The sequence below is a fragment of the Methylobacterium jeotgali genome (assembly GCF_022179345.1).
Lineage (GTDB): Bacteria > Pseudomonadota > Alphaproteobacteria > Rhizobiales > Beijerinckiaceae > Methylobacterium > Methylobacterium jeotgali.
Map to the genome: position 1 here is coordinate 1 of NZ_BPQR01000010.1, position 57,671 is coordinate 57,671.

General features: G+C 68.1%; 49 protein-coding genes, 1 pseudogene and 1 riboswitch (1 of these 51 running past the window's edge). Of the genes and pseudogenes, 39 read left to right on the forward strand and 11 right to left on the reverse strand.

Translation table 11 applies throughout. From position 1 onward, the window contains the following. Positions 1–258: 258 nt before the first annotated feature. Complete coding sequence (locus MFF04_RS02760; RefSeq protein WP_238273935.1) at positions 259–432, reverse strand: hypothetical protein; 174 nt, start codon at positions 430–432, stop codon at positions 259–261. Positions 433–596: 164 nt separating this feature from the next. Further along, a riboswitch (cobalamin riboswitch) is annotated at positions 597–808 on the forward strand. Between the two features lie 152 nt (positions 809–960). Here MFF04_RS02760 and MFF04_RS02765 point away from each other — a divergent pair. From MFF04_RS02765 to MFF04_RS02810, 10 genes are all read left to right on the forward strand, one after another. Next, a complete protein-coding gene (locus MFF04_RS02765) occupies positions 961–1,704 on the forward strand; it encodes a class I SAM-dependent methyltransferase (RefSeq protein WP_238273936.1) in 744 nt (247 codons plus the stop codon). Beyond that, positions 1,701–3,884 carry a TonB-dependent receptor gene (locus MFF04_RS02770; protein WP_238273937.1) on the forward strand — a complete coding sequence of 728 codons (2,184 nt, stop codon included), beginning with the start codon at positions 1,701–1,703 and terminating at the stop codon, positions 3,882–3,884. Before MFF04_RS02765 ends, MFF04_RS02770 begins: the two co-directional genes overlap by 4 nt. 1 nt (position 3,885) lies before the next feature. Next, positions 3,886–4,776, forward strand: a complete 891-nt coding sequence (locus MFF04_RS02775) for an ABC transporter substrate-binding protein (RefSeq protein ID WP_238273938.1) — start codon at positions 3,886–3,888, stop codon at positions 4,774–4,776. Further along, entirely contained in the window at positions 4,773–5,753 is a 981-nt protein-coding gene (locus tag MFF04_RS02780; protein ID WP_238273939.1) for a FecCD family ABC transporter permease, read from the forward strand. Before MFF04_RS02775 ends, MFF04_RS02780 begins: the two co-directional genes overlap by 4 nt. Further along, the gene (locus tag MFF04_RS02785) at positions 5,750–6,499 is read left to right on the forward strand and encodes an ABC transporter ATP-binding protein (RefSeq protein WP_238273940.1); all 750 of its coding nucleotides are present in this window, start codon (positions 5,750–5,752) and stop codon (positions 6,497–6,499) included. The genes MFF04_RS02780 and MFF04_RS02785 overlap by 4 nt, the downstream gene beginning before the upstream one ends. Positions 6,500–6,929: 430 nt before the next feature. Beyond that, the gene (locus MFF04_RS02790; RefSeq protein WP_238273941.1) at positions 6,930–7,439 is read left to right on the forward strand and encodes an RNA polymerase sigma factor; all 510 of its coding nucleotides are present in this window, start codon (positions 6,930–6,932) and stop codon (positions 7,437–7,439) included. A 94-nt stretch (positions 7,440–7,533) separates the two neighbouring features. Next, a complete protein-coding gene (locus tag MFF04_RS02795; protein ID WP_238273942.1) occupies positions 7,534–8,478 on the forward strand; it encodes a FecR family protein in 945 nt (314 codons plus the stop codon). Positions 8,479–8,608: 130 nt separating this feature from the next. Continuing rightward, positions 8,609–11,194, forward strand: a complete 2,586-nt coding sequence (locus MFF04_RS02800) for a TonB-dependent receptor (RefSeq protein ID WP_238273943.1) — start codon at positions 8,609–8,611, stop codon at positions 11,192–11,194. Between the two features lie 52 nt (positions 11,195–11,246). Next, on the forward strand, positions 11,247–12,413 hold the full coding sequence (locus MFF04_RS02805; RefSeq protein WP_238273944.1) for a PepSY-associated TM helix domain-containing protein: 1,167 nt from the start codon (positions 11,247–11,249) through the stop codon (positions 12,411–12,413). Then, positions 12,410–12,604 carry a hypothetical protein gene (locus tag MFF04_RS02810; RefSeq protein WP_238273945.1) on the forward strand — a complete coding sequence of 65 codons (195 nt, stop codon included), beginning with the start codon at positions 12,410–12,412 and terminating at the stop codon, positions 12,602–12,604. Before MFF04_RS02805 ends, MFF04_RS02810 begins: the two co-directional genes overlap by 4 nt. A 38-nt stretch (positions 12,605–12,642) precedes the next feature. On the opposite strand, the gene MFF04_RS02815 is transcribed toward MFF04_RS02810, so the two are convergent. The 3 genes from MFF04_RS02815 to MFF04_RS02825 form a co-directional block, all read right to left on the reverse strand. Next, on the reverse strand, positions 12,643–12,837 hold the full coding sequence (locus MFF04_RS02815) for a hypothetical protein (protein ID WP_238273946.1): 195 nt from the start codon (positions 12,835–12,837) through the stop codon (positions 12,643–12,645). Between the two features lie 145 nt (positions 12,838–12,982). Further along, a complete protein-coding gene (locus MFF04_RS02820; RefSeq protein WP_238273947.1) occupies positions 12,983–13,588 on the reverse strand; it encodes an SCO family protein in 606 nt (201 codons plus the stop codon). Then, positions 13,581–14,699, reverse strand: a complete 1,119-nt coding sequence (locus tag MFF04_RS02825) for an MBL fold metallo-hydrolase (RefSeq protein WP_238273948.1) — start codon at positions 14,697–14,699, stop codon at positions 13,581–13,583. The genes MFF04_RS02820 and MFF04_RS02825 overlap by 8 nt, the downstream gene beginning before the upstream one ends. A gap of 537 nt (positions 14,700–15,236) precedes the next feature. Here MFF04_RS02825 and MFF04_RS02830 point away from each other — a divergent pair. Next, entirely contained in the window at positions 15,237–16,667 is a 1,431-nt protein-coding gene (locus MFF04_RS02830; RefSeq protein WP_238273949.1) for a DUF6538 domain-containing protein, read from the forward strand. An 88-nt stretch (positions 16,668–16,755) separates the two neighbouring features. On the opposite strand, the gene MFF04_RS02835 is transcribed toward MFF04_RS02830, so the two are convergent. Next, positions 16,756–16,962 (reverse strand): DUF6582 domain-containing protein, encoded by a 207-nt coding sequence (locus tag MFF04_RS02835; RefSeq protein ID WP_238273950.1) that lies wholly within the window; start codon positions 16,960–16,962, stop codon positions 16,756–16,758. Between the two features lie 315 nt (positions 16,963–17,277). On the opposite strand from MFF04_RS02835, the gene MFF04_RS02840 reads away from it, so the two are divergent. Both MFF04_RS02840 and MFF04_RS02845 read left to right on the forward strand, forming a co-directional pair. After that, on the forward strand, positions 17,278–18,633 hold the full coding sequence (locus MFF04_RS02840; protein ID WP_238273951.1) for a restriction endonuclease PLD domain-containing protein: 1,356 nt from the start codon (positions 17,278–17,280) through the stop codon (positions 18,631–18,633). 135 nt (positions 18,634–18,768) lie between these two features. Next, positions 18,769–19,711, forward strand: a protein-coding gene (locus tag MFF04_RS02845; protein ID WP_238273952.1) for an IS630 family transposase whose coding sequence is annotated in 2 segments (ribosomal slippage) — positions 18,769–19,104 and positions 19,106–19,711 — 942 coding nt in all. Because the reading frame shifts where the segments join, the coding sequence is not laid out codon by codon here. Here the strand turns inward: MFF04_RS02845 and MFF04_RS02850 are convergent. Continuing rightward, positions 19,696–20,382 (reverse strand): hypothetical protein, encoded by a 687-nt coding sequence (locus tag MFF04_RS02850; RefSeq protein WP_238273953.1) that lies wholly within the window; start codon positions 20,380–20,382, stop codon positions 19,696–19,698. The genes MFF04_RS02845 and MFF04_RS02850 overlap by 16 nt on opposite strands. A 111-nt stretch (positions 20,383–20,493) precedes the next feature. Beyond that, complete coding sequence (locus MFF04_RS02855; protein ID WP_238273954.1) at positions 20,494–20,973, reverse strand: hypothetical protein; 480 nt, start codon at positions 20,971–20,973, stop codon at positions 20,494–20,496. 355 nt (positions 20,974–21,328) lie between these two features. On the opposite strand from MFF04_RS02855, the gene MFF04_RS02860 reads away from it, so the two are divergent. The 22 genes from MFF04_RS02860 to MFF04_RS02965 all read left to right on the forward strand — a co-directional run bounded on the left by MFF04_RS02860 (position 21,329) and on the right by MFF04_RS02965 (position 50,724). Beyond that, a complete protein-coding gene (locus MFF04_RS02860) occupies positions 21,329–22,135 on the forward strand; it encodes a metallophosphoesterase (RefSeq protein ID WP_238273955.1) in 807 nt (268 codons plus the stop codon). Positions 22,136–22,275: 140 nt separating this feature from the next. After that, positions 22,276–23,229, forward strand: coding sequence for a hypothetical protein (locus MFF04_RS02865; RefSeq protein WP_238273956.1), 954 nt, complete (start codon positions 22,276–22,278; stop codon positions 23,227–23,229). A gap of 242 nt (positions 23,230–23,471) precedes the next feature. Further along, positions 23,472–25,532 carry an anti-phage ZorAB system protein ZorA gene (gene zorA, locus MFF04_RS02870; protein ID WP_238273957.1) on the forward strand — a complete coding sequence of 687 codons (2,061 nt, stop codon included), beginning with the start codon at positions 23,472–23,474 and terminating at the stop codon, positions 25,530–25,532. A 9-nt stretch (positions 25,533–25,541) separates the two neighbouring features. Beyond that, the gene (locus tag MFF04_RS02875) at positions 25,542–26,417 is read left to right on the forward strand and encodes an OmpA/MotB family protein (RefSeq protein ID WP_238273958.1); all 876 of its coding nucleotides are present in this window, start codon (positions 25,542–25,544) and stop codon (positions 26,415–26,417) included. After that, positions 26,408–27,787 (forward strand): EH signature domain-containing protein, encoded by a 1,380-nt coding sequence (locus tag MFF04_RS02880; RefSeq protein ID WP_238273959.1) that lies wholly within the window; start codon positions 26,408–26,410, stop codon positions 27,785–27,787. Before MFF04_RS02875 ends, MFF04_RS02880 begins: the two co-directional genes overlap by 10 nt. A 2-nt stretch (positions 27,788–27,789) precedes the next feature. Next, the gene (locus MFF04_RS02885; protein WP_238273960.1) at positions 27,790–30,810 is read left to right on the forward strand and encodes a DEAD/DEAH box helicase; all 3,021 of its coding nucleotides are present in this window, start codon (positions 27,790–27,792) and stop codon (positions 30,808–30,810) included. Then, positions 30,794–31,660, forward strand: coding sequence for a hypothetical protein (locus MFF04_RS02890; protein WP_238273961.1), 867 nt, complete (start codon positions 30,794–30,796; stop codon positions 31,658–31,660). Before MFF04_RS02885 ends, MFF04_RS02890 begins: the two co-directional genes overlap by 17 nt. Before the next feature lie 171 nt (positions 31,661–31,831). Then, entirely contained in the window at positions 31,832–32,530 is a 699-nt protein-coding gene (locus MFF04_RS02895) for a hypothetical protein (RefSeq protein WP_238273962.1), read from the forward strand. Beyond that, positions 32,530–33,120, forward strand: coding sequence for a hypothetical protein (locus MFF04_RS02900; RefSeq protein ID WP_238273963.1), 591 nt, complete (start codon positions 32,530–32,532; stop codon positions 33,118–33,120). The genes MFF04_RS02895 and MFF04_RS02900 overlap by 1 nt, the downstream gene beginning before the upstream one ends. Before the next feature lie 6 nt (positions 33,121–33,126). Further along, the gene (locus tag MFF04_RS02905) at positions 33,127–36,540 is read left to right on the forward strand and encodes a UvrD-helicase domain-containing protein (protein ID WP_238273964.1); all 3,414 of its coding nucleotides are present in this window, start codon (positions 33,127–33,129) and stop codon (positions 36,538–36,540) included. A 100-nt stretch (positions 36,541–36,640) separates the two neighbouring features. Further along, the gene (locus MFF04_RS02910; RefSeq protein WP_238273965.1) at positions 36,641–37,129 is read left to right on the forward strand and encodes a hypothetical protein; all 489 of its coding nucleotides are present in this window, start codon (positions 36,641–36,643) and stop codon (positions 37,127–37,129) included. Then, positions 37,129–37,584 carry a DUF7665 family protein gene (locus MFF04_RS02915; RefSeq protein WP_238273966.1) on the forward strand — a complete coding sequence of 152 codons (456 nt, stop codon included), beginning with the start codon at positions 37,129–37,131 and terminating at the stop codon, positions 37,582–37,584. The genes MFF04_RS02910 and MFF04_RS02915 overlap by 1 nt, the downstream gene beginning before the upstream one ends. Next, positions 37,571–38,065, forward strand: coding sequence for a Mov34/MPN/PAD-1 family protein (locus tag MFF04_RS02920; RefSeq protein WP_238273967.1), 495 nt, complete (start codon positions 37,571–37,573; stop codon positions 38,063–38,065). The genes MFF04_RS02915 and MFF04_RS02920 overlap by 14 nt, the downstream gene beginning before the upstream one ends. After that, complete coding sequence (locus tag MFF04_RS02925) at positions 38,062–39,429, forward strand: BilD N-terminal domain-containing protein (protein WP_238273968.1); 1,368 nt, start codon at positions 38,062–38,064, stop codon at positions 39,427–39,429. Before MFF04_RS02920 ends, MFF04_RS02925 begins: the two co-directional genes overlap by 4 nt. 405 nt (positions 39,430–39,834) lie before the next feature. Then, positions 39,835–41,772 (forward strand): AAA family ATPase, encoded by a 1,938-nt coding sequence (locus MFF04_RS02930; protein WP_238273969.1) that lies wholly within the window; start codon positions 39,835–39,837, stop codon positions 41,770–41,772. Continuing rightward, a complete protein-coding gene (locus MFF04_RS02935) occupies positions 41,765–42,022 on the forward strand; it encodes a hypothetical protein (RefSeq protein WP_238273970.1) in 258 nt (85 codons plus the stop codon). Before MFF04_RS02930 ends, MFF04_RS02935 begins: the two co-directional genes overlap by 8 nt. A 647-nt stretch (positions 42,023–42,669) precedes the next feature. Next, positions 42,670–43,401, forward strand: a complete 732-nt coding sequence (locus MFF04_RS02940; RefSeq protein ID WP_238273971.1) for a hypothetical protein — start codon at positions 42,670–42,672, stop codon at positions 43,399–43,401. Between the two features lie 48 nt (positions 43,402–43,449). Next, complete coding sequence (locus MFF04_RS02945; protein WP_238273972.1) at positions 43,450–43,842, forward strand: helix-turn-helix domain-containing protein; 393 nt, start codon at positions 43,450–43,452, stop codon at positions 43,840–43,842. A 2-nt stretch (positions 43,843–43,844) separates the two neighbouring features. Next, positions 43,845–45,656 carry a tyrosine-type recombinase/integrase gene (locus MFF04_RS02950; protein ID WP_238273973.1) on the forward strand — a complete coding sequence of 604 codons (1,812 nt, stop codon included), beginning with the start codon at positions 43,845–43,847 and terminating at the stop codon, positions 45,654–45,656. An 817-nt stretch (positions 45,657–46,473) separates the two neighbouring features. Beyond that, a complete protein-coding gene (locus tag MFF04_RS02955; RefSeq protein ID WP_238273974.1) occupies positions 46,474–47,916 on the forward strand; it encodes a tyrosine-type recombinase/integrase in 1,443 nt (480 codons plus the stop codon). A 345-nt stretch (positions 47,917–48,261) separates the two neighbouring features. Beyond that, positions 48,262–49,164 carry a hypothetical protein gene (locus tag MFF04_RS02960; protein WP_238273975.1) on the forward strand — a complete coding sequence of 301 codons (903 nt, stop codon included), beginning with the start codon at positions 48,262–48,264 and terminating at the stop codon, positions 49,162–49,164. Between the two features lie 1,041 nt (positions 49,165–50,205). Then, positions 50,206–50,724: a hypothetical protein gene (locus MFF04_RS02965; protein ID WP_238273976.1), complete on the forward strand. Its 519-nt coding sequence runs from the start codon at positions 50,206–50,208 to the stop codon at positions 50,722–50,724. Between the two features lie 312 nt (positions 50,725–51,036). Here the strand turns inward: MFF04_RS02965 and MFF04_RS02970 are convergent. Together MFF04_RS02970 and MFF04_RS02975 are read right to left on the reverse strand one after the other, a co-directional pair. After that, positions 51,037–51,368: pseudogene (locus MFF04_RS02970) on the reverse strand (DUF6691 family protein); the annotation flags it as partial. 93 nt (positions 51,369–51,461) lie between these two features. Then, complete coding sequence (locus MFF04_RS02975; protein WP_238273977.1) at positions 51,462–51,935, reverse strand: YidB family protein; 474 nt, start codon at positions 51,933–51,935, stop codon at positions 51,462–51,464. A gap of 260 nt (positions 51,936–52,195) precedes the next feature. On the opposite strand from MFF04_RS02975, the gene MFF04_RS02980 reads away from it, so the two are divergent. Then, complete coding sequence (locus tag MFF04_RS02980) at positions 52,196–52,519, forward strand: ArsR/SmtB family transcription factor (protein ID WP_238273978.1); 324 nt, start codon at positions 52,196–52,198, stop codon at positions 52,517–52,519. Between the two features lie 6 nt (positions 52,520–52,525). On the opposite strand, the gene MFF04_RS02985 is transcribed toward MFF04_RS02980, so the two are convergent. Beyond that, positions 52,526–53,842 (reverse strand): ATP-binding protein, encoded by a 1,317-nt coding sequence (locus tag MFF04_RS02985; RefSeq protein ID WP_238273979.1) that lies wholly within the window; start codon positions 53,840–53,842, stop codon positions 52,526–52,528. After that, a complete protein-coding gene (locus MFF04_RS02990; protein ID WP_238273980.1) occupies positions 53,839–54,501 on the reverse strand; it encodes a response regulator in 663 nt (220 codons plus the stop codon). Before MFF04_RS02990 ends, MFF04_RS02985 begins: the two co-directional genes overlap by 4 nt. Positions 54,502–54,602: 101 nt before the next feature. On the opposite strand from MFF04_RS02990, the gene dsbD reads away from it, so the two are divergent. The 3 genes in view from dsbD to MFF04_RS03005 are tightly spaced (at most 40 nt apart) and all read left to right on the forward strand, a layout consistent with a single transcriptional unit that may run on beyond the window. Further along, on the forward strand, positions 54,603–56,348 hold the full coding sequence (dsbD, locus tag MFF04_RS02995) for a protein-disulfide reductase DsbD (protein ID WP_238273981.1): 1,746 nt from the start codon (positions 54,603–54,605) through the stop codon (positions 56,346–56,348). Positions 56,349–56,388: 40 nt separating this feature from the next. Continuing rightward, a complete protein-coding gene (locus tag MFF04_RS03000) occupies positions 56,389–57,024 on the forward strand; it encodes a DsbA family protein (protein ID WP_238273982.1) in 636 nt (211 codons plus the stop codon). Further along, positions 57,024–57,671: the 5' portion of a L,D-transpeptidase gene (locus MFF04_RS03005; protein WP_238273983.1), read on the forward strand. The gene runs 201 nt beyond the window's last position; only the first 648 of its 849 coding nucleotides appear in the window; it begins with the start codon at positions 57,024–57,026; its stop codon lies off the right edge, out of view. The genes MFF04_RS03000 and MFF04_RS03005 overlap by 1 nt, the downstream gene beginning before the upstream one ends.

A 57,671-nucleotide genomic window follows, 5' to 3' on the forward strand; every position in this document is an offset into this window, starting at 1 on the left:
CGAGGCCAAGGCCTATCTGCTGCCGGCCATCGAACTCGGATGGCACGTCGTCGCCTGAGCGCTGCGCCCGGCGCGACCGAGGGACGCGCCCCGCCCGCGACCAGATCGGAACGCGCCTGAGCCGATGATCGGGCGGACGCCGGGATGGAGCACATCGTAGCCCGGCCGCTGGGACCGTCCGGGCCGGCGATGCGGTCGCCGAGGGTCCGCTGCGGCGCGTGAGGCCTCCAGCACCCCCGCATAGGCGGCGGAGGCGACCTAGCCGATCGAAATGCCGCCGGTCTCGCCGCGCCCCGCCCGGCGAGCGGCGGCGGGCGCCGTCTCCGCCTGCGCCAGGGTCTTGCGCGCCTCCTGCAGGAAGATCTGCCCCGGCAGCGTCAGGTTCACGAGCCGGCGGCTCCGCCCGGCATCGCCGTCCGACCTCGCCGCCATCGGCTTCGACGTCCGCCCGCCTATCGACGAGCCCATGACGGCGACGGAAGGATAGCCCGCCCGGCACGATCGGCCGTGTCGCCAGGGATACACGCGACAGCGCGTCGGAGGCCGGCACACACCCATCTCAAGCTTTCGTGATTGACACGATGGCTCGCAGCCACGAGGCAGGGAGCGGTCAAGGTTCTCGCTGCCGCCGGGCGGCGAGCTAAGAGGGAATCCGGTGCGGTCCGATGGGCCAAGACCGGAGCTGCCCCCGCAACTGTCAGCGGCGAGTCCTCCGTCGATCAGCGTCACTGGTGAGCGATCACCGGGAAGACCAGACGGAGGGTGACGACCCGCGAGCCAGGAGACCTGCCCTGACCGGAACGTGTCTCGCGGGCGGGGTGTCCTGACGGGTCGCATGCGTGCGCGGCCCCGTCGTGGTCGCTCTGTCGCCTGCGTCCGGATCGGCCTCCCCGTCCATGGTTCGGGGAAGGACCGATGATACCGCAAACATCACCCGCCGCGTCGGCGGCGCCGCAAGGGATGGCCCGCTGCGGCGACGGCGCCGTCGACCCGCTGGAGCTCTACGCCGGCGGCATCGACACCTCCGACTACGTGGAGCAGCTGATGCCGCTGCTGCGGGCGGCGGTGCCTCGTGTCGGGACGCTGCTCGATGTCGGGGCCGGCGGCGGCCAGCTCGGGTCCGCGATGCGCGACCGGATCGCGGCCTGGACGGCGGTCGAGCCTTCACCGAGCATGCGGCGGCGTCTCGGCGCGCTGGTCCCGCCGCCGGCCCTGGTGAATGCCGGATGGCAGGACGCCGACCTCCCGGCGTCTTGCGCGGACACGGTGCTCGCCGCGAACATGCCGGCGCCCCTGACCGACACCGCAGCCTTCCTCGCCCGCTGCCGGCGCTGGGCGCGCCGGACCGTCGTCTGGGTGGTGCCGGCCCAGCGCGGCCCGCGCGGCCTCTGCCTCGCCGGCTGCCTGCCGCGAGAGTGGCACGGGGAGGACGAGACCCCGGGCGTCGACATCGTCCTCCGCCGTCTGCCGCCGGGCGACCGGCCCGCCATCCTCGTGCGCAGCGACTGGACCTTCCGCCTCGACGTTCCCGACCTGCCGCGCATGGCCGCCCATCTCGCCGACAGGCTCGGCTGGGCCGAGGGCGACCCGCGCCGCCCCGAGCTCGTCCTTCATCTCGCCGCGCAGGCGCTTCCGGTCCCCGGCGGCCACCGCCTCAGCGTCTCCCGTGCCTCGGCCATCCTCGTCTGGAGAAAAGACTCGTGATCCCCCGCCGCCTCTCCCTCGCGCTCACCCTCGCCTGCGGCAGCGCGCTCCCGGCCGTCGCTACGGCGCAGGACGGCCCGCAGGTCCGACCGGAGGTGACGCTCGACCAGCTCGTCGTCACCGCCACCGGCCGCCCGGAGCCCCGCTCCGAGATCGCAGGCACGGTCCAGATCATCGACCGGACCATGATCGAGACCTCGACCGCCAAGTCGGTCACCGACCTGCTCGCCGAGAACGCGGTGGGCTTCTTCTCCGAGTGGACGCCGGGGCAGACCTCGATCAACATCCGCGGCGGGGCCACCGACGGGCAGGGCAAGGACTTCAAGAGCCAGGTCCTCGTGCTCATGAACGGCCGCCGCGCCGGCACCGCCAACCTCTCGAAGCTATCGATCGCCGACGTCGAGCGCATCGAGATCGTGCGCGGGCCTTCTTCCGTGATCTACGGCAGCCAGAACATCGGCGGCGTCATCAACATCATCCTCAAGAACGGCCGCACCGCGCCAGGCACCCTCGTCGAGGGCATCGGCGGCGTCTGGGGCCTCGCGCAGGGCCGGGCGCAGACGGGGGGCGTGGTCGGCCCGTTCGACTACTATCTCGGCGTCTCGGGCGCCAAGCGCGACGATTACTTCGCCGGCTCCGGCGACCGCATGGCCAACACCCAGTGGAACCGGATGGGCATCACCGCCGGCCTGGGGCTCCAGATCGACCCGAACCAGCGGCTCGACTTCTCGATGCGCACCGACGGCATCTACGGCGTCGGCTTCCGCGGCTCCGGCGGCAATCTCTACAGCAAGGATGAGCGCACCAACGGCTCCTTCGACGCGAGCTACACCGGCCGCACGGAGGACGGGCGCCTGGGGCTGTTCGCGCAGTTCTACAGCGTCAACGACGAGGACCGCTTCAAGTGGGCCTCCCCCGTCCAGCGCGGGGGCACGGGCCTGCCGGTCGCGGGCACGCGGGCCGACTTCAACACGCGCGACCTCGACATCCTCGGCACGCGCTTCCAGCCGCGGGTCAGCCTCTTCGAGGGCAACGACCTGCTGCTCGGCTGGGACTGGGAGACGAGCCGCCTGCGCTCCGACCGCTTCCGCGCGGGCGTGCCCGGCAACACGCTGGCGCAGGTCTCGCCCCAGGACAACAACCAGACGGACCAGTTCCACGCCCTCTACATCGAGGACACGCAGCGCCTCTTCGACGACCGCGTGACGCTCCGCGCCGGCGTCCGCCAGACCTACGGCACCACGAGCTTCGACCCGACGCCCTACCTCACGGCGCAGGTGACGGGCTCGCGCCCCTACGAGGCGACGACCTACTCCGTCGGCGCGACCTACAAGGCGACCGACTGGCTCGCCTTCCGGGCCGGCGCCTCATCCGGCTTCCGGGCGCCGACGGCTTCCGAGATCGCGGCGGACTTCAACACGCTCGGCGGCGGGCGCATCTTCGGCAACCCCAACATCCGACCCGAGACCAGCGAGCAGGTCGAGATCGGCACGACGCTGACGAGCGGCGTCTCCCGCCTCGACCTCGCCCTGTTCCAGAACGTCATCTCGGACCGCATCATCACCCGCTCGCGGGGGCCGAACGCCAACACCTCGGACTACGTCAACAACCCCGGCGACGTCGTCATCCGGGGCATGGAGGTCCAGTACGAGACCGACATGCTGCACCTTCTTGGGTGGGAGGCCGGGGCCTGGCGCTGGCGGGCCACCGCCAACGGCAACTACAACTTCGACATGAAGGACGAGGGCGCGGTGAGCGTCGCCACCGCCAACACGCGGCGCGTCGAGAGGGTCTACCAGTACCAGCTCGCGCTCGGCACCCGCTTCGGGCAGGCCGATGGGCCCTATCCCTGGACGCTCCAGGTGCAGGGCGTGCTCAACGGGCCGGTCTGGTACAACACCGAGGAGAACCTCCTCGTGCCGGCGGCCGAGCCCTACCGCGAGTACATCTGGCGCAAGGACCCGTACTTTCTCGTCAACATCCGCGGCGAGGTCGAGGTGAGGCCCGGCGTGAGGCTCTTCGCCCAGGTGCGCAACCTCTTCGACGTGAACTATCACCCGCTCTTCATCGCCATCGCCGGCCAGCAGCCGACGCTGGCCGACCTGCGCTTCTACAACGGCGGCGGCGGCACCTCCGCGCCGGGACGCGACGTGCAGGTCGGCCTCCAGGCCCGGTTCTAGGGTGCGGCGCGCCGCGGCCGCGGGGCTCGCCGTCCTCACGGCCGCGGCGCCTGCCGCGGCCGAGCCGATCCGGCTGACGGACGCGCTCGGCCGCGCCGTGACGCTCGAGGCGCCGCCGAAGCGCATCGTGACAATCTTCTCCTCGAACACCGAGCTCGTGGCGGCCCTCGGGCTGAGCGAGCGCATCGTCGGGATCGACGCCTTCACCCGCTACCCGCCGGAGGCCGCGGGCAAGCCCGTCGTCGGCGGCCGCCTCGGCTTCTCCGTCGACGCCGTGGTCGCTCAGGCGCCCGACCTCGTGCTCGTGACCCCGGCCCGTCAGGCGGCCCATCAGCTCCTCGCGGCGATGGAGCGGCTCGGCGTGCCGGTCCTGGTGCTGACGAGCCGCAGCCTCGCCGAGGTCCTCGACAACATCCGCCTCGTCGGGAAGGCCTCGGGCGAGACGGAGCGCGGCCGGGCGCTCGCCGATGCCCTCGCCGCCCGGCTCGCGACGGTCGCCGCCCGCATCGAGGGCCGGCCCTGCCCGCGGGTGCTGCTGATCACCGGACGTCTCGGCAACGGGCTGCTCCTCGCCGCACGGCCTGCGACCTACACCATGGACGCCCTGCGGCGAGCGGGCGCCTGCCCGGCGCTGCCCGGCCGCGCCGGGCTCGCCCAGGTCTCGCCGGAGGCGGTGCTCGCCGCCGATCCCGACGTGCTGCTCCTCGCCGGCCGGGAGGACGAATTGCGGGACCTCGCCGCACGGCCGGGCTTCCGCGAGATGCGCGCGGTGCGCGAGGGCCGCGCCCACACCGTGCTCCGCGCCGAGTTCCTGATCCCGGGCCCTCGCACGGTCGACGGCATCGAGCGCCTCGCTAATCTGCTGCATCCGCCGACCGGGGCCGCGCCGTGAGGTTCGCCCTGCGCCTGGCTCCGCTGCTCGCTATCGCCCTCGTCTTCGGCATCGCCGCCGGCCACGACTGGGCCGGCCCGGCCGCCCTCGCCCGTGCCCTTGGCGGCGCCGACGACCTGCGCTCGAGGCTCCTCCTCGAGTGGCGCCTGCCCCGGGTGCTCGCCGCCGGCCTCGTCGGCGCGATGCTCGGGCTCGGCGGCGCGATCTTCCAGGGCGTGTTCCGCAACCCGCTGGCCGAGCCCTACCTCCTCGGGTCGGCGGGCGGGGCGGCGATCGGGGCGACGCTCGCGCTCCTCGTCCCTCTCGGGATGCCTTCGGCGCTGGCGCTCGGCGGCCTCTCCTTCGCCGGGGCCTGGGGCGCGACGCTCCTCGTGCTCGCCGTGGCGCGCGGCTCCGGCGCTGCCGACGCGGCGGGTCTGCTGCTCGCCGGCGTCGCGGTGGCGGCGATGCTCGGCGCCGTCCGCTCCCTCCTGATGCTCGCCCTGTCCGACGAGACCGTGAGCCTTCAGGTCGTGCTGAGCTGGACGCTGGGCGGCATCCAGACGCCGACCTGGACCGGCCTCGCGCTTCTCGCCGGGCTCGCGGCCGCGGCGCTGGCCGCGAGCCTGCCGCTCGCCCGCGGCCTCGACCTGCTCGGGCTCGGCGACGACCAGGCGCGGGCCTTCGGCCTCGACGCCGACCGCTTCGTCCGCCGGGCCATCCTCGTCGGCGCCGCCGTGGTGGCGCTCGCCGTGGCCTATGGCGGCCTCGTCGCCTTCGTCGGGCTGATCGCGCCGCACGTCGCCCGCTGGTCGTCGGGGCCGCGCCATCGCGCCGTCCTGCCGCTCTCAGCGGCCATCGGCGCGATCCTCGTGATCGTCTGCGACGGCCTCGCCCGCGCCATGCTGCCCCCGGCGGAGATCCCTCTCGGCCTGATCACGGCCGCGGCCGGCGGGCCCTTCTTCCTCGTCCTCCTGCGCCGGAGGCTGCGGTCATGAGTCACCTGGCCGCCGAAGGTCTCGTCGTGACGGCCGGGGAGCGGCGCCTCCTCGACGGCGTCTCGCTGAGGCTCGAGCCCGGCGCCCTCGTCGGGCTGATCGGCCCGAACGGCGCCGGGAAGACCACGCTCCTGCGCTGCCTCGCCGGCCTCGCGAGACCGGATGCCGGGACCGTCGCCCTCGACGGGACCGCGCTCGCCACGCTGCCGGTTTCCGAGCGCGGCCGCCGCATCGGCTACCTGCCGCAGAGCTTCCAGCTGGCCTGGGACTACACGGTCCGGGAGGTCGTCGCGCTGGGCGCGAGCCGGGCCTCCGGCGCCGGGGCGCGCATCCCCGCCGTCCTGCGCGCGCACGATCTGACGGCGCTGGCCGACCGGCCCTGGTCGGGCGTCTCCGGCGGCGAGCGGGCCCGCACCCTGCTTGCAGCGACCCTCGTCGCGGAGCCTGCCGTGCTGCTCGCCGACGAGCCCGGCGCCAGCCTCGACATCGGCCGCCGCCTCGACCTGATGCGCCGCCTGCGGGCCTACGCGCGGGAGCATGTCGCGGTCGTCGTCCTCCACGACATCGAGCAGGCCGTGCGCGATTGCGACCGCCTTGTTTTGATGGACGGCGGCCGCGTGATCCTCGACGGCCCGGCTCCGGCTCTGGCCGGCTCTCCCGAGATCGACCGGATCTTCGGCGTGCGCTTCGCGCGCACGCCCATCGACTCCGAGGCCGACGCCCTCCTCGCGGTATCTTCCCCTTGAGGAGCGGCCCGGATCTCCGATCCGCTCGCGGCGACTTTCCCGCTATCGCCTCGACGTTCCACGAGTGTGCCAAGTGCCAGGCAAGAACCTCGGATGGCGAGAGGTCGTCGGCACGATACCGAACGGCTGCCGTCGCTGTCGTGAAGACTCGCCGCAGGGCCTGTGCGCACGAATGTCCGATCCGCCGTGTGGTCGTGCCGCCACAGATCGATGGATTTGCCTCCGGTCCGACGCTTTGCCGGACACGGTGGCCAGCTCCAGGCCGGTCGCGTTTATGCCCCCGAAACAACGATTTATTGAGCGCCTCGCCGAATACCTTGGAGCATGTATAAACTACTGGAAGGCTTGCCTATTCTGCTGGAATCCGATTGCTCGGCGTTCGTGCGGGGCGGCCGGCGTGCCAAAATCCGTGGCGGCGAGGGCTGGTGTCATGGAGGTGAGTTTGATCGATGCCCTGCATCGAAGCGAGGGCTTGGCGCTCCAGCGCTTCCTGCAGCGTCTGCTCGGCAACCCGGCCGATGCGGCCGACGCCCGTCAGGAAACCTACCTGCGCCTGCTCAAGGCTATCGAGCGGACCGAGATCGAACATCCGCGCGTGTTCCTGTTCTTCGTCGCGCGCAACGTCGCCAACACCTTGGGCAAGCGCCGCCGGTTTGAGGCGGACCTCTTCCGGTCCGCGACGAGCCTCCCCCTCGGCGACATCGCCGACGATCAGTCGCGCATCGAGCAGCAGGTGATCGCCCGCCAGCAGCTCCGCCTGATCGCGGCCGCCATCGACGAGCTGCCGCCCCGCTGCCGGGAGGTCTTCCTGCTCAGCGCCTTCGACGGCCTCGCCAACGGCGAGATCGCCGCCCGGCTCGGCATCTGCCGGAACATGGTCGAGAAGCACCTGATGAAGGCGCTCCTGCGCACCCGCCTCTCCTGCCGCGACTTTTTCTAGAGGCCGGACGTCAGGACTCCGCCCCTCCGCCGGTCTCTAAGGATGAGCGGAGCCGAGAGCCTCGCGGCCCGGTTCCGACAACCGATCGAGCGGCATGAGCCAGAGCATCCCTCCCGAGGCCTCCGACGACGCCGAAGGCGACCCGGTCTACGAGCAGGCCGCGCTCTGGGTGGCGCGCCTCTCCTCCCCCGATGCGACCGCCGCCGACCGAAAGGCGTTCGAGGCCTGGCGCGCAGCCGATCCGGCGCATGCCGAAGCCTATGCCGAGATGGACCAGTGGCGCCGGACGATGGGTCGGGTGCCCGATCCGCGCCGGCGCCGGCGCGGCAAGCCGGCGGGGCTGGCCGTCGCGGCCGCGCTCGGGCTCGCCGGGGCGCTCGGCCACCACATCGGACTGTTCGATCGGCTCAGGGCCGATGCGTGGACGGATGTCGGCGGGTTCCGGGCCGAGACGCTGGCGGATGGCAGCCGGGTCGATCTGAACACGGATACGGCCCTGGCGCTGCATTACACGGCCGCGGAGCGCGGGATCGAGCTTCTCCGCGGCGAGGCGGCCTTCGAGGTCGTGCCGGACAGCCGGCGGCCTTTCGTCGTGCGCGGGAAGGGCCTCAGCGTCCGGGCCGTCGGCACGCGCTTCTTCGTGCGCGTCGACGGCGTCGCGACGCCGGTTGGCGTCGCCGAGGGACAGGTCGAGGTCACGACGCCCGGAGGCCGGGCCGGGCTCCGGGCCGGCGAAACCCTGGTGCGGGAGCAGGCCAGCCGCGTCACGACCGAGCGGAGCGACGTCGCCCGGATGATGGCCTGGCGCGAGGGCCGGCTCGTCTTCTCCGGCCAGCCCCTCTCGGTGGTTCTCGCCGAGCTCGAGCGCTATCGGCGCGGACGCATCGTGTCCCTCGACCCCACGGTCGGCACCAGGCGCTTCAGCGGCACGCTCGATCCGCGCGATACCGACGAGGCCCTCGCGGTCCTGGCGACGACGATGGACGTGCGCATCACCCGCGTCACGCCGCTGCTGGTGCTGGTCCGGCCGGGTTCTTGATCCTCTCGCCGGTCCTCGAAAGAATCTGCGTTCCGGAGGTCAGGAGTTTCCAGGCTCGCCGGTCTACCTTCGCAGGGACGGCAGAGCCGAAGCGCCATCGTCCCTTCGCAGGAAGCGACCGGGGCTGACGATGACGGTGCAGGATCCGACGAATCTGGTCAGGCGGTTCAAGCTCGCCGCTCTCGCGGGCGTCTCGATGGCTGCGATGAGCGGTGCCGGCTCGGCCCGCGAGGGCGGCCGCCTGCCGCCTCCCGTCGCCGAGAGGATCAGCATCGTGCCGATCTCGGCCGGCGCCGCCTCCCCCATCCTCGACGCCGGCGCGGCGCGGTCGCGTATCTCGATCCCGCCCGGGCCGCTCGAGCCGGCGCTGACGGCCCTCGCCCGGCAGATGCAGCTCAAGCTCGCCTACAACACCACGCTGACCGAGAACCTGGTTACGCCGGGGGCGGAGGGCGCGTATCTGCCGCTGGAGGCGCTCGCCAGGGTGCTCGAAGGCACCGGGCTGGTCTACCGGGCGGCCGGGGCGTCCACGATCACACTGGTCAATCCGCGCTACGTCCAGCTCGGCGCGTCCACGGCCGCTCCGAGCGGCGTTCTGCTCGACGAGCTGTCCGTCGAGGGCCGGCGCGAGGCCGCCGCCGGATTGCCGCCCCGGACCGGGACGGTCGGCCAGCCCCCGGTGCCCTACGCCGGCGGCCAGGTCGGCTCCGGCGCCCGGCTCGGCGTGCTCGGCAACCGAGACGTGTTCTCGACGCCGTTCAACGTCGCCGGCTACACCGAGAAGCTGATCCGCGACCAGCAGGCGCAGAGCCTGATCGACGTCGTCGAGAACGATCCGTCGGTGCGGCCTCTCGGCACGTTGAGCGACGCCTACGGCAGCGGATTCTTCATCCGCGGCTTTCCCGTCCTTTCGGCCGATGTCGGCTTCGACGGCCTGTTCGGGATCGTCGACTACCGGCGGCCCTTCGTATTCAACGCCGAGCGGGTGGAGGTGCTCAAGGGCCCGAGCACCGTGATCAACGGCGCCTCGCCGAACGGGAATGTCGGCGGCAGCATCAACATCATCCCCAAGCGCGCCTACGACGAGCCGCTGACGCGGATCACGCCGTTCTTCATCTCGCACGGACAGTTCGGCACCGCCGTCGATGTCGGCCGCCGCTTCGGCGAGCAGAAGGAGTGGGGCATCCGCGCCAACGGCGTCTTCCAGAAGGGCGAGACGGCCATCGACAAGGAGCGGCTTCAGCTCGGCTTCGGCTCCCTGGCCGTCGACTATCGCGGCAGCCGCTTCCGAATGTCGGCCGACCTCGCCTACCAGGATCTCGACTACAGCCGGAACCGGGGCTTCCTGCTCGTCTTCCCCGGCGTCGACATCCCGCGGGCGCCGAAGCTGTCGACCAACCTCGAGCAGCGCGGGCAGTTCACGCGGGACCATTCGCTGCTCGGCGCCACCCGCCTCGAGTACGACCTGACCGACAACACCACCGTCTACGCGGCCTTCGGAGCCAACGCCTACCACGGCGACGCCTATACGGACTTCAAGTATCTCGTCGCGCCGGACGGAACGTTCTCCAACACCTTCGTCCGGCAGCGGTTCGATACCTTGAGCTACACGGCCGAGACGGGCGTACGCTCGACCTTCGACACCGGACCGGTCCGGCATACCGTCTCGCTCGCGGCGACCGGGTACTGGACGACCCAGACCTTCCCGGTCGCAGTCCAGTTCCTCCCGAGCCCCGGCCTCTCGAACCTCTACAACCCCGCGGTCGTGCCGGCGCCGGGCTTCACGGACATCAACATCGGGGACGCCCGCTACTCCTCGCAGGTGAATCGCAGCATCGCCTTCGCCGATACGATCTCGTCCCTCGACGATCGCGTGCAGCTGACGGTCGGCGGCCGCGTCCAGCAATTCAATGGAAAGTACCTCGATTACACGCCGGGCAGCCCGAATTTCGGGTTGCCGACCTCGAGCTACGACAAGTCCCACGTGTCACCGGCCGTCGCGTTCCTGGTCAAGCCGACGGAGCGTCTGTCCCTCTACGGCAACTACGTCGAGGCGCTGATCGCGCCGCCGACCTCGCCGGTCCCCTTCAGCGCGGCGCTCTCGCCCATCGTCGGCGATCAGAAGGAGGTCGGCCTCAAGTACGATTTCGGGCCCGTGGGCACGAGCCTCTCCTTTTTCGAGATCAGCCGGCCCAACGGCGTGCTGAACCCGGTGACGCTAGCCTTCAGCAACGACGGCCTCCAGCGCAATCGCGGCATCGAGCTCAACGTGTTCGGCGAGCCCGCACCGGGCTTCCGCCTGCTCGGCGGCGTCACCTTCCTGGACGGGCGGCTCGTGAGGACGGTCGCGACGGCCGCCAACCCGAACGCGTACGACGGGAACGTCGCGCCGGGCGTGCCCGACGTGCAGCTGAACCTCTACGGCGAGTACGATCTGCCGCCGTGGCTGCTTCCGGGGCTGACGGCGACGGGGCGGGTCATCTATACCGCCAAGCAGTTCTACGATCAGGCCAACACGCAATCCATCCCGGACTGGACGCGCGTCGATGCCGGGCTGCGCTACACGTTCCTCGGCTCGTGGGGGAAGCCCGTGACGCTGCGCGCCAACGTCGTGAACCTCCTCAACGCGCGGTACTGGAACTCGACGGCCTATTCCGGGCTCCTGTCGCTCGGAACGCCGCGGACCTATCAACTCTCGGCGCAGCTCGATTTCTGAGCCGGGTGTCCCCGCCCCTCGACAGGGCCGCCGAAGCGACGGAGTGATGTCCATGACGGCCGAGGCCCCACGGCTGCGCGCCTTCCGGATCTGGTCCGCGGTGCATACCTGGACGAGCCTGATCAGCATGGTGTTCCTGCTGATGCTCTGCCTGACCGGCCTGCCGCTGATCTTCCACCACGAGATCGACCACCTGCTCGGCTACGAGCCGGCGGTGCCCGAGATGCCGGCCGGCACGCCGTTCCTGCCGCTCGACCGTCTGGTGGAGGCGGCCAAGGCTCGGAAGCCGGGGCAGGTCGTGCAGTTCGCCTTCTTCGAGAAGGACGAGCCCGACACCGTCCTGATCGGGCTGGCCTCCGACCTGCGAAAGGTGCCCGGCGACAGCTTCGTCGGTCTCGACCGCAGGACGGGCGCCGCGCTGATCGAGACGGCGCCGGGGGCCGGTCCCATGGGCTTCCTGCTGAAGCTTCACGCCGACATGTTCCTGGGCCTCGGCGGCAAGCTGTTCCTCGGCGTGATGGGGCTGCTCTTCGTCGTCGCGGTGATCTCCGGCGTCGTTCTCTACGGGCCGTTCATGAAGAAGCTCGACTTCGGCACCGTGCGACGGACGCGCAGCAGGCGGATCAGATGGCTGGACTGGCACAACCTGATCGGCGCCGCGACGATCGTCTGGGCCCTGATCGTCGGTGCCACGGGCACCATCAATACCTGGGCCGATCTCATGCTCAAGCTCTGGCAGTTCGGCCAGCTGGCCGAGATGACCGCCCCCTATCGCGACGTGCCCCGGCCCGAGACGCTGGTCTCCCTCGACATCGCGGTTGCGACAGCGCAGGCGGCGGCGCCGGACATGCGGGTGCAGCTCGTCGCCTTCCCCGGCACGGCGTTCTCGAGCGGCAACCATTACGCGGTGTTCATGGCCGGCAACACACCCCTGACCTCGCGGCTCCTCAAGCCTGCGCTCGTCGACGCCGGCACGGGCACGCTCACGGACATGCGCGCCATGCCCTGGTACGTGCAGGCCCTGTTCCTCTCTCAGCCGCTCCACTTCGGCGACTATGGCGGGATGCCGCTGAAGATCGTGTGGGCCCTTCTCGACGTGGCGACGATCGTCGTGCTCGGCAGCGGCCTCTATCTCTGGGTCGTCCGCAAGCGTTCGTCGGTGCCGCGCCTCGCCCTTGGTCCGAAGGGCTCGCGCGCGGCGGCGGAGCCGGCGGAATGAGCGGCCGCAACGGAGACGCACGCCGCATCTGGACGGCGCCGGTCACGATCAACGCGGCCGCTCTGGTCAGCCTGATCGGCGCGCTGGTTGCCGAAGGGGTCTGGGATGGTCTTGCCGCGCTCGTCCTCTTGGGAGCTCTGGCCTACGCGGTGACGCTGGGGCTGCGGTCGGCGCCACGCGGGAAGCCGTAGACGAGGTCGTGGTTGCCGCTGCCGGTGACGCTCCGTCGTCAAACCTGATCCGGTCGATCGCGGTGGCGAGTCAGGGAGAGCCGGATGCCGAAGGGCCCGAGGCCGATCGTCTGGATCGGCGTGGCGATGCCGCGGGCGAAGAGGTCGGCGTCGATGAGGAAGGCGATCTGGTCCCACGGCGAATTCAACGCCCCGGCGATGATGAGCGGCCCGGCAATGACGTTGGCGTCCATGACGAGCACGTGCTGGAGGCCGGGCACGAACTGGCGCGGGCCGGCAGGACCGCGTCGACCTCGTCCCGCGGCGGGGCCCCGTCGGGCGCATCGAAACCCTGCATCGCCGTCTCGCTCGTGGGTAGCGGAAGACGGGGGACGGCGCTCAGCGGATCGCGAGATGCGGCCTGATGATCGTGAGCATCCGCTCGGCCGAGGTGCCGGGCGGGAAGAAGCCGAGATACCCGCCCGCCCGGTCCATCAGGTAGATGAAGGCCGAGTGGTCGATGGTGTCGCCCTCCGGGCGCGCGATCCGCTCATGGAAGACCCGGTAGGCGTCCGCCGCCCGCTCCATCGCCGCGCGGTCGCCCGTCAGGCCGATCAGGCGCGGGTGGAAGTTCGGCAGGTACTCCCGGAGATGCTCCGGCGTGTCCCGCTCCGGATCGAGGGTGACGAAGAGCGGCTGGATCGCCTCGCCCTCCGAGCCCAGGATCGTCAGGGCGCGGGCGATCTCCATGAGGTCCGTGGGACACACGTCCGGACAGTGGGTGTAGCCGAAATAGACGATCAGGAGCCGGCCGCGGAAATCGGTCTCCGTCCGGAGGCGGCCGTCGTGGTCGGTGAGCGCGAAGGGGCCGCCCACCGGCTCGCGGTTCCACATCAGAACATCCATCAGCTCGGCGGCCGAGCGGCGGCTGCCCTCCGCCGAAGCGCCGGGCAGGGAGCCGAGGAGCAGCGCGAGAGCGACGGCGAATCGGATCCGGCTACGCACCGAAGGTGAGCCGGCTGCCCGTCGTCGGCACGATGACGTTGTCCGGCAGCTGCGCCTGCGCCTCCAGGGCGAAGTTGAGGCCGCTGCAATGCATCGGGATCACCACGTCGGGCTTCAGCTTGCCGATCTCGGCGACGATCTCCTTGAGGTAGTCCTTCGGTGCCGGCCCGAGATGGAAGCCGCCGACGATGGCGTGGACCCGCTCGATGCCCGACACCGCTTGCGCCTGCCGCACCGAGTTCACGATGCCGACATGCCCGCAGGAGCTGATGACCACGAGCCCCTTGTCCTTGATGTTGAAGCAGGTGGCATGCTCGTGGACGTGCTCGTCGGGCACGATCTTTCCCTGGAGCTCGGCCGCCGTGTAGTGGGTCGCGTCGCAGCCGAGACCGTCCTTGATGCCGCGCTCGACGAAGGTGTTGGGCAGGATGCGCTCGATCGAGGACCGCTTGATGTGCCCCGTGGTGAAGGCGTGGCCGGCGACCACCGTCGGCGTCTCGCAGAGCACCGTGGTGATGCGCCGCGCGGCGAGCTCCCGCCGGTCGAGCTGGCCGAAATCCGTGAACTGGCCCTGCACGCCGCTCGGGGAGAGGCGGTGGCAGAAATTATCCTCGCCCCCGGCATAGAGCTTCAGGTCCGGCGCGAGCGCGTCGCGGTAGCGGTCGAGGAAGCCGGTGAGGCCGCCGTAATGGTCGTGGTGGCCGTGGCTGACGACGAGCGCGTCGACCTTGCTCGGATCGACCTTCAGGATCTCGATGTTGTTGAGGAGCGCCTCGGGGCTGTAGCCGAAGTCGAGCAGGATGGTGCGCGCCTCCTCCGCCCGGCGTGTCTCGGCGAAGAGCGAGAGGCCCCACTGGTTGTGCAGCACCTTGCGGTAGTCGGCGCCCCGGCCGCTGCCCGGTGGCTGGTGGAGCACGCCCTGGACGGTGGCGGGCTTCAGGAACTGGTCGTGGGCCGAGTCGATCAGCACCCGGAGCGAGAGCCTGTCGACCGTCGGCACCTCGATCGGCGCGGCGCTGGCGATTTCTACACAGGAGAACCCGGCGAGCGCCCCCGCGGCGAGACCCGAGGACAGTTTCAGAAAGCCGCGCCTGTCGACGGTGCCGATCATGTCTACGCGTCTCCGTTCGAATACCGTATAATGAAGATATAGCCGAGTTTCCCGAGAACGATCTCGTTTCTTTGCCGCCCCCGCGACAAGGCCGTTCGCCCGTCCGCCACGCTGCGAGAAGGGTCTTGCTGTTTCAATTCCGAGGGCGCGGCGATTCAGAAGCCGACCACGCTGTACGCGACGTCCGCTCCGAGAAGGGGCGAAGGCCTCGCTGATCGCACATCGTGGGCTGTTCTGTGCGGTCTCACGGGACCAGAGACGCAAGCCGTCCGACGCCGCGGCTAAGCGACGGATATAGCTAACGCGATAAGGACGAGACGGCAGCGGCTTCGACTAAGCCCCGGCAAAGTCAACGCTTTCTGCGCCGAACCGAACGTCGAAGAAATCACCAGGAAAACCTGGTGGAGCTGAGGGGATTCCCTTTTTCATCCCGCCCAAACCCTTGTTGCCAAAGAACTTCGATCCCGTTCAAGGGGTTGCGGGGACCAGGGTGGGGTACCAGGTGGGGTGACAACGGGGGTGCCACCGAGGGTTAGAATGGCCCGCAAGCCGACCGCCGACAGAACCCACCTCGAATTCCACCACGGGACCTACCGCGTCTCCGTCACCGTGCCGCCGAGCCTGCGCGCGCGCCTGGGCAAGACCAAGCTCAAGCGTCCGCTCCGCACCGACAGCCTCATCGCGGCCCGGGCCATGAGGCACCGGGCGGTGGCCGAGCTGAAGCGGGTGATCGAGGACGCCCGCAACGGGGCGAACGGCGGCGCCTACCTGCGCGAGGCGGCCGAGCTCGCGCGGTACACGACCCAGGCGACCTCGGACGAGGAGCTCGACGAGCTGGGCCAGGCCATCCGCGAGCGCATGGACGACATCATCGGGCCGGAGGTGGCGGTCGGCCACTCGGAGGAGGGGCCGGAGCCGGTGTTCGACGGCGCGCGGATCGCCCAGGCCGAGGTCTACCGGGAGGTGGCCTGGGGGCGTGCCACGCCGCTCGGGCTGCACCACGCCGCCTACCTCGGCAAGCTGACGGTCAAGGACCGGACCAAGGCCGACGACGTGCGGGCCCTGGCCCTGCTCACCGAATGGTGCGCCCAGAAGGGCTACCCGGCGACGCTTGAGGCCATCACCGACAAGCGGGCCTACCACTTCGCCGACGACCTGGGCGAGCTCACCGGCGGCCTGAGCCACGTCACCCAGAACAAGTACCTCAGCCGGCTGAGCGGCTACTGGAAGTACCTGGTGAAGCGGACGCCCGTGGAGCGCAACGTCTTCTACGGCGTCAAGGTCGAGGGAGAGGCGACCCCGCACGAGGAACTGGAGCGCGCTTTCGAGGACGACGAGGTGCGCCGTCTCCTCGCCGGGCCGGCGACACAGCACATGAAGGACCTGATGGTGCTCGGCGCCCTCACGGGCGCGCGGCTGGACGCCATCGTCGACCTCAAGGTCAAGGACACCATCGACGGGGCGCTCACCTTCAAGGCCCAGAAGAAGGAGCCCGCCCCGCGGGACATCCCGATCCATCCAGGTCTCCGGGAGGTCCTGGCGCGGCGGACCGCCGGCAAGGCGCCGCAGGACGACGTGTTTCCCGAATGGCCGAAGCCGAGGAAGATCGGCTCTAAGCGCGAGCGCAGCTTCAAGGCCAGCAACCAGTTCACCGAGTACCGCAAGACCGTCGGCGTGAACCACGTGGTCGCCGGGCGGCGGCGCGCCCTCACCAATTTCCACTCCTTCCGGCGCTGGTTCATCACGAAGATGGAACGCGCCGGCGTGCCCGCCCCCCTGATCGCCGCCATCGTCGGTCACAAGCGCGAGGGCATCACCCTCGGTCGCTACAGCGATGGTCCCGACATGAGGGCCGCCCGCAAGGCCATCGCCAAGATCTCGCTGCCGCCACTGGATGCCGGGCCGATCCCCGAGGTGCGCACCCTCCGACCCGGTCGGCGTACCGCCAAGGCGGCATCGACGGAGTGAGGACGCGAGGCGGTCGCGTGCAGGGGCGCGACCGCAAGGTGAAAACTCGGGGCCGCGGCGGCAACGGAGCGGGGTTGCGGCCCAGCGGCTACCCCTTGCCGAGCACCTTGTCGGCTTTCGCATCGACCTTCTTCCTGTCGGCCGGCGAGAGGTTGCCGGCCTTCTCCTGCTGGGCGGCGCGGGCTTTCGCGTTCCGGGCGTGGGCCTTGTCCTCGATGGGATACTTCCGCTCCTCCGGCAGGGCGAATTTGCTCTTGGACAGGTCCTCGCGTTCCTCGGTCTTGAGCTTCGACATCGTGGCCTCCGGGTCTCCGGAAGGGGCAACGCCGCACCGGATGCAGTGGTGCCCGACTCGAAGGCAGCGAGTCCGCCTCGGACGGCTCCTTGCCCAAGATCACGGACGGGGCGCAGGTGGCGGGCTTCCTCACTCTGGGGTCGCTCTTGGCAATCATGGCGGTGGCCATCACCCGAGCATGTCATGCCACATTAGGCAGCCGCTCTTCCGCTTCCGGGAGCTGGTTGCGGCGGCCTAGTGGGCGCCACCGTAATTCAGCCTTAGATTGATTCGGCCGGTCTGGCGCGGTGGGCTGGCGTACCGGGGGCTAAGGCCATGAACGTCGACGAGGCCATCTACGTGCACCGTGAGGACCTGATCGGCCTAGCCGACCGGGAGATCAACTTCGTCGAGCTGGTCGAAGCTATCCATGAGGATGCCAGCGGGGCCACGGAGATATCCATACTCGGAGGCTACTATGCCGTCGAAGCGCTGGTGAACGTGTGCCGAAAGGTGCCTCGCTCGGCGCGGCGCGACTGCACCCTCAGGATCGCTGTTGGCCTGGAGGCCACGGCCCTCATTCCTCGGACCTGGGGAGACATGCGTGAGGTGGAGAACAGGCTTCGGGGCGTCGGCTTCAAGGACGTGACCGTCAAGGTCGTCATGAACTCGCCGGTCCACTTCCATACCAAGCTGTTTCGCATCCTTAGGCGGACGCATCCGGTTTGGTACGTCGGGTCCGCCAATCCGGGCAGCAAGCGCCATGAGATGATGGTGCGGCTCTCGGGGCGGCACGAAGCCCTGATGGCTTATATGGATGCCGTGTTCGATGAGGCGCGGTCCGTCGCGGATCCTCAGCCTGCCGTCGACATTCGGACGCTGCGGGACTTCTTCCTGGCCGGGGAGCTCTGCCACAAGCCGCCCACGCCCCGCCTTTTTACCTTCGATGCCTTCCGCTTCACGCCGGATAACAGGGAGCAGATCGGGGCGGTTCTCGCTGGCGAGGCCGGCGTCGAGCATGCCCGCCCGCGCACGGAGGGGTTCGGCTTCAGCCTTCGCAGCGCCCTCGGCCTGGACGACCTGCCAGTCCCGGAGGTCGAGGAGGCAGTGGCCCAGCGCACGCAATACCGTCGGTCAAGCATCGACACCGTGCTCGGGTTGTGGATGCCCAGGAAGTACGCCCGGGAACTTAGACTGCGCATCGCGGACGATGAGAGCGACCGGCTGAGGAAGCTCACGGAGATAGCCGAGGAACTGAACACCGGCCCCGGGCAGGAAAGGGTCCGCACGGCGTTCGACGCGCACGTGACCTCCTTGCAGAGTTTGCTCGACAGGCACGGGATCGAGGTCCAGCCGGTCCCGAACCGGACGGCCTTGTTCGAGCGCTTTCTGCGGTCGAGGACCACGACCCTGTCGGACGAGGATACGCGCAAGCGCCTTGCCCGCACGCTGACGTTGGTCGACATGCCCGATATCTGGGAGGACGAGCATGCCGTCCGTGAGTTCGAGACATCCTTCTTCGAGGACCTTACCTACCGCGCCACTGCCACGACGGGCGGGACCGGCCGGATCATAAGGTCGTTTGTCGAGAGGTTGGGCTTCCTCGGGGCCCATGCGCCGGCCGAGGTTCGTTCAGAGCTGGAGGAAAGCCTGGCCGAAGCGGGGTGGCGCGACCATCATTGGCTGCCGTAGGCGACCACGATTCACTCATCCGGATGGGTGAAATCAACGTATCACTTAGAGCAGGTTGTTTTTTGACGGAATCGAGGTTCACGGGCCGGCTGTGGTCTGGTTGTCTGTCAGCCCTGCAGCGGAGGGCGATGTGGGATGACGCAGCCCTATTCGAAGGATTTACGCGAGCGGGCCCTGGCCCGGGCTGAGGCCGGCGAGACGATCCGGAGGATCGCTCGGGCTTTGGCGATCAGCCCGTCCTGCGTCTCGAAGTGGCGCAAGCTCAAGCGGGAGACGGGCACGCTGAGCCCTGTGCAGATCGGCGGCCACAAGAAGCCGGTGCTGTCGGGTGAGCCGGGCACATGGCTGTCCGAGCGGGTGCGGGGTGGGCCGTTCACCCTGCGGGGCTTGGTGGCGGAGTTGGCCGAGCGCGGGGTGAAGACGGACCTGCGTGCGGTCTGGGTGTTCGTGCGCGCCCAGGAGCTAAGCTTCAAAAAAAACGCTGCGGGCGAGCGAGCAGGATCGGGCCGACGTCGCGCGTAAGCGCCAACGCTGGCAAAGGCATCAGGCGAAAGTCGATCCGCGCCGCTTGGTGTTCCTCGACGAGACCTGGGTCAAGACCAACCTGGCGCCGTTGCGCGGCTGGGGACCGCGCGGCCAGCGCTTGGACGCGCAGACCCCACACGGCCACTGGCGTACGCTCACCTTCATCGCCGCGCTCCGCCATGACCGGGTCAGCGCGCCCTGGGTCGTCGACGGGCCGATCAACGGCGCCATCTTCCGCCGCTACGTCGAGACCGTCCTCGTCCCTGAGCTGAAACCGGGCGACGTCGTCATCCTGGACAATCTCGGAAGCCACAAAGGCAGAGCCGCCCGGGCTGCCATCCGAGCCGCCGGCGCGCATCTGCTGTTCCTGCCGCCCTACAGCCCCGATCTCAACCCGATCGAGCAGCTCTTCTCAAAGCTCAAGCATTTCACCCGAGCCGGCGAACCCAGGACCGTCGAGGCCACGTGGCGCCGCGTCGGGCACGTTCTCGATCGCGTCGCGCCCAACGAATGCGCCAACTACCTCACCAACTCAGGCTACGCTTCCGTGTGAAAACTACACGCTCTAGTCATAAGGTGTTCGAACGCTTCCAGGCCAGAGGGCGGATCCGGATAAAGCTTTTTATAGATTTCCTCCCATTCGGTACGCGGCATAAGCTCGATCTCATCCTTTCCGAAGCCTTCCTCTGTCCAGATACCGCCTTCGAAGTGGCTGTCCTGGTAAAAATTCATGTTTGCCCGAGCAGACATGACATAGACGTTCAGATCGGAAAGCTTACGCGACGCGCTGATCGCACCTATGCTGACGGGCCTGCCGTCTGGGCCAGAATTGAATGACGGTTGCGATCTTACTTGAAAGTTCAAAAAAGCAAGCGTCGATCCTAGCTTGTGACACAAATGTAAGCGCCGAGGATATGTCCGGTTTACAGTCGTATTGCCTCCCTCCCGCGGCTCAATTCCGTCCTTAAGAATGCTCTCGTGTCTGGATGCATCGCTGACGTGATAAAGCCTCGTGCCGGGGGGAACGTGCGCCACACTTGTGTATGACGGCTCGATGGAGATGTTTTTCTGCCTCTCCATGGTGATAAGCCAGCCACGCTTCAGCGCGTAATCGCGCACCGCTTCAACATGCGCGGCTTCACCCAACCCCAGTCGGATACCATTGGGGCTTGCGTTGACACTCGTAATGCTCAGTCCCTGTTCACTCAGGAGGCGACGGAGCATCTGTATGTGATCAGGTTCGTGTTCTGGATATAGGATTTCCATCCCCATGATGTGGATATTGGGCGGGATGGCGCCAAGGGCCCGCTGATCGCGACTTCCTGCCTAGGGCGGTCATGCCCCGTCCAAGTACCAGCGCTTGGCATCGAAGTGGATGAGGCCAGCAGCCCGAAGTACGGTCTTTGCCCCGTCCACAGCTCCCGACCTGATACCGGCGGCGTAGACAGCGGTACTCAGGTCGCGGCCGTCCATGCCATCCGTTCCGGCCGCCTTGAGCTGCGCCAGGACTGCCTTCATCGCCACGGCAGCTTTGGTACCGCTAGGTTCCTGAGTGTCATGGCGCTGCGAGCCCGTGACGGCCGCCACGGCGGCATGAAGGTCCTCGATCCTCCTGCCCTGCCGGTCGATGGCCTCGGCGAGTTCGGCCGCCGTTGCCTGTTGTGCAGCCGGCCGCCTTCTCGCCTGGCCGATCCTCACGCCGCGGCTCCCGAGATAGGCCCGCACGGCTTCGCCGTAGACGTCGCTTGCCGACCGGTCCTCGTCCAGCGCGACCAGCTTCATCTCGCGATGGAGGTCCGGCGACACGTAGATCATGACCTTGCGGTTGCCGGACGGAAGGTCCTCGACGGGACGACGGCTTGGAATAGGCATGGCTGCAGGCGCGGAAGCGGCGACAGCAAGCAGTCATGACAGGGGGCCGTTAACAGGCTTACCGGTGGACCGTCGCTTCGGGAAAGACGGCAGCACACCAGCAGACTGTTATGCTGTCATAATGCTGCCGGGGGATATCCGGCGGCCGCTCCGCCGCCGTGCTTGCCGGCCGTCGGCCCCCGAGCGATCGTCCCGCCGGCCAAGGATCCCGCATCATGAAAAGCGCGCCCCACCCCCGCCCATTTGCCTGAGGAGGATCGCGCCGCCTGTCGAGCCTCCGTCTCCCAACGAGGCTCAGATGACATCCCCTCCGCCCATGCGCATATGGGCCTTCAGTGACCTCCATCAGGAGCACGCCGAGAACGCCTGGGATCCGGCCGGCCACGAGCCCGGGGGCGGCTTTGACGTCGCGGTGGTCGCCGGCGATGTCCACATGCCTATGACCCGTGCCCTGGACTGGCTGGGTGAGCGCCTACCCGGCGTTCCGGTCGTCTATGTGCCAGGCAACCATGATTTCTGGTGGGACCGGGGTGAGGACCGCTACACGATCTACGACCAATTCGAGCGCGGGAGGGATCGGGCGTCCGCACTCGGCATCCACCTGTTGCTCGACGACACTACGGTGATCGGAGGCACCCGGTTCCTCGGCGGCACCCTATGGACGGACTTCCGACTGGGATCCTTCGGGCTCACGCATGCCTTCCGGACCGCCCAGGGTCGCTTCGGCATGGTGGACTACCGCCGCATCAGAACGGGCCCCCGCTCCCGGAACAGGATCGAGCCGCGCGAGGTACTTGCGATGCACCGGGCGACCCGGGACTTCATCAAGGACGAGCTCGCCTGCCCTCACGACGGCCAGACCGTAGTCGTGACCCATCACGCCCCGCACCCGGCCAGCCTACCGGATCCGCCTAGCGATCTGGCCTGGTGCTACGCCTCGGATCTGACGGACCTAATTTCAGATCGCCAACCAGACCTTTGGGTGCATGGGCACGTGCATCATTCGGTTGACTATCGTGTCGGTACGACGAGGATATTATGTAACCCGCAAGGCCATCGAGGTGAGAGTAAGGCATTTGTGCCCGACCTTTTGCTAGTCCTTTGATGGTCTTACCACTGCAATTTGGAACACGGCTGCAGCTAGCAGCCTTACAATGTAGGACTGGGATATGAATGGGCCCCTGGTATAATCTAAAGACGGAAATTCTAGTCTGAAAGTTTTCCTATAATATCTGGTGGATCACGATGGTGGCTGTGACATTGCATCGAGCTGTCGAAATAATTGACAGCTTCGAACAGTTGTTGGCTGATAATGATATAAGCATTCCGCGCCATCCGCAGACCGGGGCAGACATGCTGCCGTTCTGGAAAATACTCGACAGCATAAAGAAGGGTGATTTCGATCCATCGTCATCAGAAAGCCGCGAGCTGTACCGTGCCGGTGTTGCAGTTCATGATTTAGCCGTGAAAGTTCTTTCAGTGGGCAAAGATCCTGAGGTCTTTGCGGCGATACGAAAGCACCTGGAATTGCTAGCGTCTGGCGCCGTACATCTAGCTAGCGAGCCTCCAGCGGAGGCCGATGCATACAATAAATTGATAGAGTTATATTGGGCGTGCTTGCTTTATGGGTGTGGGGTTAAATCCAAATTGGATCCGCCCAAAAAGGGATCTATTGGTCTTAACCCAGACGTAATCAGCTTGGATAGTCAAAACCAACCTGTAAACGGCTACGCATTCAAGACAATCAGATCCCCTCATACCGAAAGCATCAGGGAACATATCGTCAAAGGAGTTTCGCAAATTGAAGTTTCACCTGCGCAATCTGGTATTGTCGGGCTTCATCTAACCCCGAGGCTTTCTTGGGGATCTGCGTGGCCGGATGACATGGTATTTACAGATTACCGTCACGCGGCAAACATTGCAATAAATGCCATGCGCACTATGCTGGGTGCAGTTATTAGAGACAATGGACAAGCCGCTGTTGATCAGATATTTTTGAATAAGAAAGCCGCCGGAAGCGTGCTGTGCATTGCGTTTATTCCGACAATTGTACTTAGCCCTGAAACTGGCAAGCCAACTTTCATGCCTATCAAGATTTCCACAATCATCCATATGGCTTCCAATATTACACTGTCGCATTCTCTATACTTGGAGAATTGGTGCGCAAACGAAGTCATGCAACGGAGGTTGATCGCATGAAAAATGGGAATTCCCCAGGGAGCGTGAGTTGATCTGGCAAGAGCCTTAGGCCGGACATACGGCGCTCACTTCCTCGTGCGAATAGGTATATCTTCCTTCAACAACTTCAGATAGCACTGATGCATCCGTGCGCTTGCTGACCCACGATTCGCATGCGAGCGTCCAGGGAAACGTAGCCTCCCCCTGGCAGTATGATGAAACCTTCGCTCTGGTCGCCCCTGGTACGGGTGCCCGCCTTCGCGGTGCTCTTCCTCGTCGGTTACAGGCTCTCATACTTCTTCCCGGTCCTGTCGACGAAATCCGACCTGGCGACGGTCTTCAACGTCTTTAGGGAGATCGGTGCCGGCGAGTTCCGCAACGTCGGCCATCCCGAATTCGCGTTCGCGCTGGCATGCGCCATCGTCTCTTCGGCCGCAGGCTTGGCCCTCGCCATCCTGGTGATGCATGTCTTCGCGATCAGGCTCGCCCTCCGTTCCGCCTTGAAAGCGCTGGGTCCGAAGCGCGACCCACGGGCCTTTCGCGGTGAATTTCAGACGGCCGATCAGAGGCTGTCTAACCATCCGCTTGTAGGCCATGCTTGGAGCGAGTTCGCGAAGACGTGCGTGAAGGAGGACGTCGTTGTCCGGACTGTGCGCCCTGGCTCGCTCATCAGCGCGTCGGCCGCTCGCGAGAACCTGGCCGGCCTCAAGCTCATGCCGACCATTCCCGGCTACTTCGTCGGGCTCGGCCTGCTGCTGACGTTTGTTGGCCTCGTCATCGCCCTGTCGAAGGCGGCGGGCGGCGTCGCAGGCTCGCCCGAGAACATGACGCAGTCCCTTCGGGAGCTCCTCGATGCGGCGACGTTCAAGTTCGCCACGTCCATTGCCGGCCTGTTCGCCTCGTTGGCCCTGGCGCTGACATTCAAGGTCTACTCGATTGCCATTGAGACCGGGTTCGAGAGATTCGCACGTGCCATCGAAGCCAGGACGACCTTCCAGGCTCCCCAGGAGGCGTTGCAAAGGCTGCAGAGGACGAGCGACGATCAACTCAACCAGCTCAAGGCCATTAACGACGTCCAGTTCTTTACCCGCCTGGGCTCGACCATCGCCCCTGCGCTGGCGGACGCCGTCGAGAAGGCGGTCAAGCCGCTCGCCGCCCAACTGGAGGCGACGGCTAACAAGCTGGACGACAACAGCCGCACGGGCGCCGAAGGGCTTATCACCCAGTTTACGAAAACTATCCAAGGGAGCGCCGGCGCCGAGATCAGCGCCCTGGCTGGGGTCCTGCGCGAGACGAAGGAAGCGCTCGAAGGCGTGAGGGGCAACCTTGCGGGATCGAGCGAGGATTTCGCCCGGAAGATCGCAGCGGCCACAGAAGGCTTTTCAAGGCTGGTCGGGCAGGCCGGCGACCAGTTCAACAACGCGAACTCCGCCAGCCGCGAGACCATGGAGGGCCTTCTCGCCGCCCTCAGAGAAGCAGGCGAACAAGCTCGGGACCGCATGAACAGCGGAGTGTCCGAGGCGGGCAAGAAGGCCGCCACGATGCTCGAAACGGGACTTGGCGAGGTTCTGTCACGCGTGGAGAAGCAGATGGGGTCGTTCCAGACGGCGCTGGCCGGCTTCCAGGAGCGCGTCACGGAGGAGTCCGGCCGATCTGCCGCCGCCTCCAAAGACGCTGCGAGGGCGGCTGCCACGGCGGCTGGCGAGGCCGCGAGGGAGGCCGCCGCCTCCATCCGGTCGGGCTTCAACGAGGTCGTGACCGAGCTGCGCGGGGATATGGAGCGCATGTCGGCGGCCATGCGAGCTTCGGCGGCTGCATTCGCCGAACAGGCACGAGCCCACCAACAGACGACGGAGCAATCGACTGTCGTGGCCACCGCCTTCGGAAAGGTGGCCAATGACGTCAGCTCGGCGTCCCGGCCGCTCGTGCAGTCCGCCGACCGCATCACCGCCTCGACGGAGACGATGGCCAGGGCGGTTACTGAGGCCAGCGCCGCTATCCGTGTGGGGCAGGATGCGGCCAAGACTCTCGCGGACCGACTGGAAGCTAATCAGCGTCAGGTGGAGGCGGCCTGGAAGAGTTACGATGAGCGCTTCGGCGCCGTGGACCAGGTCCTTGCCGACGCCGTGAAGGCGCTGGCCGCCGAGACGACGCGTCAGCAGCAGGGCATCGCGCAGTTCGTCCGCGACATCGACGCTGGGTGCGCCGACGCGATCCAGAAGCTCCACACTGTCACCAGCAGTCTGGAGCAGAACACCACGGATTTGGCCGACACGTTCGAGGATTTCCTCACCAACGTTCGCCGCGTCCCCGCGAACGCGTGATAGCCGGTCATGATATCGGAAGCGGAAGGATCGACCGAGGAGAGCGAGAACTACTTCGTGTCCATGACGGACATGATGGTGGGGATGCTCTTCATATTCATCATCATGCTGATGGTCTTTGCGCTGAATTATCGCATCGGCGACGATGATTCGAAGCGCATCAAGGATTGCCTGACCAACGTCCTCATGCGCAACGCCCAGTTGAGCAGCGACATCAACGCGAAGGTCAACCTCATCCAGGACAACGTCCGCGGGCAGATCGAGGCGTTGGAGCTCGCGGCGGACCAGCGGCGTCGCCTGCTCAACGTCATCCGCGAACAGCTCGCGGCCCAGGGGACTGCCGTCGAGATCGACGAGAGGAACGGCGTCCTCCGGCTGACCGAGGCCGCGGTCCGTTTCGACCCGGGCAAGTCCGACCTCGACGCGCGTGCCCGCGAGAACGTCGGGAGGATCGCCAGGGTGCTCGCGGCGGCGGTCGGGGCATTCCAGAGCGCCGGGCTCGAAACGATCTTCGTCGAGGGCCACACCGACACGACCGGCGTCCCGGACCTCGCCGAACGCGACAGACGCAACTGGGTACTTTCGACCGAAAGGGCGACCTCGACCTATCGCGAGCTCCTTGCCGACGCTCCCGAGCTGCGGCAGTTCCGGAACCGCCGCGGGGAGACCGTCGTCTCGGTGTCGGGGTACTCGTCCACCCGCGCCATCGCCGCCGGTGAGGACCGGGAAGCCTGGGCCCGCAACCGGCGCATCGACCTCCGGTTCGTCATGGACGCCGACACCACAGTCAACCTGCGGGACATCCTCAGCCTCAACGAACAGGTGAAGGCCCAGATCGCCCGCCTCGCCGAGATCAGCCAGGAAAGCATCCAGGCATGCAAATGAAGCGCGCCTTGGCGGATCTGGCTGACCCGCCGCGTTTCGGGGTCCGTTTGCCGGAGCGGGCGACGGCAGTGGCGGCCGCAGAGGCCATCGCGCCCAACGACATCGAGGTCGAGATCAAGGAGCCGGACGACCTCGACGAGATAGCCGACCGTGTGGCCCTCGCTTTCCAGGCCGGCCACCCCCCGGGGAGGCGCGATCTGAAACATGCCCCTCTATGCCTGTGGGATGGTGCGCGACCCCTAGCCCGACGGCCCGGCGGCGTCGATGGACTTCTCGATCATGTGTCTCGGTCGGGTCGCAAGAGCCTCTTCCGCCGTCTTGCCGCAACCTACGTCATCAAGTTCCCGTTCGGGGATCCCTCGCTAATGCGGGTCGCCGATACGCTCCGAGTGATAGCCGGAGATTATGTGGATACTTGGTCGGCTGCTGCCGATGCCCTGTCGCTGTTCGACCCGGCCCGTGCGCCTGGGATCATCGCTGGGATCGCTCTCGAAACTGGCCGCTCGCCCACCGACGTTCTGGCCAGCCATGGAATCCGAGGTCTCGCGACCGAGTCCAAGCTGTGTGAGGCGGCATTCCTCGCAGGCATCAGCCAGATCTGCGAGAGCGTGACGCTTTCTCCGGCTGCGCGGTTGGCAAGCATCCGGGCATGGGGCTTCCGCGCCGATGGAACCCTCTTGTTCCCACAGCATCGCGGTCCGCTCGCGGATGCCCTGGTGCTCCCGTATGCCGATGTTGATCCCCCCGCCATCGTGAACCAGTACCTCGACTTCCTCCTCAAGGCCTTCCGTGACCCCAGGGTCGGGTCTGAGAACTGGGGCACGATGGCGTGCACGCCCATCGTCCTCCGTTGGCTGACGACGTTGACCCTCCGTCAGTTCCTCGACGTCGTGGACGGGTATGCGCTGGAGAGCCACTGGAAGTACCGCAGAAAGTTCTGGGAGGCGGTCAACAATCGCAGGTTGATCTCGGATGCCTGGGTTGCCTTCGATGGTGATGGCGCCTTCAAGGCCCGCCGGATCTTTGGGGCCAACACGCAATACGCGCGGCTTCATTCCAGCAAGAGGAAGAGGATCGAGCGTGGGCACGCCGTCCTCCTTTTGAAGATCGGGAATGGCATCGTGGCCGAGTGGAGCCAGAACGGCATCTGCAACATCTGGCACGATGCACATGATGATACTGCGCCCAAGTGGCGGCGTCAGGATTATACGGCTGACGAGGTCAGGCTGATCGACGATACCGAAATTCTCTGCCGCCATGCGAGCATCAAGCATGATCAATCCGAACGCTATTACTGGCAAAGCGATGTGGCCAATCAAATCTTCGATCTGACTGGCGTACGTATTACCCCATCCGAGTACAGGATCTGAACATGGCCGTGCGGTTTCAGGCTCGGTGTTTGTCGGACCATGTTGAGATCACGCTCGTGCGGTCGGTCTTGCTCAGGGGGGCGCGGCCACTTGCCCGGGCAGACTGGGAAACCCTCGATGGCGCGAATGCGGCCACGGCGCGGCTCCTGCTGGCCGCAGTGGCCGAGGCCAACACGCAATGGCGGGATGGCACGCTGGTGATCCCGAATCAGGCTGCAGCGGAACTGCCCGGGATGCTGGCTTCCCGCATCGGTCTGCCAGACCCTGCGCCGGTCTTTGTGGCCATCTCCATCAAAGGCGCAATCAGCCAAGCCGATAGCTCTATCAGGGTGGTATGGCGCGAGACTTCCTATCGGGAAATTACACCCCGTAGGTCCGGGATCATGATCGAATGGGGCGAGCGATCAGGGCGTCTGACAGCCCCACTCTTTGCTCTCATGGAGGCGGCCGACGGTTACAACCGGGCTGCACAGAAAGGTCTGGAAGGCAGGGTGGCTTGGTGGGGCTCGATCCAGCAAGCCATCGCGCGAGTGGCTCCCGACACCATCGAAGACGACTACACTCGCAGCCTCACTGTCTACCAAGCCGGTTCCTTTTCCCTCGACATCGACGACCGTCCCGGCCGCATCAGTTTCGACCCGATCCTGATGAGCCGTTCCTGGGCGCGTTCGCTGGAAGATAACGCTCCTGTCGGGGACGACGATCAATCCGAACCGGGTGACAGCGAGGGATTGGTCGACGCCGAGGCCGCGAGACTCCTCAATGCGGAGGACCATCGGGCATTCCTCGGCCAGTTCGAGGCCACGGACGACACGCGCCGCGCCTATTCGCTTCGACGCACCACACATCTTCTCCTTGATCCGGATCTTCAACGCGCCCTGAACGTCGTGCGCAAGGTCCGGCTAGGGAGCGAGGACGAGAAGCGCGCCTTCATCAGCAATCCCCGTGCGGCCATCGCGACCGCCCTGGGTCTGGACGGCGGCGACGCTCTCAGCACCGCGCTCTTCGTGGAAACATGGCAGTATTCCGAACGCGTGCTCGGGTTGGGGGCCTGGATAAAACCCGACCTGTCATGGCTCTCGAAGGCTCGGACGGACTGGTTGCCCGAGCGCTTCCCCGTCGTTGTGAACGGCCGGGAGGTGGAAATCGGTCGCGACGATATCGAGCGGCTTCGACAGGACGTCATAACCGCCGAGGCCGAAGGCAGTCCTACCGTCTCCTTTCAAGGGGCCGACCTGGCCTTGGGAGCGGCACAGACCCTTTTCGACCAAGTCGGACTTGGACGAGCGGCCATTGCAGAGGACGGCATCGTGCGGCCGGACGCCGAGGGGCGCCCGGCCTCGACGACCTTTCCCGAGCCTGCGATGCCGGTGGTGGTCCAGATCAAGAGGAATTTCGAGGGTGTCGCCTACGTCATGGCGGCAATCCCGCGCCATCCGGCTATTCCCCTGACGCCTCCGGCGGGGAAGATGGGCAGAACCAGCTTCAAGCTGCATCAGGAGCACGGCTTCAAGTGGCTCGTGGACGCGTGGACGACCGGCTGGCCTGGTGTCCTGCTCGCCGATGACATGGGGCTCGGGAAGACCTTCCAGAGCCTTGCTTTCCTCGCCTGGGTGAGAGCTGACCAGGAGGCGCGGCCTCCAGGCCGAGCGCGGCTGGCTAAGCGACCGATGCTCATCGTCGCTCCGACCGCCTTGTTGGAAAACTGGGTCGAGGAGATGGGGAAGCACTTGGCGCCGGGAGCGCTGGGTGGCGAACTGGCCAAGGTGTTTGGCCCATCGGTCCGATTGTTCAGGAACACCAGCACTGACAAGGCCGCATCCTTCGAGAGGCTCGACAGGGAGAAGATTGCGCAGCACGACATCGTCCTGACGACCTACGAGACCCTCGCCGACAACCACATCGCCTTTTCGAAGATCGAGTTCTCGGTCGCGCTGTTCGACGAGATCCAGAAAATCAAGGATCCTGGCACGCTCAACGCCAATGCCGCGGGCGCCATTAATGCCGACTTCGTTCTGGGACTGACGGGCACCCCAATCGAGAACCGCATCGAGGACCTCTGGTCCATCATGGATCGAGTAATGCCCGGTCAGTTACGTGACCTCAGGACGTTCTCGTCCAACTACCGCGACGACGACCTGGAGAAGTACCGCCTGCTGTCCGACCAGCTCCTGAAATCCCAGGGCGGCGCTCCTCCGATCATTCTCCGGCGCATGAAGGGCGAGCACCTGAAGGGGCTGCCGAGCAGGGAATACAAGGCTTATCCAACGGACATGCCTGAAGTTCAGGCGAGGGCCTACGGTGAGGTGGTGGCTGAGGCTGTCGCGCGAACCGGGCAACGCGCACCTGGCGCGATGCTGGAGGTGATCCAACGACTCCGCGGGATATCGTTGTTTCCCGGCGAGCCCGACGATTTCGACCTGACGACAGAGTCAGGCTGCAGGAGCTGGATCGCGCAGTCCGCCAGGCTGGCCCGCTCATTCGAGATATTCCGTGGAATCGACCGCCTGAACGAGAAGGTGCTCGTTTTCGTAGACACGCGCCGCATGCAGGCGCTCATGGCCCTAGCGATGGCGACGGTCTTCGGGATCGACCCACCGGTGATCATCAACGGCACCGTTCCGGGCGGGGCACGGCAGAAGAGGGTGAACGACTTCCAGGCGAAGCGGCCTGGGTTCGACGCCATGATCCTCTCGCCGAAAGCCGCGGGCGTCGGTCTCACGATCACCGCCGCCAATCACGTGCTGCACCTGAGCAGGTGGTGGAACCCGGCGGTCGAGGATCAGTGTAACGACCGGGTCTACCGGATCGGCCAGCAGCGGGACGTCACCGTCCACATCCCCATGGCCGTGCACCCCCAGCTCCGCGACAGGACCTTCGATGTGACCCTGAATGCCCTTCTCGAAAGGAAGCGGCGGATGTCCCAGAACCTGCTCGCACCGCCGGTGAGGGGCAATGAGGCTGAGACCCTGATGACCGATCTCGGGCTGGGGCAGGAGGGGGCGGGTGCAGGTCTTCGCTAAGCGGGATCACGGCTTCGATCCGGCGGGCTGGCCATTGGTCGCCTTCGGCAAAGAAGGGAACCGTGACGCGCTCCTTCGTGCCTCGAAGCCCGGGGACCGGGTCGTGTTCGTCGGCACGCAGGGCGAACCGACGGCTCCGGAGGAACGAGGCCGTTTGCTCGGCATGGCCGAGTTCGCCCGTATCGCCGTCAATACGCGGGACATCGTCGATCCAGGCCTGATGCAGGCCAGGGACCTCAATGAGGACGGCACCCACGTTTGGGGCTGGGCCCTGCCGATGGTTCGGGCCTGGCGGTTCACCGAGCCACGGCTGAAGCTCATCGACGTCCTAAGGGAGCAGCTGAGCTACGAGGCGACGGTGCGTGCCGTCCTGCTCGATGACGCCGATGCCGGCATGGTGATGGCGCTGCCCAAGGACGAGGTTCCGGTCGCCGTCAACGCCCGTGTGCGTGGCCTGACCGAGGCTGTCGATGCCATCACGGGCACCGGTCCTACGACAGGCCTCACGCCGACATCCTGGGAGGGTAGCGTCTCGCACGATGCCACTCGGGAGGCCTGGACCTACGCCATGAGGTTCGGCCGACGGAACATCTGGAAGGTCGGTCACGCCCAGGACGTGGAAGAGCGCCTGCGCCAGATCAACCTGCACGTGCCGCACGAGGAACTCGGTGAGCAATGGCGGCTCCACGCGCAACAGCGTTGGCCCACCTCCCTCCAGGCCTTCGAGATGGAGCAACGCGTGTTCGGGGCGATGAAGTCGTTTCGGACGCAGGGGGAACGGCTGCGCTGCACCGAAAACCAGCTCCTCCAAGCCTGGACAGGATCGTTGACCTCGACCTCAGGTTGCTGAACACCGTCGATTTCGGTGCGCGTTGAGGCCCGGGCGAAGCCAGAGGTTGAACGCTGGGACGAATCCTTCTTCCGCAGCTAGGCTTGGTCAGCACGCCCCAGAGGTTTTTTGCCGCCCCGACAGATCAAAGGTCCATGGGAGGGCTTGGCCTCCCCAAAGCAGCGGGGAGACATGCCCAATATCCTGACCCATCCGAAGCGCGTCGCCAGCGCGCTCGACCAGATCGACGACCTTCCGGACGAAGCCGACGTTCTGGCCCTCCTGAACGACCACCATCGACGGCCTGCCTTGCCGCCGGAGGTGTACGTCAGGCTCCTGCGGCGGTGTCGGGTCGCTCCGAACCGGAGGGTGGAGCATGCGACGCTCAAGGCGCTGATCGCCTTCGTCGTTCGGTGGGTGGGCTGGCAGTACCGCGGGCTCTCGCATCACGACCGTGAGGAAATGGCCCAGGGTCTCCTGCTCGTCATCAACCGGGAGGTCGCCAAGCAGACCGGCATCGACTGGTGGGAGATCACCTTCCGGACGAACATGGAGCGGGCCGCCGCCGATCTCTACCCGACCCTCTACGACCTGCGTCCCGACGCGGAGAAGGTCGCCATCGACGACCATACGGACGCGATCAACGACGAGGCCTCGGTGGCACGCGAAACGGTGGACAGCGTGCTCATCGACGGACGCATCGCCAAGATCCTGACCCCGGACGAGATGGCGGTCTTCTACCTCCTGTTTATGTCCGAGATCCCGATCCGCAGCGACAAGGCGCCCCGCGATCTCGTGAGGATGCTCGGCAAGCCGGAAGGCACGCTGCGCGAGATGAAGACCGCCATCAAGACCAAGCTGGAAGCCGCCCTGACCAAGGAGGAGCTGTGATGACCGCCAACACGACTGATCCGCGCGCCATGGCCGACGCGATCTTCGAGGCCGGATCCCGCCCCGAGGAGATCCAGGATGCCCTTGCCCGCCTTGGGCATGGTGCGCCCGAATTCCTGAGCCGCCTCGCGGCCCGAGCCGCCGTCGGCGGCGGACCCGACGTGATCGAAGGCCTCGACGTGGCCGAGGAGGAGACGATGACCTCCAAGCTGCTTGGCCGCGTCCAGGCCGATTACGAGGCACAGAAGGAAGCGAACGCTGATTCCGTTAAGCCGAGGGACCTGGGCAAGCTGCCTTCCTGGATGCCGGCTAAGGCGGCATTCGGCAACGACGTTGCCTTCATCATCAAGCTCGCGAACCGGAACGTCTCGCCGCCGACCAACCGCTTCGTCCGTTACGTAGCCGACGCGCTTGGTGTGGCCATCGGGCAGGTGAGGCAGCATTTCGCCGACACCTCCCCCCGGGGGCTCGCCGGGGTGGAAGCCAAGTCGTCCGGCAAGCCTAACGTCAACATGGTCGAGGACTTCGCCGACGCCGTCGGAAAGGCGAAGGTTCCCGACGAGCTTCGGGCTCGCTGGCTGTCGGAGTGAACAAGCATGGACGCGTTTGCCCTAGCTCGCCATCTGGCTAGGCGCAGGCGCGCTCAGCTGCCGGCAGGTATCCAGTCCGGCTACGCGGCCGTGGAGCATGCCTTCACGGCCGAGGGTCTTCAGATCCTGAAAGAGCCCGTCGATGGGTCGGTCCTCGGCGGATGCGACGCGAAGCTTTATCGCGACGCGTCCGCCGTCTTCGTCCGGGAGGACGCCAGCGAGGCCGAACAGACCCTCCATCTCGCCCATGAACTGGGCCATCTCGACGTTCACCGACCCGACGATCCCTGCGAGCTCCATCAGACCGACCTGCGTCCCGCGGGCTCGCGGGCGCTCTCGAAGGTCGAGGCTTACGGACCGCGCGAGCGCCGCGAACTTCAGGCCAACGTGTACGGCCGCGAGTATCTCCTGCCGCGCGACCTGGCGAGGCAGCTTTTCCTCGACGAAGGCCTGCCGGCGTCCGAGATCGCGAGCCGCCTCCGTATCCCGCTGCCGATGGTCCGCCAGCAACTGTTCGATGCCCTGCTCCAGCGCGATGTCGAGCCGCCGGCAGATGCGCCCGCCAAGGAGCCTCAGGACCTCGACAAAAGCCAAGCGACGGCGGTGGAACACGAGGGTCGCGCCCTGCTGGTCGAGGCAGGCCCGGGCTCCGGTAAGACGAAGACCCTCGTCGCCCGGGTGAGCCACCTGCTCGACAGGGTCCACCCCTCCCAGATCCTCGCCCTCACCTTCTCGAACAAGGCGGCCGCCGAGCTCTCCTCGCGGATCACGGAGATGCGGGGCGACGACACCGTCGAGGTGTGGACCGGGACATTCCACGCCTTCGGCTTGGAGGTGATGCGCCGCCACTACGACCGAATGGGCCTGGGGCCCAAGATCCGTCTGGTCTCTCCATCTCAGGCCGTGGAGATGCTGGAGGAGCGCCTCCCGCTGCTCGGCCTGGTCCACTTCCACGACCTGAGCAACCCTGGGGCCAAGCTCAAGGAGATCCTCAAGCCCATCGGGCGCGCCAAGGACGAACTGATCGGTCCCGCCGAGTTCCGCAGGCTCGCGGAACAGAACCTAGAAAGGGCCCAAGCGGCCTACGAAGCCCTCGCCAGAAAAACGAAGGCGGCGCTGAAGCCCATTGAGGTGGCAGAGAAGACGCTGGAGGCCGCCGCCGTCTACGAGGCCTACGAGGCGATGCTGAGGAGCAATGGGCTCGTCGATTTCGCGGACCTGGTGATGAAGCCGGTCCTGCTCATGCGCGACGACCCGGAGATCCTGGGCCAGTTGCAGTCGAGGCACCGCGAGATCCTCGTGGACGAGTATCAAGACGTCAATCGCGCGAGTTCGACGATGCTCCAGCTTCTCTGGGGCGAGAGCAACCGCATCTGGGTCGTCGGTGACGCCCGGCAGAGCATCTACCGGTTCCGTGGGGCGTCCCCCCTGAACATGGAACGGTTCGAGCAGGATTTCCCCGGCGGCGAGCGCGTGCCCCTCGAATTCAACTACCGGTCCACCGACCACGTCACCGGGCTGTGCCGAACCTTCGCAGCGGCGAGCGACGAGGCACGGAAGAAACCCGGCCAGCCGTCCGGGGAAACTCTGCCCTACTTGGCCGAGGCGAAGAGGAAGGAGCCCGGGAGCCAGACGCGGCTGCTGGTTGGCCAGGACGACGATTGCGAGGCGGATCTCGTCGAGAAGGAGATCCGGGCGCTTCGCGATGCCGGTGTCCGGTTCGGTCAGCAGACCATCCTGGCCCGCACCAACACCAGGTTGGACACCCTCGCCACGCGCCTGGCTCGGCATGGCATCCCGGTGCTTCACCTAGGCAGCTTCTTCGAGCGAAGCGAGGTGCGGGACATCCTGTCGATCCTCGCCATCGTGGCCGAGCCGAACGGGGCAGCTCTGTCCCGCGTGGCGACATTCAGGGGGATCGACGTCGTGGCAACCGACATCGCCGTCGCCGTCGAGCATGCCCGCCATCAGGGCAAGGCTCTCGCCGAGGTTCTGCCCGATGCCGTCGGCATCGAGGGCCTGACGCCGAGGGGCGCCGAGGCCCTGGCACGCTTGGGGGAGCGGCTCAGGGGCCTCACCCCGAGGACGCCAGCCTTCGAGGCCGTCGCAGGATGGCTTCTCGACCGCAGCGATTACCTGCGGCACCTGGCAGCCGAGAACGGCATCGACGCGGACATGAGCCGCTCCGCCTTGCGGCAGCTCGTGGAGTTTCTCGATCAGGTCGAGCCGGACGGAAGTCCCCTGACGGTCAAGGACGCCTTGCGCCGGGTTCGCACGGTCATGCTGCTGGCCGACGACCGTGACCTTCGTGAGCCCGACCTTGGGCCCGACGTCGATGCGGTCAGGCTGATGACGGTGCACGCCTCGAAGGGGCTGCAGTTCAAGGCGGTGCATCTCGTCGGGCTGCACGATAAGGGCTTCCCGAAGACTCCTTCAGCCGACCAATGCCAAGTCCCTGCGGGAATCGGCGACGGGCGGGATCCTAAGGTGGCTCAGAGCGAAGAGGAGCGTTGCTGCTTCTTCGTGGCCATCTCGCGGGCCGAGGATCACCTACGGCTCTACCACACGTGCCAAGCCAAGAAGGAGGACCGGACCCCGTCGCCGTTCATCGCCGAACTCGGGACGTTCGAGACCGAGACGCTCGGAACCCCGACGGCGAACTTCGCCGTCACTGTCGCAGGTGTTGGCGAGGTCGAGCTCGACTTCATCACCTTCCACGACATCCGTGACTTCGAGAAGTGCCCGCTCAGGGTGGCCTATCGACACCAGCTCTCGATCCGCAGTCGCCGTCATGAGAGCCCGCATCAGATGACCGGGGGCGTGATCTACGAGCTGATCGACCGCGTGTCGGAGATCGCCGGTGCGGGTCCCGATCTCGCTGCTGCCATCGAGGTGGCGTTCGGGCTGGCATGGGAGGAGCGCGGCCCTGCGGCCGATCATCCCCTGGCGGGCGAATATGAAGCGGTCGGCCGCCGCAGCATCGCCGACTTGAGGCGGCTGCTGGAAGGGCATGCGGGATCCGGCAGGGAGATGGTCCGCCTGCCCATTGAGGGCGGTCACGTCCTGGTGCCGGCACCGCTCTTCTCGACGGGCTCGGGTGGCGCGCGTACCGCTCGGATGGTGGTGGCCGGCAAGAGGGATACCGCGAACGCCCGCGCCCTGACCGCCGGTCTCTTCCTCGCCGCTGCTCGTATCAGGGCCGAACAGGCCGTCGCCGCCGAGGTCGCCCATCTTACGGGCGGCGACATCATCCCGATCCTACGGGACGATGCCGAGGCGGCGAACGACCTCGAACAGGCCGCCATCATCCTCGACGCGATCCGGACCGGTCGCCTCGAACCGAAGCCGCGTCTGCAGGTCTGCATGCGGTGCGGGCACTTCATGTCGTGCCCCGCGACCGGGGCTCGCCCGCACGCGTAGGACGATGTGGCGGTTCGGCAATCGGGCGTCAGAGGTTTTTTCGGCGCCCAGCCGATCAATTCCGTGAGCGGCCACGACGGCCGGCTACGGAGTTCACTACATGACCACGCACATCGACATCTTCATCCGCCGCGAGGGCGACCTCGATCCGGCCCATCACCAAGTCCACGACGGCATCACCGTCGAAACCCTCAAGATCGACCTGGCCAATGGCCGGGAGGTGATCGGCCTCTTCCTCTTCGAGGAGGACGCCGACGAGCCGCTGCCGGACCACCACCAGATCCGGCACCACGGCAAGCCCCACTTCCTGCACCACAGCCGCTGCCGCCACGTGCACGTCGTCGTGCGGTACGCCGGCCGTCCGGTCGAGCGGGCCTTCGGCCCGGGCTCCACGCTGACGCGGATCAAGGACTGGGCCGAGCGCCAGTTCGAGATCGACGCGGTCGATGCCGCGGAGCTCTCCCTGCAGCTGCACGGGACCAACGACCGGCCCGACGAGGCAACACACGTGGGCTCCCTCGCCAAGTGCCCGGACTGCCGCGTGGTCTTCGACCTGCTGCCCTCGACCCGCGTGAACGGGAGCATCTGATGACCCCGGATCGCGCCCAGCTGGAGCGCGACCTCGCGGCCCCCCTCTTCACAGAGGGTGCGGCCCGCGGGCGTTGGCGCCTCATCACCGTCGCGTGGCCCCACGCGATCTTCGGCATCACCGCCAGGGACAAGCGCGAGTTCGTCCTGCGGCTGGAATGCAGCGGTTACCCAGCTGAGCCGCCGACCGGCGGCCTCTGGGACCTCACGAACGGGACGATCCTGGCACCCGCCCTCTGGCCACGGGGTGATGCCGTCTTCTCCGGGACGTTCCGGTGGGACTGGCACGCCGGGGCGGCGATGTACTTCCCCTTGGACCGGCTGTCCCGCATGGGCCACGCGGATTGGGCGAGCACCCACCCGCACATGGCCTGGAAGCCCGAGCGGGGCATCGTCCAGTACATCTCCGAGATTCACCGGTACCTGAACTCGCGAGGCTACCATGGCATCGCGTGAGCAATCCGGCCTGATGGTCTCGTACCCGATCTGGTGGCGGCTGTTCCGGGAACTCCAGCGCCGCGGTGCCGGCGTTCGGGAAAGCGGTGCCTTCCTGCTTGGCGACAGGAGCCTGACGGGCGGGCGGGTCCGGATGATCGTATTCTACGACGACATCGACCCCGAGGCCCTCACCACCGGCATCGTGCGGCTCTCCGGGCACGCCATGAACGCCGTGTGGGAGACCTGCGCGGCTAAGAACCTGGAGGTCCTCGCCGACATCCACACCCATCCGGACGGTGCGGGGCAGAGCCGTTCGGACCAGGAGCATCCGATGGTGGCGACCCGTGGGCACGTGGCGCTGATCGCCCCGCGGCTCGCGAGATCCGCCTTCGACCTCGCCGGCGTCGGCGTCTACCGCTACCGGGGCGCGAAGCGATGGGATGTCCTCCCTACGCCCCGCTTCGGCTGGCTTGGCATCAGCATCCGAGGTGAGAGATGACCCACTCCGATATCGACCGGCTGCGAGACACGCTCAGTCGCATCGCCAAGGTGGACCTCGACAACGGCACGGCGCCTGACGTCGAGACCGCCATGGCCCGCCTACATGAACACCGGATCGGCGTGTTCGCCGGTCCCGAGATCGCGTCGTCGGCGGCCCACCAAGCCGCCCTGCTCACCCTCGTGAACATCGGCCGGCGGTTCGCCCTCGGCGGGGTCCTCGTCGACGGTGACCTCGACGTGCCGCTGCTCGTCCAGGGCGGCCCCACAAGGTCGCTGGCCGACGAGGTCGAGGCTCAAGGCGGCCAGAGAGGCAGTGCCGATGCCTCGGTGCCCGGCGTGATCATCGGCAACACGGCCACCATGCCTCAGCGTGGCGTCGCGGTGACCTTCGAGGGGTGGCGCGGAGGAATCGTGCCTCTGAGCGGCGCGCGGCTGAGTGATGTCACGACCGTTACGCCGGCCGCGGTGCTTGCCGGCGCTCTGGCTGCCGCCGAGGTGTTCGCGATGCTACGTGGAGAGGTCGAGGCGGGGCACCGCAACCTCGGCCTGTCGCTTTGGCGCCCCGACCGCTCCCACGACTGGACCGTAGCCGCCGGAGACGGTCCGGCCCTCGCTGCTCTGCCCAATCACCTCTGGATCCTCGGCCTCGGGCATCTTGGCCAGGCGTTTCTCTGGACCCTGATGCTCTGCCCGTATTCGGATCGGGCGGCGGTGCGGCTCGTCCTGCAGGATACCGACGAGGTGACCGGCTCGACGGACAGCACGTCGATCCTGACTCAGGAGGGGATGCTCGGTAGGCGGAAGACGCGTGCCGTTGCCGACGTTCTCGATCAGCAAGGCTTCAACACCGTGCTCGTGGAACGTCCGTTCGACGGCGGCTTTCGGCGGCGGTCCGAGGACGACCCAGCCGTACTGGTCTGCGGCGTGGACAACGCGCTTGCCAGATCGCAGGTTGAGATGCCGGGTTTCCCCTTCGTCGTCGAGGCCGGCATCGGCGCCAGCGCCCAGGACTTCAGGGCGCTCAGGGTCCACACGTTCCCGTCGCCGAAGTCCGCCGCCGAGATGTGGGGACAGGGTGCTCACGCACGAGGCGCGGCCGACCTCTCCCGGCCGGGGTATCGCCGCCTTTCGGATGCCGGCAGTGACATCTGCGGCCTGACGAGGTTGGCCGAGACGGCCGTGGGGGCACCTTTCGTCGGGGCGGTGGCCGGGTGCCTGATGCTTGCGCAGGTGTTGCGGGTGCTTGCCGGCGATTTCCCCGACACCCTAATTGATCTCGACCTCCGTTCTATCAGGTCGAGGCGAGCCGTCACTAACGGCAGGCTCACGCTCTTCAATCCGGGCTTCCAGCCGGCCGCCTAGATGTCGAGGGGGCTTTTCCCCTCGACATCTCTCATCATGAATTAACTATAATCTTGGGGGAAATCCTGGTCTCGACGCGGGACAGCTTGAACCTTCGTCCGTTTACCTGCATTTAAGATCCCATGTTCGCGCAGATCAAATGCACGGCGCTCCGGGTGGGGATCCCCGCACCGGCCCACGCCGATTCCTCCTCCCGCGGATAACCGCGCACTTCATCGTGCGTGACCGGGAGACCTTTGAAGGTTTGCTCCCGATGACCACCACCCTCCGAAAATCGGCTGCCATCCCGGCTTGGGCACGACCCGGCCGCGATCCGTCACGGGCGCTCGCCCGCCTTTCCGATACCCGCTGAGGGCTGACCCGCCGCCACGGAGCGCGGCCGGCTGCCCCTGCGCGGAGGCAGCCATGATCCGTAATCTCAAGAATACCGATCCCGAAGACATGCCGGCCGACGAGTTCCTCGGCCTGAACCACGAACCCGCGGGCACCGCCCTCCAACGGGCCGGATCCAGCCTGGCCCTTCTCGGGCAACTCCTCCTGGAGGAGGCGATGACGCCGGAGATCCGGCGCCGCGTAATTGGCGAGCGCGGCATAGCCGTGCTGGTGGAAGCGCCTTCAATGGCGTGGGTGCCGTATCTTCGCCGCGCCCTCGCGCAGACAGGCACCTGGGGTCTCATCGAGGGGCGCGACGGATCCTATCGGGCCGGGCGGAAGCCAACGGACGGCGTTGCGGAGCTGGTCGAGTCTGTCGCCGCGGGACAGCGGGTGGCAGTGGTCTGCCACGCCCCCGAAGCCCATGTCCCGCCGGCTTTCATCGTGGCCGCCGACCTCCGCCTCAGGATCGGTGGTCCCACCGCCGCACTGGTCTCGGCCGCCATCTGCGCGCTGACGGGGAAGACGCCGAGGAGGATGCCAGCCGCGGTCGAGGGCTTGGACCTGCCCGATCTGGCCACAGCACTCCGTTCGGGCGCGGGCGGGGCTGCGGGCTGCGTCAGACGCCTCGAACGGGCTGTAGCCGCTCGCGCGATGTCTTCGGCCCCCCTCCGGGAGGTGCCCCAAATACATGACCTGCATGGCATGGGCGAGGCCGGCGTGTTCGCCCGCCGCCTGGTCGAGGACCACCGCTCGATGCCGGCGGAGGCCTTCTGGCGCGAGGCGGACCGCTGCTGCGTGGTTGCGGGCGAGCCCGGTCTGGGCAAGACCTCCCTCGTGCACAGCCTCGCGCGTAGCACCGGCCTGCCCCTGATCGAGACCTCGGTCGCGGCGTGGTTCGAGGGCTCCTCCTACCTCGACAAGACCCTGGCGGCGATGGTCGAAGCCTTCTCGTCGGCACGGGCGCGTGGCGGATGCATCCTCTTCCTCGACGAGCTCGACGGCCTCCCCCATCGCGACGGCCGTGAGGACGACCGCAACGGCTCGTATTGGCGGCCGCTGCAGGCCGCCTACCTCCGCGAGTGCGAACTGACGGCGGCACCGGGCTCGCGCGTCATCCTGATCGGCGCCACCAACTACCCGGGCAGGCTCGACCCGGCCTTGCTGCGGCCCGGGCGCCTCGGCCGGGTGATCCGCGTGCCTCGCCCGGACGCAACCGCCCTTGAAGGCATCCTCCGGCAGCACCTGGGCAACGATCTCGACGGGGTCGACCTGTCGGGCGTCGCTCTGGCCGGGCTTGGCGCGACCGGCGCGGACGTGAGCGCATGGGTGAAGGGCGCGCGGAGAACGGCACGGGTCTCGGGTCGGCCCATGACGCTCGACGACCTGATGGACGAGGTGCTTCCGCCCGACGACCGCGGCGCGGACGACCTCTGGCGGTGCTCGGTCCACGAGGCGGCACATGCTTGCGTCGCTCATGCAGTCGGCGGCGACGTCAGGCGGATCAGCATCGTCGCGACGGCGCGGCGCGGCGGCTCGACGGTCGTCAGCCCCGCCGGCTCCCAGACGCTGGGCAAGGACGGCCTGACCGCGCTCGTCGTCACCGCCTTGGCCGGGCGCGCCGGCGAGGAGGCATTCGGGCTGGAGGCCTCGACCGGCGCGCACGACGACCTTGCGCACGCCACGAATTTGGCGGCGTCCGCCCGGGTCAGCTTCGGCCTTGGCGGGAGTCTGGTCCATCGCGCGCCGATGGACCGAGCGGCCACCCTCTTGGGCGATGCCGAGCTCCGGGCGGCGGTCGGGCGCGACCTGCGGCGGGCTTACCTCGTAGCACAGGAGCACGTCCGCACCCACCGGGTGGCGATTGAGGCGCTGGCCCGGCTGCTCCTGGCGGATCGAGTCGTCGATGGTGCCGACTTCGCGCGCCTTATGGTGGCCCACAACCGTGCGATGGAGGCCCGCCATGGATGAGGCCGTGATGGCGCTGCTGGAGACGCTCGTCGAGATCGAGCGCGAGCTCGGGCGGCAGGTGTTCGAGGGCGCGGTCGAGCGGGCGCGGGTCGCGGTCGCGGCGGAGGTCATGGTCGAGGCCGAGCGGCGGGCGCTGCGGCAGCGGCGCCGGCACCGGTGCGACGGCAACGTGATCGTGCTGCGGCCCGACCGCCCTGGCCCGTGCGCGGCGCCGGGTCGCGAAGGATCGCCGCAAGAATCGGATAGCTAATCCTAGGCGGAAACCCGAACGATGCCAATGACTTGGGCGGGCCGTCGATTCGACAGCCGGGACCGGGTGGTGCATGCTGGGCCTGCCCGGCAAGGGCGGGGACCGAGTCCCTGTCGCGCGGGCGCGCCGGGCGGGGCCATGCCCCGGCCGGACATCCGAAGGGCCCCGACGGTGGCGACCGCCGAGGCCCTTCTGAAAGACACGCACGGCCGCCTTTTCGACGAGACCGGCCGGAGCGTCCAGCGATCCGAGGGGCCCTAGGGCCCGACGAGGAATCTGGACGCTAGGCGATCGTCGGCGGGCCGTCAAACGCCCGCCGGCGCGAGCGGCGGGCCGGGCGGGAGGACCGCCCGGCCCGCATCCAGCGAGAACCAGGCGAGGACAGCACGATGACCGACACTGACAGGCGCGCCCGCAGCCGCGGGCGCGAACGGGAAGCCATGCCCGATGCCGGGCCGCTCCGGGACGCGAACGGCCCCGCTGCGGGCGACGGCGCGAGCCGGAAGGGCGGAAGGGTCCGGCCGGGCCGCGGCACGCGAACCGGGGGCCGGGACGCGCACGCAGCCGGCGGCGGGGCGGGCGGAGGCCCGACGCCGCGAACCGACGCAGCCTCAGCGGACGGCGGCGTTGGACCGGCCGTGCCGGGTATGGCGGCAGGTCGCGTCCGCTCCCCGGAACTGCAACGTGCGCTGCTGCAGGGGGGGCAGCTCCGCTTCGAGGCCGACCTCCACGCCGACGCGTACGTCCAGCCCGGTGCGGGCCACCGCAAGCGGCATTATGAGGACAGCCTGCGCACGCCGACGACCCCGGAGGTCGCCGCCTTCGTGGCCGCGATGGCGGACGACGAGGATGCCAGGCGCTGGTGCGTCCTGACGCTCGCGGGCGCGCTCAGGCCCGGGGTTGTCACGTCGGCGCGCCGCTGGCGGATCGACCCGGAGGCTGGTGCCCTCATCCATGAGGGCGGCCGGTATGCCACGGCGTGGCGCGGGCATCCGGCGACCGAGGTTCTCCTGCCGCCCTGCGCGCTGGCCGAGGCCGCGGCCTGGACGGACGAGCCTTGGCGCGGTCCCGAACCGGGGCGGTTCCGCCGGCGGTTCGAGCGGCACCGGCGGACGTCGGCCGCCCTGTTCGTCACCCCCTCCTCGTTCCGGCGCTTCGTGTTCGAGGAGCTCTGGCGTCGTGCCCCCGGGCTCGTCCCCCACGGCGTCGCGGCCTGGCTCGGCCTCCGCCGGCGGACCTGGAATCGCTTCCAGCCGCACTGCCGCGCCGACGTCGCCGCCGTCCTGCGGGCCGTGGACGACCTGGTGCGGGACCTCGACCGCCGGTCCGGGGGCACCCTGCTGCGCGCGGGACCTGGCGACGGTGAAAAAGCCGGCTGAGACCGCCTCGCCCGAACCCTGCCAAGCCCGCAATCAAGGATCACGACCATGTTCACGCTGATGGGCGCGACGCCCGCAATTTTCGCCTTCGAGAAGGTCTTCACCATCGCCGAGGCCGCCGACCGGCTCGGCATCTCTTTGAGCGAGGCCCATCACCACGTCGCCGACGGCTCGCTGTCGGCGTTCAAGGTAGGGCGCGGCAGCCTGCGCCGTCACCTGCGGGTGACGGACGATGACCTCGACCGGTTCGTCGCGGCCCGCAGGGTCGGACCGACGGTCCGGGCGCCGGATCGCCCGAGCCCCGGGCCGCGGGCCTCAGGCGCCGTCCCGGCGGCTGCCCGTCCCCTGGACGCTCCACGGCGCGCCCGCCGTGCCGCGCTTCCCGAGGGCCGGCCGGGGGCCTTCCTTGAGGCGCTGCGTGCCCGCGACGGGAGGGCCTGACCATGGTGGACGCGCAGAAGGCTAAGGCGGCCAAGAAGCGGAAGCGGGCCGAGCGCCCGCCGGGCGAGGAGATCCAGCGCGGCAAGTACGTCTACCTCGACCCGCGCAAGTCGCCGTTCTGGCAGATGGAATTCGACCTGTACGGGACCACCCACCGCAAGACGACGGAGTGCAGGGACCGGCGGAAGGCGGAGCGGTTCGCACGCGAGTACCGCGACGCCCGGATCGACGAGCATGTCCGCATCTACGGCAAGCGCGGCGTCCCGGACCGGGTGCGGGACGGGCGCCTCGACGAGGCCATCGACGTGTTCTGGGCGCGGGAGGCGCACAAGGACGCGGGCGCCGGAGACACGAAGACGCGTTTCATGACCCTCGTCGAGATCCTCAGGGCCGAAACCAGGCTGAGCGAGATCGACGACGAGCGGGTCTGGCGGCTGATCCGGACCCTGGAGGAACGCGGCCTCAGCGACGACCGCGTCGACACGCACGTGAAGACGCTGCGACGGCTCATGAACGATGCCGTCGCCGTCAGGAAGTTCCATCTCCCGGACATGCCGAACTGGCCGACGCTCACGCTCGCGGACGTCGCCCGCACGCGCGAACTCTCGCTGGACGAGGTCGATGCCGCGTTCGATGCCTGGCGGGCGGACACCACGCCGGCCGCCCGGTTCCTCCACGAGAGCGGCCTGCGGCTGACGAACGCCGTCGAGCTCCGGTGGGCCCAGGTCGACCTGGAACTGATGATGGTCACGGTCAAGGTGAAGGCGCCGAAGAGCCGGCGGCGCAAGCGGCGCCAGCTCGACGAGCGGCGGATCGTGCAGGAATTGCCGATCACGCCGGCCATGCACGAGATCCTGCTCGGCGAGATCGGGAAGCATCCCACGTCGGTCTTCACGTTCCGGTGCCAGCGAACCATGCGCGGGCGTTGCGGGACGCTGTTCGTGAAGGGCCGGTTCTACCCGCTCAAGGTGCCCGCCTTCAGGAAGCACTGGGCCGCGACGCGCGACGGGGTCGGATTGGTCGACGCGCGGCCGCACGACTTCCGCCGCACCCGGGGCAGCTTGGTGCTGCGCGCGACCGGCGACATCACCAAGGCGCAGAAGGTCCTGCACCACTCCCGGGTCGGCACCACCGCGCACCACTACGCCCGCGTGGCGCCCGCCGAGACGCTCGCGGCGATGGTCCAGGCCTCGGCGTTCGAGGCGGCGCAGCGCGCGCGGCGTCCGCGCCGCCCGGTTCCGGAGGCCGGTGCCTTGCAGGCGCCCGTGGTAGGGAATCCGGAGGAACTCCCGGACTCGCCGTCCGCGAAAGGGGTAACCCATTGGCACGCAACGGAAACGTCGTCACCGTCCGCCACCCCGTCCCTTTCCTGGGCGTCGCCGAACGATAATCTCTGCGGAGCGAAGGTACTCACCACAACCAACTGCGAAGAAACAGGTTTTCGCTCGTCAGATCCCGCAACGGCGCTTGTGCTCGCGGACTGCCAATTCCAGGCAAACGGACCGAAACCGACGGTTCACGAGGCAAATTCCCGAACTTTTCCCGGACTCCCGGGAGCCCTGGGCGACGTCGATGCGGGTGCACTGGAAGCCGGCTCGGTCGTCATCCATCAGGGGGTGAGGGGGCGCTTCCGGGAAGTCCGCCGGAAGGTCGCCTGCCGGCTCGACGAGGCGTTCGAGCCGACGCCGATGGAGCGTCTCCGCAAGGCCGGCCACACCTTCTGGGCATTCGAGCCGGAGGACGGGAGCGTCTCGGATCAGGTGGTCGTCGTCGGCGAGCGGCACCAGGTCGCCGTGCGCGGCGGCGCGGGCTGAGGCGAGGGCCGGCCCGCGGGGCGCGGGTCGGTTCCCAAAAGCCTGGGCGTGCGCGGGCCGACGTTCCTCGGATGCAGACAGGTTCGTGTAGCCGATCCTTCGGACCCGCGGCGCCGCCGCCGGGCCGCGGCGCACGAAAAAAGGTGGTTAATTCGGTCCGGCCAGGGGTGACAGGCGGGGTGCCACGTGGGGTACCATCGCGTCTCGCCGGCCCGGCTAAGTGCCTGGCCTGATTCAGGAAACCACCGGGCGGAAAGGCCTGGTGGAGCTGAGGGGACTGTTACCCCAGCCACAGCTAAGTCATTGAAATCGCAAATTTGCAATCCGTCTCTGTGACTTGCTGGGAAGCGAGCTGGGAATTGTATGGGATTTACCGCCTCCGAAACGCGTCGAGCAGCCGAAGAGGCGGCGGTGGTCGGGATCGGGCGTCTCCCATCCCCCCTGAGGCCGACGTAGCGCCCGTGTCCCGTGAGTGCCGTTCGACATGCGGACGACCCCGACGAACCGGGCGAGGCATCGGACACCGCTGTCCTCCTCCGTCGAACTGCCGCCCGCTATGCAATTGATTTTATCGCTGGTATAAACAGGCCCTCGTCGACCTCACGGCGACTTTCGGTCGTGTGGCCCAGAGGCGTTCAACGGCACGCAGCCTCGGCGCCTTGAAAGCTGTCGCCACCAAGGTCGCGTTAGCGTCGGATGAACGTCTTCGGCCGACAATCAGTCCCCGTGCCGAGACGAAGGCGGCCGCCTCGGGGCAGCATTCGCGGGACAGGGGTAGGGACTGCGCCCTGACGGCTCCTACCGCAGGGAGATCGAATTGGCGCGTACGCCTGACCCGAAGAAGGCCTACTTGGAACTCCACGGCGGCACCTGGCGCGTCACCGTCTCGGTCCCGATCCAGGTCCGGCGCGCGCTCGGCGCCACGAAGCTCGTGCACAACCTGGAGACGGACAGCCTCCGGGAGGCGAACGTCCTCAAGCGGAAGCACGTGGAGCGGTTCAAGCGCCGGATCGCCGAGGCCATGGAGGCGGTTGGCCGGCCCGGGCCGGACGACATGAAGGTCGCCGTCGAATTTTCCAAGGTCGCCGAGGAGCTCAAGCGGAACGGCAGCGCCGAGGATTGGGAGGAGTTTCGGGAGGCGGTCTACGAGCGCCACGCGGAGATCCGGTGGAAGGATGCTCGCTGGGTCAGGGTCGTGGATCCCGAGGAGGGCCCGACCGAGATCGAGGAGGCGCTTCCCGAACAGACCGAGAAGGCCATGCTCTTCTCGGCGGTTTCCTGGGGGCGGGCCACTCCCATCGACCTGATGCACGAGGATTATCGCAAGCAACTCTTCGTCAAGGATCGGACGCGGGCGGACGACGCCCGTGCCCTCCGTCTCCTGCAGGACTGGTGCAAGCGAGAGCGCGTCCCGGCGACGCTGCAGGAACTCGACGTAAGCCGGGCGCACGCCTTCGCCGACGCCTTGGTCGAGATGACCGGCCTCCACCACGTGACGCTCAACAAGTACATCGGCAGGCTCTCGGGCTACTGGCAGTGGATGGTGCCCAGGACGAAGGCCGTGCCTGGAAACGTGTTCGCCAACGTTCGGGTCAAGGGGCCGAAGGCCAAGCACGATCAGAAGGAGCGGCCGTTCACCGACCGGGAACTCGCGGACCTGTTGCGCGGGCCGGCGCCGCCGAAGCTGCGCGACCTGATGCTGATCGGCGCCCTCACCGGCGCCCGGCTCGACGCCATCGTCGACCTGAAGGTCCGGGACACCGCGCATAACTGCTTCCTGTTCAAGCCGCAGAAGCAGGAGGCGTCGGCGCGCTTCGTCCCCATCCATGCGGACCTCGCCGAGGTCGTTTCTCGACGGACGGCGGGGAAGAAGCCGGAGGACGACCTTTTCCCGGAATGGCCCCCCGTCAAGAAGGTCGGCTCGATGCGTGAGCGCAGCTTCAAGGCGTCGAACCGGTTCACGGAGTATCGCCGCAGCGTCGGCGTCGACGAGGTCGTCGCCGGCAAGCGGCGGTCCCTTGTCAACTTCCATTCCTTCCGACGCTGGTTCAGCAGCCGCATGGAGCAGGCCGGCGTACCGGGCGAGATGATCTCCGCCATCGTCGGGCACAAACGCAGCAGCATCACCCTCGACGTGTACAGCGAGGGGCCGCACATGCGCTCCGCGCGGCGCGCCATCGCGAAGCTCAAGCTGCCGCCGCTCGACGGCAGCCCGATCCGCGAGGAGATGATCCTCAGGCCACGCGCGCCGCTCGACTAGGCTTCCGGAAGGCCCGTCGTCACTCGCGAGGAGTCCCCGTCCTCCGGATCGGCGCAGCCGGGCATGGCACGCTTACGCCGGTTCGTGGGCCGTCACGTGAGAGCGGCCTTCTTCGTCGCGCGCGCCAGCCGCGCCGTCGCGCGCCGAACTTCCGCGCCTCGATGAGACGCGGTTTCCGACGGACGGGGCATGGTTCCCCAAGCCGCGTCGCGAAAGCCTCCGGTAACCCTGATCGCCATTTCGCGCTGGGCCCGCGCGACGGCCACTTGTCCGATAGATTATATCTCTGGTATAATTTCCTTGCAGTCGAAAGACGAGGTCGCACGTGTTTTAACGGAGGTCACGATGGTCGTGGGGTTCTTTTCTGACGATGGTTCCGCGCTGTACGCCGCCTTGCTCGTCAGCTGTGGCTTGGCATGCGTGGACCGGGGCATGACGGTCATCGAAGGGGCAGAGATCGGAAGGCCGTCGCTCGAACCGTCGATCAAGGATTCCGCCGCCATCCGAACGGAGCTCGTTGCCGCACTCATTGCGGCCAGGGCCGACGAGAGCCGCGACGTCGCCTTCGCCGCGCCGCTCGACCTCCTTCACGACTGCAGCGTCGCGGCCCACCTCGACGTGGCCGTGGTATCCGGCGGGGATCCCATGCAGGCGCGGCGTGCCGAGAGGGCCGCCGGCTATGCGGCCGTCGGCCGGATGGTTCCCGAGGCGGGACGCCCGGAACCGGATCGGCCCGTCTCGGGCCGTCCCTGGACGCTGCAATTCGGCCCGTGGCGGCGGCCTGTCCGAGCTGCACGGTACCGGACATGGCGGCAGGGGCGTGGCGCCTTGCCGGCCGCGAGGACGTTGCCGGTCGAGATCCCGTTGCCCGGGCGGTCGGTGAAGGCGGCCATGGAACGGGGACTTCCGACCCTTGAGGCCCTTCGCATCGGCATCCTCCTGGCGGCAACCTTGGAGGTTGCCGCATCGGATCCGGATGCCACGACAATCGAGCCGGCGACGATGGCCGACCTGATGTTCCCCGCTTCTCATCCGACGGACCAAGCGTTGGCCGAGCGCTTGACCGGGCTGGCGGACCGCTTGGAAGACATCGAGCGGACCCTGGCAGACGAACACGGCCCTTCCTCGCTCTTCCCGAGGGGGTGGACACGTCAACGCAGGCGGGATGGACGGCCGAGCCGCACCGGCGTTGCCGGGTGGGCGCAGGAGGTACGGCCGGGAAGCGACGTCTCCGCCTGCGGCAGGTAACGCCGCGCGCCTGCGCAGGCCAAGCACGGGGCGGCGCCGCGAAGCGGCCGCGGGGCCTTCCAGCCGGGCTCGGTCATGGGTGCGTGTTCCCGGGGGCGCAACCCGGTGCGGGCGACGGCGCCCCACCACGCCGGTAATGGCATGACCTGGTCGGAGCATCGCGTTCGGGTTTAACCCGGGAGGGCCAACGGCGCGGCGGATCTCAGTGGGTCAAGAGAGGCAAGGGGGCCGGTGCGTCTCGCCCCATCCCTGACGGCTTTCACCTCGTGCGGGGCTCAATCAAGCTCCCGGCGACGTCGCAGGGGCGATCCTGAAGCCTCGTCCGCCACAAACTTAGGCCACGTCTCGCTCGAACGGCAGTGACGGTTCGCATCGGATCGCGGCTGACGAGGGTGCCGTGCCTGAACGGGAGCCAGCACGGGGTCTAGGACGCCGTTCGAACGCCTGGACTTCCGGTTTCCCGTGGCTCGCCTCGGAGGCCGTGGCGCACAGGGTTTGAAGGATCGCCTCGTTGATCCTTATCGAGCCGCTACGCGGCTCGTTTCGGATAAGCCATTGTAAGTTATGTGATTTTTTCAGATCCATGTATTCGTCCGAGAAGGATAGCGTATTAAATCCTTTCAAGACGAAAGACCGACGATATTCCGGCTCGAAAGAAAGCATATGGGCCGGGATGCCCGTCAAGGATCGGGCGCGTGCCAAGTATAAGGCGGGCATCGGGCTTGACTCTGCGGGCGGTCGGTGCCCTACAAGGCTCCGCCCGGGTCGCGTCGGCCCGCGTTGATAAGGAGTAGGGAGATGACCGTGTCGGATCCGCCATTCCGCAGGTAGGCGTGTGCGGGTAGCCGCCCGCACACGCCACCATGCGATCCATCGACCGGGGTGTACCCTGACGAAACCGAGTGCACCCCGGCCGGCAACCCTAACCGCCGATGGCGGACATGGGCGCCTTGGCGCGTGGACGATCGATTCGCATCTCCCGACGCCATTGGCAAGAGTCCCGTTCCGCTTCGGCCTGAGCGACGTCGCAAGCTGCCCGGCATGAGCCGCTGGCCCGTCGCCATTGCGGAGCTGTCATTGAATACGAAACATCATTCGGATGCCGCGCCCGCGGGACGGGAGTGGTCCCCCGCCGTGCCAGAAGCGGCGGACAAGGCGAGGGCCGATACGGCCGAACTTCTCTACCCGCCGACGAGGATCGCCGGTGGCAACGTCGTTGTCGCCGGTCTCGCATACCGGTCCGACGAGTGGGACGCCTTCCTGGAAGATGAGGAGGTCGATGGGGGCACCGACCTGGCTGCCGCAGTCGATCCCCGGGACCTTCGCGAGATCGACGCGGCGGTCGCGGGGCGCACCTTCCGACTCTCGGCCGTAGACCGGGAACTTGCGATGGCTACGTCCCTGGCGGTCCAGCTCGGCCTCTTTGGACCGCCATCGCTCAAGGTCCTCCCACCGCCGGCGAAGCAGAAAGGCTTGACCGGGAACCGGGCGCGCCGCGCGCCCGAGCGGCCGTGGGTACACACCCTCGGTTGCCCGCAGTCCCGAAATCCCTGGCGCTAACAACGCGGCGGGAGGGGGCTTGCGTCGCCTCCTCCCGCACGCAGCCAACCGAATTCGAGGCGTGCGACGCCCCGGCCCGTCCGAACGACGGAGGCGCCAATCGACGGCCGTAGGAGTATCGCGTTCATCGGGACCTCGCGAGGATGGCCGGCAGCAGCTTGCGGAGACACAAATGCCCTGCACGACGGCGCCGCCCTGAATGGACGGGTGCGGCTTCGTTGGAGCTCGCCCAGGAGGCAGTCAGGCTGGCGAGACGCCACATGCCGACCACGCCCGAGGGGGCGCGAGGCCGGATGTGAGCAAACCGGTCATCTACGCATCGGCCTCCTGCACCGCCATCGGCTTCGAGACCGCCGAGGGCATGAGACGGAACAGCAGCATGCCGACGATCATGCCGGCTACGAAGGTTGCCGCTGGGCGCGGCGCCACCATGAGGATGGTCAGGGCGGGCCCGGGGCACAGGCCGACCAAACCCCACGCCAAACCGAAGACGGGAGCGCCGACGATCAACCGTGGGTCGACCTTACGTCGGTCCGGGATCTCCGGCCGGGGCGCGAGTAACGGCCGACGCGTCGCTACGCGAGGAGGTAGCCGACGGCCGAGACCGCCACGGCACCCGCCATGACGAGGGCGAGGCTCGGGTCGCATGCCGGAGACGAGGAGGCCGAGCCCGACCGGCGCCCAGGGCGCACGCCGTTGCATTGCGTGCGGGCGGCTTACGGGTGTCGAAGAGGCGTCTAGGCCGGTATCCGGCCGTCCGGCGTGTATCGATTGATGGCCTGGGGAAGCTCCCTGGACAGGCGGGAGAGAAGCTCCGCGCGGGACAGCCCGGTGCGCTGGGTCAGTGTCGCGAGTATGTCGGGTCCGATGGCTTGCTCCAAGTGCTGGGCCGGCAGTTCCTGGTTCGGGCCCTGGCTGACCCAGGACTGCGCGGCCGCCCCGTGGCCGGCCTGCTGGAAGCGCTGAAGCATCTCGCCCAAGCCGCTGTTGAGGAAGCCGCCCGGTTCCTGGCCGCGCCGGTCGCCCAACAGGCCGCCGAGAAGGCCACCCAGCCCGCCACCGGAGGCATCGGCCACGGCGCCGGGACCGGTGGGTGCAGGGGCCGACTGGCCAGCGCCTCCGAGCAGTTCGGCAAGCTTGTCCCGGTTCTGGTAGCCGGCCAGGGCGAGGAGGCCAAGCAGCGCCGTCATCGAGGGGTACCCGTCGCTCATGGGTCGTCTCCGGCTTATGGCGGACGGGTGTGGCCATCCGCCGATGGCGGTCGGAATAGGAAACGCGCCCAGGCGCCATTGCGATGCATCTCCTGCCACCCCTCCATCAGGGACGAGGGTAGTAGGTCGCATCGGGTGCAGCCACCGGATGGTATTCGGAGCGAAGCACGAGCGGCGGTCCGGGGGGAGACAGCCGCGTGCGGTGACATTATATTAGGAACACCTAAATAAGCTGAGCCTGACACCCTGGATACGGACCGATGGACGTCGCGACGCCGACCGACCTGATGCGCCTGCAGGACAAGGCAGCCGACGCGGCCCGCCTGCTCCGCCTCCTCGCCAACGAAAAGCGGTTGCTGATCCTGTGCCTGCTGGTCGCCCGCGGCGAGATGGACGTGACCAGCCTCGCCGGGGAGGTCGAGCTCAGCCAGTCGGCCCTGTCGCAGCACCTCGCCAAGCTGCGCGAGGACGGGCTGGTCGCGTTCCGGCGCGAGAGCCAGACGATCCATTACCGCCTTGAGGATCCCCGAGCCGCGCGGGTGCTGGAGACCCTGAAGGACATCTTCTGCCCGGAGCTCGGCTGACCGGTCTCAGTCCGGAACGATCTCCGCCTCAAGCCCCGGGCGATCCGTCCGGTTGCGCAGCCGCAGGCTCAGGCCGCTCCGGCGGGACGCCATGTCGGCAATGGTGAGGCCGAGGCCGCTACCCGTCGCGCTCTTGTGGCGCCCTCGGAAGAAGCGCGTCGTGACGAGGGGCAGTTCGTCTTCCGGGATGCCCGGTCCCTCGTCGCGAACGACGATGCCCCCGCCATCCGGCAGTGGGCCCCAAGCCACAGTGCCGGTCACCATGTGCTGCACGGCGTTCTCGTGCAGGTTCCGGACGGCGAGGCGCAAGCCCTCAGGATCGGCCCGAAGGGTATAGCCGCGCAAGCCCGGATCGATCTGCGTTCGAACCCCGGGAGGGGGCCGCATGCCCTCCACGGTCTCCGTCACCAGCGCGCCGACGTCGACCTCCGCCAGGGACGGCGTTTCCCCTGCGGCGTCGAGCCGGGCGGCGTCGAGCAACTGGCGGACGAGGCGTGTGGTCCGGTCGACGGCGGACAGGATCTGGCGCAGCGCCGCCTTCGCCACGTCCGGGTCGGTGGCGGCGATGGCAACCTGGGCCTGGACCTTGAGGCCGGCGAGCGGGGTGCGCAGCTCGTGCGCGGCGAACGCCGTCAGCTCCCGTTCGTGCCGTCGCGCGGATTCGACCTTGAGGAACAGCCCGTTGAGGGCGTCGGCCAGGGGGCGCACCTCAGCGGGCGCGCGGCTCGCGTCGATGGCGCTCATGTCGTCCGCGTCGCGACCCGCGAGGTCGCGCGCCATCAGCCGTAAGGGTCGCAGGCCCCTTCCGAGGCTCGCCCAGATCAGCATTCCCAGCAGCGGCACCACGAGCAGCGCGGGCGTGACCAAGCCCATGATGAGGTCGGTAACGAGGCGCTCACGGAGGCCGAGGCGGTCGGCGACCATCACGCGAACGCCCTTGTCGGCGTCCTCCACCGTGAAGACACGCCAGGTCTCGCCGTCGACCTCGCGCTGCGAGAACCCGGCAGGCGCGTCGGTCAGGCGTCGCTCCGGGGCGCCGCTCGACCGCGCGACCATGCGCCCGTCGAGCGACCAGATCTGACAGGAGAGTTGACGCTCGTAGGCGGTCTGCGCCGGGATGGTGCCGATCGCCCCGTCCGGTCCCGGGCCGCCGACCGCGCCCACCAGGGAACTGACCATGCGGGCCGCTTCCTGCAGGCGGTTGTCGAGGACCTGCTCCACCTCGCGCTTCGAGCCGAGATAGATCCAGGCGACCGCGCTGAGCCAGATCAGGCCGGTCGCGAGGAGCAGGATGGCGAAGAGCCTGACGCGCAACGACCTCATGTCAGGGCCCTCATGCGGTAGCCGAGGCCGCGCACCGTCTCGATGGCGTGCCGGCCGATCTTGGCGCGCAGGTTGTGCACGTGGACCTCGACCGCGTTGCTCTCGACCTCTTCCTGCCAGCCGTAGAGGCGCTCCTCCAACTCGGCCTTCGAGCGAAGCACGTCGGGGCGCTCCATCAGCGCCGCCAGCACCATGACCTCGCGCCGGGAGACGGTGACGGGTGCCCCGTCGACGGTGACGGCGAGGCTGCCGGGATCGAGCCGGATGGCGCCGTGTTCCAAGATCGCGGCGGCCCGCCCCGAAGCCCGCCGGACGACGGCGCGGATGCGGGCCGAGAGCTCGTCAAGGTCGAAGGGCTTGCCGAGGTAGTCGTCGGCGCCCCCGTCGAGCCCGGCGATCCGGTCGGCGACCGCGTCACGGGCCGTCAGCAGGACGACCGGCGTCCGGTCGTTCCGGCGGCGCAGCCCCCGCAGCACGTCGAGGCCGGAGCCGTCGGGCAGCATCAGGTCGAGCACGATGGCCGAGAACGCGCTCGTGGCCAGCGCCGCCTCGGCGTCGGCGCAGGTCGCGACGCAATCGACCGTCGCCCCGCCCAGGCCCAAGCCAGCCCGGAGCCCGTCCGACAGGATGGTGTCGTCCTCGACGACGAGGATGCGCATGCGTGTCTCCCTTCGCGGCCCCATTCTCCGGGCCTGGCTTAAGCCTGGCTTAAGCTGCGTTTCCGACCCGCGGCGGGCCGATCCGAGCCCGGACCCCGCCCATGCCGAACGTTTTTACCCACCTGATCCTCGCTGCCCTGCTCTGGAGCGGCTCCTCGCTGTGGTCGCCGGGGCAGTGCCGCGAGCCCGGTGCGCAGCCGACGCCCTTCACCGTCGATGCGGCTCGTGACCCTGACCTCTCGTTGCGCCTGCGATGGACCATCGCTCCCGGCACCTACCTCTACCGGGACAAGATCGCCGCCGCCGACGCGAGCGGTCGGGAGCTTCCCGTCAGCACCCAGCCCGGCGAGACCAAGGACGACCCCAACTTCGGGCCGACGGAAGTCTATCACGGCGCGACGGAGGCCACCGTGCCGGGCGCGGCTCTCGCGGGGGTGCGCGAGGTGCGCGTCACCTATCAGGGGTGTGCCGAGAAGGGTATCTGCTACCCGCCGATCAACAAGGTCATCGAGGTCCCGGCGCCAGGTCTGCAGGCGACCACGAACGCCGCGACGCCGGCCGAGGACGCGTCGCCCGAGCCCGAGAGCGGCCTGCTCTCGGGCCATCTCGCGGGCGTTTTGGCGACCTTCCTCGGGCTCGGCCTGCTCCTGGCCTTCACCCCGTGCGTGCTCCCGATGGTCCCGGTACTGGCCGGCATGCTGGCCCGCTCCGGGGAGCGGCTCTCGGCCGGCCGCGGTTTCGTCCTGTCCGGCAGCTACGTGCTCGCGATGGCGCTGGCCTACGGTACGCTCGGCGTGGCGGCGGCGTGGTCCGGCCGCAACCTCCAGGTCGCGCTCCAGACTCCCGTCGCGCTCGGGCTGCTCGCGGCGGCCTTCGTCGCCCTGGCGCTGTCGATGTTCGGGGCCTTCGACCTGGCGCTGCCGGCCGGCGCCGCCAGCCGCCTGTCTCGCCTGAGCGGGCGCAGGTTCGGCACGCTCGGCGGCGCCGCCGTCATGGGCTTCACCTCCGCCTTGATCGTCGGGCCCTGCGTGACGCCGCCGCTCGCCGCCGCCCTTCTCTACGTCGCCCAGACGGGCGACATCGCGCGCGGCGCCACCGCCCTGTTCGCGCTCGGCCTCGGCATGGGCCTTCCGCTGGTCGCGTTCGGCACGTTCGGTGCAGGGATACTGCCGAGGTCGGGCCCGTGGCTGGTCGCCGCCAAACAGGGCTTCGGCGTGGTCTTCCTCGCGTTGGCCATCACCATGGTCTCCCGCCTCTTGCCGTCCGAGGTCACCCTCGTGCTCTGGGGCGTGCTGGCGATCGGCATCGGCGTGTTCGTCGGGGCGTTCGACGTCGTGACGGCGGGGGTCGCGGGCCGGCTGGGCAAGGGCGCCGGTATCGTTGCCGTGACCTACGGCTGCGCCCTCGTCGTCGGCGCCGCGAGCGGCGGGACCGACCCGCTCCGACCGCTCGCAGGCTTCGGCCGGTCGCGGGCGGTCCACGTCGATGAAGGCCGGACGGTCTCCTCCGTCCCAGCGTTCGAGGCCGCCCTCGCGGCGGCCCGTGCCGCGGGCAAGCCGGTGCTCGTCGAGTTCGCCGCCGACTGGTGCACCGTCTGCAAGACGAACGAACGGACGGTCCTGGCCGACGCCGGCATCCGGGCGAAGCTGAAGGCCGTCGCGGTCATCCGCGCCGACGTCACCCGCGACGACGACGCCACCCGCGCCCTGATGCGGCGCTTCGAGGTCGTCGGACCACCGACCCTCATCCTGATGCGTCCCGACGGCGGCGAGGTCCGAGAGGCCCGCATCGAGGGCGAGCTCACGGTCGAGGACCTGACGCGCCGCCTCGCCCTCGTCGGCGCCTGAGCCACCCCCTTTCGGCAAACCGACTTTCACGGAGACCACCATGGACCGCAGGACCCTGCTCGCCCTTCTGCCCGCCGTCGCGCTGGCGCCCGCGCTGCTCTCGCTGGCGCCACCGACCGAGGAAGCCTTCGCCCAGGGCGTCGACCCGAACGCCATCCTCAACGACCCCGAGGCGCCGATCTCGGGCAACCCGAAGGGCGACCTGACCATCGTCGCCTTCCTCGATTACAACTGCCCCTTCTGCAAGAAGGCCGAGCCCGACCTCACCCGTCTGGTGAAGGCGGACGGGCGCATCCGCCTCGTCCACAAGGACTGGCCAATCCTCGGCGACGCCTCCGTCTACGGCGCCCAGCTCGCCCTCGCGGCGAAGTATCAGGGCCGCTACGACGCCGTGCACCGGGCGCTCATGGCGATCCCGGGTCGCAAGATTCCCAAGGAGCGGATGCTGGAGGCGGTGGCCGCCTCGGGCGTCGACATGGCTCGTCTGGAAGAGGACCGGAAGGCGCACGAAGGCGAGATAGCGGCGCTGCTCCAGCGCAACCTCGACCAGGCCGACGCCCTCGGCCTGCAGGGGACCCCGGTCTTCCTGATCGGCCAGCTGAAGGTCGCGGCGGCGCTCGATTACGACGGTTTCAGGCAGGCGGTCGCACAAGCCCGCGCGCGGGGACGCTCGTGATGTGGCGGGCCCTCCATCTGCCGGCGCTGATCGCCCTCGCCTCGGCGCTCGGCGCCTGCTCGACCTCGCAGGGGGCGCCGGCCCCCGTCGCGGAGGCCCGGCCGCAGATCGCCCCGGAAGTCCTGCGCCGGTACGCCGCCGTCACGGACGAGCCCTTCCCGGTCGAGGCGGTCGACCCGCGCGACCTCAAGGCGCGCAACGTCCGCCAATTGGTCGACTACCCGACGAAGGAGCCGCCCGGCACCCTCGTAGTCGATCCCTACAGGCGCTTCCTCTACCTCGTCATGGAGGGCGGCAAGGCGATGCGCTACGCGGTCGGGGTGGGCAAGGCCGGCTTCGAGTTCACCGGCGAGGCGACCGTCGCCCGCAAGGCGTCTTGGCCACGCTGGACGCCGACGCCCGACATGCTCCGGCGTGATCCGGAGCGGAACGGGCGCTGGGCCGGCGGGATGCCGGGCGGCGAGAGGAACCCGCTCGGCGCCAGGGCGCTGTACCTGTTCAAGGACGGGAAGGACACGCTCTACCGCATCCACGGCACGACGGAGCCCTGGAGCATCGGCGAGGCGGTGTCCTCAGGTTGCATCCGCATGCTGAACCAGGACGTGATCGACCTGCACCGGCGCGTCCCCACCGGCACGAAGGTGGTG

Bases quoted from the DNA above. Each gene is read 5' to 3' on its own strand.
- MFF04_RS02760 (WP_238273935.1), bottom strand. From the start codon at position 432: ATGGCGGCGAGGTCGGACGGCGATGCCGGGCGGAGCCGCCGGCTCGTG.
- MFF04_RS02765 (WP_238273936.1), top strand. From the start codon at position 961: ATGGCCCGCTGCGGCGACGGCGCCGTCGACCCGCTGGAGCTCTACGCC.
- MFF04_RS02785 (WP_238273940.1), top strand. From the start codon at position 5,750: ATGAGTCACCTGGCCGCCGAAGGTCTCGTCGTGACGGCCGGGGAGCGG.
- MFF04_RS02790 (WP_238273941.1), top strand. From the start codon at position 6,930: ATGGAGGTGAGTTTGATCGATGCCCTGCATCGAAGCGAGGGCTTGGCG.
- MFF04_RS02795 (WP_238273942.1), top strand. From the start codon at position 7,534: ATGAGCCAGAGCATCCCTCCCGAGGCCTCCGACGACGCCGAAGGCGAC.
- MFF04_RS02800 (WP_238273943.1), top strand. From the start codon at position 8,609: ATGACGGTGCAGGATCCGACGAATCTGGTCAGGCGGTTCAAGCTCGCC.
- MFF04_RS02805 (WP_238273944.1), top strand. From the start codon at position 11,247: ATGACGGCCGAGGCCCCACGGCTGCGCGCCTTCCGGATCTGGTCCGCG.
- MFF04_RS02810 (WP_238273945.1), top strand. From the start codon at position 12,410: ATGAGCGGCCGCAACGGAGACGCACGCCGCATCTGGACGGCGCCGGTC.
- MFF04_RS02815 (WP_238273946.1), bottom strand. From the start codon at position 12,837: ATGGACGCCAACGTCATTGCCGGGCCGCTCATCATCGCCGGGGCGTTG.
- MFF04_RS02825 (WP_238273948.1), bottom strand. From the start codon at position 14,699: ATGATCGGCACCGTCGACAGGCGCGGCTTTCTGAAACTGTCCTCGGGT.
- MFF04_RS02830 (WP_238273949.1), top strand. From the start codon at position 15,237: ATGGCCCGCAAGCCGACCGCCGACAGAACCCACCTCGAATTCCACCAC.
- MFF04_RS02835 (WP_238273950.1), bottom strand. From the start codon at position 16,962: ATGTCGAAGCTCAAGACCGAGGAACGCGAGGACCTGTCCAAGAGCAAA.
- MFF04_RS02840 (WP_238273951.1), top strand. From the start codon at position 17,278: ATGAACGTCGACGAGGCCATCTACGTGCACCGTGAGGACCTGATCGGC.
- MFF04_RS02850 (WP_238273953.1), bottom strand. From the start codon at position 20,382: ATGCTCCGTCGCCTCCTGAGTGAACAGGGACTGAGCATTACGAGTGTC.
- MFF04_RS02855 (WP_238273954.1), bottom strand. From the start codon at position 20,973: ATGATCTACGTGTCGCCGGACCTCCATCGCGAGATGAAGCTGGTCGCG.
- MFF04_RS02860 (WP_238273955.1), top strand. From the start codon at position 21,329: ATGACATCCCCTCCGCCCATGCGCATATGGGCCTTCAGTGACCTCCAT.
- MFF04_RS02865 (WP_238273956.1), top strand. From the start codon at position 22,276: ATGGTGGCTGTGACATTGCATCGAGCTGTCGAAATAATTGACAGCTTC.
- MFF04_RS02875 (WP_238273958.1), top strand. From the start codon at position 25,542: ATGATATCGGAAGCGGAAGGATCGACCGAGGAGAGCGAGAACTACTTC.
- MFF04_RS02880 (WP_238273959.1), top strand. From the start codon at position 26,408: ATGCAAATGAAGCGCGCCTTGGCGGATCTGGCTGACCCGCCGCGTTTC.
- MFF04_RS02885 (WP_238273960.1), top strand. From the start codon at position 27,790: ATGGCCGTGCGGTTTCAGGCTCGGTGTTTGTCGGACCATGTTGAGATC.
- MFF04_RS02895 (WP_238273962.1), top strand. From the start codon at position 31,832: ATGCCCAATATCCTGACCCATCCGAAGCGCGTCGCCAGCGCGCTCGAC.
- MFF04_RS02900 (WP_238273963.1), top strand. From the start codon at position 32,530: ATGACCGCCAACACGACTGATCCGCGCGCCATGGCCGACGCGATCTTC.
- MFF04_RS02905 (WP_238273964.1), top strand. From the start codon at position 33,127: ATGGACGCGTTTGCCCTAGCTCGCCATCTGGCTAGGCGCAGGCGCGCT.
- MFF04_RS02910 (WP_238273965.1), top strand. From the start codon at position 36,641: ATGACCACGCACATCGACATCTTCATCCGCCGCGAGGGCGACCTCGAT.
- MFF04_RS02915 (WP_238273966.1), top strand. From the start codon at position 37,129: ATGACCCCGGATCGCGCCCAGCTGGAGCGCGACCTCGCGGCCCCCCTC.
- MFF04_RS02920 (WP_238273967.1), top strand. From the start codon at position 37,571: ATGGCATCGCGTGAGCAATCCGGCCTGATGGTCTCGTACCCGATCTGG.
- MFF04_RS02925 (WP_238273968.1), top strand. From the start codon at position 38,062: ATGACCCACTCCGATATCGACCGGCTGCGAGACACGCTCAGTCGCATC.
- MFF04_RS02930 (WP_238273969.1), top strand. From the start codon at position 39,835: ATGATCCGTAATCTCAAGAATACCGATCCCGAAGACATGCCGGCCGAC.
- MFF04_RS02935 (WP_238273970.1), top strand. From the start codon at position 41,765: ATGGATGAGGCCGTGATGGCGCTGCTGGAGACGCTCGTCGAGATCGAG.
- MFF04_RS02940 (WP_238273971.1), top strand. From the start codon at position 42,670: ATGGCGGCAGGTCGCGTCCGCTCCCCGGAACTGCAACGTGCGCTGCTG.
- MFF04_RS02945 (WP_238273972.1), top strand. From the start codon at position 43,450: ATGTTCACGCTGATGGGCGCGACGCCCGCAATTTTCGCCTTCGAGAAG.
- MFF04_RS02950 (WP_238273973.1), top strand. From the start codon at position 43,845: ATGGTGGACGCGCAGAAGGCTAAGGCGGCCAAGAAGCGGAAGCGGGCC.
- MFF04_RS02960 (WP_238273975.1), top strand. From the start codon at position 48,262: ATGGTCGTGGGGTTCTTTTCTGACGATGGTTCCGCGCTGTACGCCGCC.
- MFF04_RS02965 (WP_238273976.1), top strand. From the start codon at position 50,206: ATGAGCCGCTGGCCCGTCGCCATTGCGGAGCTGTCATTGAATACGAAA.
- MFF04_RS02975 (WP_238273977.1), bottom strand. From the start codon at position 51,935: ATGAGCGACGGGTACCCCTCGATGACGGCGCTGCTTGGCCTCCTCGCC.
- MFF04_RS02980 (WP_238273978.1), top strand. From the start codon at position 52,196: ATGGACGTCGCGACGCCGACCGACCTGATGCGCCTGCAGGACAAGGCA.
- MFF04_RS02985 (WP_238273979.1), bottom strand. From the start codon at position 53,842: ATGAGGTCGTTGCGCGTCAGGCTCTTCGCCATCCTGCTCCTCGCGACC.
- MFF04_RS02990 (WP_238273980.1), bottom strand. From the start codon at position 54,501: ATGCGCATCCTCGTCGTCGAGGACGACACCATCCTGTCGGACGGGCTC.
- dsbD (WP_238273981.1), top strand. From the start codon at position 54,603: ATGCCGAACGTTTTTACCCACCTGATCCTCGCTGCCCTGCTCTGGAGC.
- MFF04_RS03000 (WP_238273982.1), top strand. From the start codon at position 56,389: ATGGACCGCAGGACCCTGCTCGCCCTTCTGCCCGCCGTCGCGCTGGCG.